The following is a 57671-nucleotide window of genomic DNA, read 5'->3' on the forward strand; positions in this document are numbered from 1 at the left end:
GGGGGGGGGGGGGGGGGGGGGGGGGGGGGGGGGGGGGGGGGGGGGGGGGGGGCGGCGGGGGGCCCCCCCCCCCCCGGGTGGTTTGGTTCCCGCGGGGGCCCCCCCCCCCCCACCCCGGCCTACCCCACACGCGACATGTCAGAGCCGACCAACCCGCCGTTGCTGTTGCTGTTGCTGTTGCTGTTGCTGTCGCTCCTGCTCTTGCTCCTGCTCTTGCTCAAGCCCCCGCCGCAGGCGCCCCCACCCCCACCCCGTTGAGATAATCCAGACTCACCTGCAGCAATGCCCGCAAGCCCACATCCAGCGCCTTCTCATCCAGCAGGAACTTCGGCGAATGGTTCGCCGGCGCCGTCGCCGGATCGATCCCCTCGCTCGTCGACCCCACGAAGAAGAACAGCCCCGGCACCTCCTTGGCGTACAGCGAAAAATCCTCCGCCCCCATCTGCAACGGCGGCTCGTACACATTGTCCTTGCCCACCACCGCCTGCAGACTCGGCAACATCCGCGCCGTCAGCGCCGGATCGTTCACCGTCGCCGGATTGCCCTCGGACTCGTAAATCTCCGTCACCGCCTTCGCCCCATGCGCCGCCGCCGTATGCTCGGCCACGTTGCGCAGGTCCGCGAAAATCTGCTGCCGCATCCCCTCGTCGAACGTCCGGATCGTCCCCACCATCTCCACCTCGTCGGGAATGATGTTGTAGCGGATACCGCCCTTGATCGCCCCGAACGTCAGCACCGCCGGCTGCTTGGACAGATTCGCCCGCCGGCTCACGATCGTCTGCGCCGTCCCCACCAGGTCGGCCGTCGCCACGATCGGGTCCACCCCGTTCCACGGCGCCGACCCGTGCGTCTGCCGCCCGATCACCTTGATCCCGAACCGGTCCGACGCCGCCATCAACGGCCCGCCGCGCACCGCGATCTGCCCCGCCGGCACGCTCGAAAACACATGCAGCCCGAACACCGCCTCCGGCTTGAAATCGGCAAACAACCCCTCCTTCAGCATCAACGCCGCACCGCCCTCTTCCGGCGGCGGCGCCCCTTCCTCGGAGGGCTGGAAGATCAGCATCACCTCGCCCGGCAGGTTCGCCTGCATCTTCACCAGCGCATCGGCCACCCCCAGCAGCGTGGCCGTATGTGCATCGTGCCCGCAGGCATGCATCACCCCCACCGGCTCGCCGCGGTAGGTACTGGTCGCCTTGGAGGCGAACGGCAGCCCCGTCTGCTCGGTCACCGGCAGCGCGTCCATGTCCGCCCGCAGCGCGATCCGCGGACCCGGCTTGCCGCCCTTGATGATCGCCACCACGCCATGGTGGGCGATCCCGGTTTTCGGTTTCAGCCCCATCGCGCGCAACTGCTCGGCCACCTTGGCCGACGTCCGCTCCTCACGGTTGGACAGCTCCGGGTGCTGGTGGAAATCGCGCCGCCAGTCGACCACCTTGGCCTTCAGCCGGGTGGCCGCCGCCGTCACTTCCGGGCGCTCGGCGGGGGTGGCCGCGGCCAGCGCGGGGCAGGCAAGCAGCAGGGCGGACAACAACAGCGACAGACGGGGCATTGCACATCTCCACGGACGAACAGGACGGTCGAACCTGAATGTAGGGCATCGGCGCACTTGCTGCTGTAACTTTCTGCCCCCGCAGGCGTTCATTCATGGAACCCGGCCGGTCACATCCGGTCTGACCGCCCGTCCCATCCGTCATGCATGAAAGCTCCCGGGCGACGGGTATGCTTTGCACCAGCCATTTGGGCCCTGCCCTCCGCCAGCCTCAGGAGTTAGTTGAATGTCGCGTTTCTGGAAGATCGTGGTGCTGGTGGTCGCAGTGCTGGTGGTGGGCTTCATCGGGATGCGCATGCTCGGCGGTGGCAAGAAGGGCGACGCGGGCACCACCGCCGCCAGTGCCGGCAAGGAAGGCCAGGACCGCAACGCCGGCCCGGTTCCGGTGACCGTGGTCGATGCCGCCCGCCAGGACGTGCCGGTCTACGCCAGCGCGCTGGGCACCGTGGCGGCGATGAACACCGTCACCGTCAGCCCCCAGGTCGGTGGCCAGCTGATCAGCATCAACTTCAAGGAAGGCCAGGAAGTCCAGAAGGGCGATGTGTTGGCCCAGATCGACCCGCGCACCCTGCAGGCCAGCTTCGATGAAGCCGCCGCCGCCAAGCGCCAGAACCAGGCGCAGCTGGCCACCGCGCGCTCCAACTACCAGCGCTCCAATTCGCCGGAATACCGCCAGTACGTGGCCAAGACCGACCTGGACACCCAGCGCAACCAGGTGGCCCAGTTTGAAAGCGCGGTCGCCGCCAACGAAGCCAGCATGCGGGCCGCCCAGGTGCAGCTGCAGTACACCAAGGTCACCGCCCCGATCTCCGGCATTGCCGGCATCCGCGCGGTGGACGCCGGCAACATCGTCAGCGCCGGCACCGCGTTGGTCACCCTGACCCAGATCCACCCCATCCACGTGGTCTTCAACCTGCCCGAGCGCCAGCTGCCCGACGTGCGCCAGGCCCAGAAGGCCGGCCCGGTCACCATCGCCGCGCTCGACCGCAACGACTCCCACGTGCTCACCGACGGCGGCAGCCTGGACGTGGTGGACAACCAGATCAGCAGCGACAGCGGCACCTTCCGTGCCCGTGCACTGTTCAACAACACCGACAACAGCCTGTGGCCGGGCCAGTTCGTCAACGTGCGCATGCAGCTGCGCACCATCGCCGGTGGCGTGGTGATTCCCACCCAGGCAGTGATGCGCGGCCCGGACGGCGAGTACGTCTACATCGTCAAAGCCGACAGCACCGTGGCCATGCAGACGGTCAAGAGCGGCGTGGAAGTGGGCGACAGCAACGTGCAGATCACCGAGGGCCTGAAGGGCGGCGAGCGCGTGGTCAGCGAAGGCCAGTTCCGGCTCAAGCCGGGCAGCAAGGTTACCGCGCTCAAGCCGGGTGAAACCCCGGCACCGCCGACCGACGCCGAGCTCAAGGCCGCCGCCCAGCAGGACAAGGGCGGTGGTGGCCGCCGCGGTGGCGGTCCGCGCTGAGCGCGCCCGCCTGACGTTCCCGACGCCGGCCCGCTGGCCGGCGTCTGCCCGCTTCAACGCCGCATGACGTAACAGCAAGGATCCGCCCGTGGGCTTTTCGACGATCTTCATCCGCCGCCCGATCGCCACCTCGCTGTTGATGGCGGGCCTGCTGCTGCTCGGCATCCTCGGCTACCGCCAGCTGCCGGTGTCGGCGCTGCCGGAGATCGACGCGCCCAGCCTGGTGGTGACCACCCAGTACCCGGGTGCGAATGCCACCACCATGGCCTCGCTGGTGACCACCCCGCTGGAGCGCCAGTTCGGGCAGATCTCCGGGCTGGAGATCATGACCTCCGATTCGTCGGCCGGCCTGTCCACGATCATCCTGCAGTTCTCGATGGACCGCGATATCGACATCGCCGCCCAGGACGTACAGGCCGCGATCCGCCAGGCCACGCTGCCCTCCTCGCTGCCCTACCAGCCGGTCTACAACCGGGTGAACCCGGCCGACGCGGCCATCGTCACCCTCAAGCTCACCTCCGACACGCGCCCGCTGCGCGAGGTCAACAACTACGCCGACTCCATCCTGGCCCAGCGCCTGTCGCAGGTGCAGGGCGTGGGCCTGGTCTCCATCGCCGGCAACGTGCGCCCGGCCGTGCGCATCCAGGTCAACCCGGCGCAGCTGTCCAACATGGGCCTGACCCTGGAAGAACTGCGCAGCGCGCTGACCCAGGCCAACGTCAACGCGCCCAAGGGCTCGCTCAACGGCAAGACCCAGTCCTATTCGATCGGCACCAACGACCAGCTGACCAGCGCCGCCGAGTACCGCGACACCATCATCAGCTACAAGAACGGCCGCCCGGTGCGGTTGTCGGACGTGGCCAACGTGGTCGATGGCGTGGAGAACGACCAGCTGGCCGCCTGGGCCGATGGCAAGCCGGCGGTGCTGCTGGAAGTGCGCCGCCAGCCGGGCGCCAACATCGTCCAGACCGTCGAGCGCATCCGCGCGTTGATCCCGCAGCTGCAGAACGTGCTGCCGGCCGACGTGCACCTGGAGATCTTCTCCGACCGTACCGAGACCATCCGCGCCTCGGTGCATGAAGTGCAGTTCACCCTGATCCTCACCATCTGCCTGGTGGTGGCGGTGATCTTCGTGTTCCTGCGCCGGCTGTGGGCCACCATCATTCCCTCGGTGGCGGTGCCGCTGTCGCTGGCCGGCACCTTCGGGGTGATGGCCTTTGCCGGGATGTCGCTGGACAACCTGTCGCTGATGGCGCTGGTGGTGGCCACCGGCTTCGTCGTCGACGACGCGATCGTGATGATCGAGAACATCGTGCGCTACATCGAGCAGGGCAAGAGCGGCCCGGAAGCGGCCGAGATCGGTGCGCGCCAGATCGGCTTCACCGTGCTGTCGCTGACCATCTCGCTGGTGGCCGTGTTCCTGCCGCTGCTGCTGATGCCCGGCGTGACCGGCCGCCTGTTCCACGAGTTCGCCTGGGTGCTGAGCATCGCGGTGACCTTGTCGATGCTGATCTCGCTGACGCTCACCCCGATGATGTGCGCCTACCTGCTCAAGCCCGACGCGCTGCCCGAGGGCGAAGACGCCCACGAGCGCGCGGCGGCGGCCGGCAAGGAAAACCTGTGGACGCGCACCGTGGGGGCCTACGAGCGCAGCCTGGACTGGGTGCTGGACCACCAGCGCATGACCCTGGCGGTGGCCGCCGGCGCATTGGTACTCACCGTGCTGCTGTACGTGGTGATCCCCAAGGGCCTGCTGCCCGAGCAGGACACCGGCCTGATCACCGGCGTGGTCCAGGCCGACCAGAACATCGCCTTCCCGCAGATGGAACAGCGCACCAAGGCCGTGGCCGAGGCGCTGCGCAAGGACCCGGCGGTGACTGGCGTGTCGGCCTTCATCGGCGCCGGCAGCATGAACCCCACCCTCAACCAGGGCCAGCTGTCGATCGTGCTCAAGGAGCGCGGCGACCGCGACGGGCTGGATGAGATCCTGCCGCGCCTGCAGCAGGCCGTGGCCGGTATTCCCGGCGTGGCGCTGTACCTCAAGCCGGTGCAGGACGTCACCCTGGACACCCGCGTGGCCGCCACCGAGTACCAGTACTCGTTGTCGGACGTGGACAGCGCGCAGGTCGCGCTGCAGGCTACCCGCCTCACCGAAGCGCTGCGCCAGCGCCCGGAACTGGCCGACGTGGACAACAACCTGTCCAACCAGGGCCGTGCGCTGGAACTGACCATCGACCGCGACAAGGCCAGCGTGCTGGGCGTGCCGATGCAGACCATCGACGACACCCTGTACGACGCGTTCGGCCAGCGCCAGATCTCGACCATCTTCACCGAGCTCAACCAGTACCGCGTGGTGCTGGAAGTGGCCCCGGAATTCCGTACCAGCACCGCGCTGATGAACCAGCTGGCGGTGGCCTCCAACGGCGCCGGCGCGCTGACCGGCAGCAACGCCACCAACTTCGGCCAGGTCAGCTCGTCCAACTCGTCCACCGCCACCGGCATCGGTGCGCAGAACACCGGCATTCCGGTGGGCGCGGGCAACATCATCCCGCTCGCGGCGCTGGCCGAGGGCAAGATCACCAGCACCCCGCTGGTGGTGAGCCACCAGCAGCAACTGCCGGCCGTCACGGTGTCGTTCAACATCGCCCCGGGCTATTCGCTGTCCGACGCGGTCAAGGCCATCGAAGAGACCAAGGCCAGCCTGGACATGCCCTCGCAGGTGCATGCGCAGTTCATCGGCAAGGCCGCCGAATTCACCGGCAGCCAGACCGACGTGGTGTGGCTGCTGCTGGCCTCCCTGGTGCTGATCTACATCGTGCTGGGCGTGCTGTATGAAAGCTACATCCACCCCTTCACCATCATCTCCACCCTGCCCCCGGCCGGCGTGGGCGCGCTGCTGGCGCTGATGGTGTGCGGGCTGCCGCTGTCGGTGGACGGCATCGTCGGCATCGTGCTGCTGATCGGCATCGTCAAGAAGAACGGCATCATGATGGTCGACTTCGCCATCGAAGCGCGCCGCGCCGGTGCCAACGCACACGATGCGATCCGCCGTGCCTGCCTGCTGCGCTTCCGCCCGATCATGATGACCACCGCCGCGGCCATGCTCGGCGCGCTGCCGCTGGCGCTGGGCACCGGCATCGGCTCGGAGCTGCGCCGCCCGCTGGGCATTGCCATCGTCGGCGGCCTGCTGCTGTCGCAGCTGGTCACCCTGTACACCACGCCGGTGATCTACCTGTACATGGAACGCTTCTCCGAGTGGATGCGCGAGCGCCGCGAGCAGCGCGCGCTGCGCCACGCCAGCGCCCAGGACCGCGCATGAGCCGCTGCCGCCCATGCACGCTGAAGGCGTCGGCATGAACATTTCCGGCCCCTTCATCCGCCGCCCGATCGGCACCGCGCTGCTGGCCATCGGCCTGTTCGTGGTTGGCCTGTTCTGCTACCTGAAACTGGGCGTGTCGGCGCTGCCGAACATCCAGATTCCGGTGATCTTCGTGCACGCCAGCCAGTCCGGCGCGGACGCCACCACCATGGCCTCCACGGTCACCGCACCGCTGGAACGCCACCTGGGCCAGCTGCCCGGCGTGGACCAGATGCGGTCATCCAGCTCCGAAGGCAGCTCGCTGGTCTTCATGATCTTCCAGAGCGGGGTCGACATCGATTCGGCCGCACTGGACGTGCAGACCGCGATCAATTCGGCCCAGGCCGACCTGCCGTCCGGGCTCGGTTCGCCGATGTTCCAGAAGGCCAACCCCAACGACGACCCGGTGATCGCCATCGCGCTCACCTCGCAGACGCAGTCCGCCGACGAGCTGTACAACGTCGCCGACTCGCTGCTGGCCCAACGCATCCGCCAGATCAGCGGGGTGTCTTCGGTGGACATCGCCGGTGCGTCCACGCCGGCGGTGCGGGTGGACGTGAACCTGCGCCTGCTCAACGCGCTCAACCTCACCCCCGATGACCTGCGCAACGCGGTACGCGCGGCCAACGTGACCTCGCCCACCGGCTTCCTCACCGACGGCAACACCACCACCGCGATCATCGCCAACGACTCGGTGGCGCGCGCGGCCGACTTCGCCAACCTGGTCATCAAGACCCAGGACGACGGCCGGGTGATCCGCCTCAAGGACGTGGCCAACGTCTACGACGGCCAGCAGGACGCCTACCAGGCCGCGTGGTTCGACCACAAACCGGCGGTGGTGATGTATGTGTTCACCCGTGCCGGCGCCAACATCGTGGAGACCGTGGACCGGGTCAAGGCGCAGATCCCGATGCTGCGCGACTACCTGCAGCCGGGCACGGTGATGACCCCGTACTTCGACCGCACCCCGACCATCCGCTCGTCGCTGCACGAAGTGCAGATCACCCTGCTGATCAGCCTGGCGATGGTGATCCTGACCATGGCGCTGTTCCTGCGCCGGCTGGCGCCGACGCTGATCGCGGCGGTCACCGTGCCGTTGTCGCTGGCCGGTGCGGCGCTGGTGATGTACGTGTTCGGCTTCACCCTGAACAACCTGAGCCTGCTGGCGCTGGTGATCGCGATCGGGTTCGTGGTCGACGATGCGATCGTGGTGATCGAGAACGTCATGCGCCATCTCGACGAAGGCATGCCCCGCATGCAGGCCGCGCTGACCGGCGCGCGCGAGATCGGCTTCACCATCGTCTCGATCACCGCCTCGCTGGTGGCGGTGTTCATCCCGCTGCTGTTCGCCAGCGGCATGGTGGGTGCGTTCTTCCGCGAGTTCACCATCACCCTGGTGGCCGCGATCGTGGTGTCGATGATCGTCTCGCTCACGCTCACCCCGGCGCTGTGCAGCCGCTTCCTGAGCGCGCACGCCGAGCCGGACAAGCCCTCGCGGATCGGCCGCTTCCTGGACGCCGCGCACGACCGCATGCTGCGCGTGTACACGGTCTGCCTGGACTTCTCGCTGCGCCACGCCCTGCTGCTGTCGCTCACCCCGATCCTGCTGATCGTGGCCACGGTGATGCTGGGCGGGGCGGTCAAGAAGGGTTCGTTCCCGGCGCAGGACACCGGCCTGATCTGGGGCCGCGCCAACTCCAGCGCCACGGTGTCCTTCGAGGACATGGTCAACCGCCAGCGCCGCATCACCGACATGCTGATGGCCGACCCGGCGGTGAAGACCGTGGGCGTGCGGCTGGGCAGTGGCCGCCAGGGCTCCAGCGCGCAGTTCAACGTGCAGCTGAAGACCCGCAAGGAAGGGCGCAAGGAAACCACCGCGCTGGCGCTGGCACGGCTGAGCGCCAAGGCCGACCGCTACCCCGACCTGCAGCTGCGCCTGCGCGCGATCCAGGATCTACCCAGCGACGGCGGCGGCGGCAACAGCCAGGGCGCGCAGTATCGCGTGTCGCTGCAGGGCAACGACCTGGCCCAGCTGCAGGAATGGCTGCCCAAGGTGCAGGCCGCACTGAAGAAGAACCCGAAGCTGCGTGACGTGGGCACCGACGTGGACACCGCCGGGCTGCGCCAGAACGTGGTGATCGACCGTGCCAAGGCCGCGCGCCTGGGCGTGTCGGTGGGTGCGATCGACGGCGCGCTGTACGGCGCGTTCGGCCAGCGCCAGATCTCCACCATCTACTCGGACATCAACCAGTACAGCGTGGTGGTCAACGCATTGCCCGAGCAGACCGCCACCCCGCGTGCGCTGGATGAGATCTACGTGCGTGCCGGCAACGGCGAGATGATCCCGCTGACCGCGGTGGCGCATCAGGTGCCCGGGCTGGCACCGCCGCAGATCACCCATGAAAACCAGTACACCACGATGGACCTGAGCTACAACCTGGCCCCGGGCGTGAGCACCGGCGAAGGCGAAGCGATCATCAAGTCCACCGTGGACGGCCTGCGCCTGCCCGGCGACATCCGCATCAGCGATGGCGGCGGCTTCAACGTGCAGCTCAACCCGAACTCGATGCTGATCCTGGTGCTGGCCGCCATCATCACCGTGTACCTGGTGCTGGGCATGCTGTACGAAAGCCTGGTACACCCGGTAACGATCCTGTCCACGCTGCCGGCCGCGGGCGTGGGCGCGCTGCTGGCGTTGTTCGTGACCAACACCGAGCTGTCGGTGATTTCGATGATCGCGCTGGTGCTGTTGATCGGCATCGTCAAGAAGAACGCGATCATGATGATCGACTTCGCGGTGGTGGCCCAGCGCGAGCACGGCAAGAGCCCGCGCGATGCGGTGCGCGAGGCCAGCATCGTGCGCTTCCGCCCGATCATGATGACCACCATGGTGGCGATCCTGGCCGCGGTACCGCTGGCCATCGGCCTGGGCGAAGGCTCCGAACTGCGCCGCCCGCTGGGCATCGCGATGATCGGCGGCCTGCTGTTCTCGCAGAGCCTGACCCTGCTGAGCACGCCGGCGCTGTACGTGATCTTCTCGTGCCTGCGCGAGCGCTGGGTCAACCGCCGTGCCCGCCGCCGCGAACGGCGTGCATTGAAGCGGAGCGCCCTCGCCCGGTAGGTACCGACCGTGGGTCGGTACCCCCGGTCGGTACGCCACGGTTTGACGCCACGCAACAAAACGCGAACAATTCGCATCCAGCCACGGTCCTGCATCGCCTTCGGCGATGCCCCCGCTGCCGGTTCCCGGCCAGCCTGCGCGATCCAGCCATCGACCCTCTCCCGCCCTCTGTAGATCGCGGACGGCGTTGTGCTGTCCGCCAAGGAACCCATCGATGCTGTCCGCTTCCCTGCCCCGCCTGGCCACGTTGGCCGTTGCGCTGTCGCTGGCCTGCGCCGCGCATGCCCAGTCCACCCCCGATGGCACAGCGCGCGCCCGCTCGGCCACGGATCTGGACGCCATCAAGGTCACCGCCGAACGCACCCACACCGACACCGGCGCCCTCGGCGACCGCGCCGTGCGTGACACCCCGTTCGCAATCGCCGTGGTCGGCCGCGAAGAGATCGAGAAGCGCCAGGTGGTCTCGCTTGGCGACGCGTTCCTGACCGACCCCTCCGTGGTCACCCAGGTCAGCGCGTACGCCAGCGGCTGGAGTTCGCCGATCCGCAACCGCGGCATCGACCTCAGCTACGACAGCTACCGCGTCAACGGCCTGCAGGTGTCCTCGTGGGGTACCGAATGGCCGCTGGAAGTGATGGAACAGGTGGAACTGCTCAAGGGCCCCGGTGGGTTCATGTACGGCTTCGGCCAGCCCGGCGGCATCGTCAACTACGTCACCAAGAAGCCGACCGACACCCCCACCTTCGCCGCCCAGCTCGGCTGGCGCGAACAGGGCATCGTCAGCGGCCAGGTCGATGTGGGCGGCCGTTTCGGCAATGAGCAGATGTTCGGCTACCGCTTCAATGCCTACCAGGAGAAGGGCGAAACCTTCAACGGCGGCGAAGTCAACCGCAAGGTCGGCGCCCTGTCGCTGGATGCGCGCCTGAGCGACAGCCTCACCTGGACCTTCGACGGCGTGTTCCAGTCGCGCGATCTCAGCAACGAGTCGCCGCAGTACTACTTCATCGGCCTCACCGAGCTGCCGCGCCCGCTGGCCGGCGACATCGACAACAGCATCGACGGCAGTTACTACGACACCCGCTCCAGCCTGCTCTCCACCGCGCTGAACTGGCAGATCAACAGTGACTGGAAGGCCAGCCTGAGCTACGGCGTGACCACCTCCTGGAACGACGTCAACAAGGTGTTCGCCTACATCGACAACGTCAACGGCGACTACAACATCAACACCTACGAGCTGGGCGGCAAGAGCGAGTGGAAGCTGGCCCAGGCCATCGTGCAGGGTCGCTTCGACACCGGCCCGCTGTCGCACCAGGTGGTGGCCGGCGTTTCGCACCAGACCGGCCTGGGCTGGGACCGCCCGTACGAATGGACCACCATCGGCCGCGGCAACATCTACCAGCGCCCGGTGCTGCGCCACGATGCCGTGGGCTCACGCGTGCTCAGCCGCGGCAGCGAGACCGTGCAGCAGGCCGTGTTCGTCAGTGACACCGTCAGCTTCGCCGAGGGCTGGTCGCTGCTGGCCGGCGCGCGCTACAACGACTTCGAGAACAAGGGCGCCTACCACACCTACCCGGTCACCCCCACCTACGCCCTGATGTACAAGCCGGCCGACGCCGTCACCCTGTACGCCAGCTACGTGGAATCGCTGGAAGCGGGCAGTCGCGTCGGCAGCGACTACATCAACGCCGGCACCGTGCTCGACCCGACCATCAGCAAGCAATACGAGATCGGCGCCAAGATCGAGTACCCGCGCTGGAATGCCAACGCCGCCGCCTTCCGCCTGGAGCGCGGTGCCAACATCGACCGCCTTACCAGCGCCGGCAAGCTGCTCGTGCAGGACGGCATCACCCTGTACGAAGGCGTCGAACTCAGCGGCGACATCCGCCTGACCGACGCGCTCACCGTCGGCGGCGGCGTCACCTGGCTCGACCCCACCTACGACAAGCTGTCCCCCGACAGCGCCGCCCAGCAGGGCAACCGCACCGCCGGCGCCGCCCGCTGGCAGGGCGTGCTGCACGCCGACTACAGCATCCCGCAGGTGGACGGCCTGAGCGTCTACGCGCTGGCCCGCTACTACGGCGATGTCTATTACGACGCGGACAACACCCTCAACCTGCCTGACTACACCCTGGTCAACGCCGGCCTCGGCTACCGCATGCAGCTCGACGGCCACCCGGTCACCTGGCGCGCCGGCGTGGAGAACCTGGCGAACAAGAAATACTGGTCCAACGCCGGCGTCGGCCTGCCGCGCACCTTCGCGGTGAGCGTGCGCTTCGACATGTAATGCGACCGGCCGGTCATCCAACTGCTGGCCGGCTCCCCCGCAGACCGCGTAGTGCCGGCCGCTGGCCGGCCCCTCCACACAGCGCGTAGTGCCGGCCGCTGGCCGGCCCCTCCACACAGCGCGTAGTGCCGGCCGCTGGCCGGCTCCTCCACACAGCGCGTAGTGCCGGCCGCTGGCCGGCTCCTCCACACAGCGCGTAGTGCCGGCCGCTGGCCGGCTCTTCCACACGGCGCGTAGTGCCGGCCGCTGGCCGGCTCCTCGCACCTCCGTCCGGGCGTACGGGGAGCCGGCCAGCGGCCGGCACTACCCGGGCACCGCGTCGCCGCGCCGTACAGCGCGTCGAGGTTGGATCGCCTTCAGGCTGTCCCCTTCACCCCACACCCGCAATAATGGGCTGCCCCGCACCCCGAGCCCGCATGTCCGCCCGAGAATCCCGCCTGAGCCGCCTGTGGGCGCATGAAAAGGCCAGCTACGGCCTGCGGGTACTCATCGCGCTGTCGGTGGCCATGGGCCTGTGCTGGCACCTGGACCAGCTGCCCGCGCTGCCCGGCGTGTTCCTCGGCATCATCGCCAGCGCCATCGCCGAAACCGACGACAACTGGTGGGGCCGGACCAAATCGGTCGCCCTGTCCCTGCTCTGCTTCGTCATCGCCGCCGCCGCGGTGGTCGAACTGTTCGCCTGGCCCTGGCTGTTCATCGCCGCCCTGGCCGTGTCCACCTTCGGCCTCACCCTGCTCGGTGCACTCGGCGAACGCTACGCGTCCATCGCCCAGGCCACCGTCACCCTGGCCATCTACACCATGATCGGCCTGGAACAGCACGGCGCCAGCGACCGCGCCCAGGCCATCAGCGCGGTCAGCCACCTGCTCGCCGGCGCGCTCTGGTACGGCCTGCTCTCGATCCTGTGGACCGCGCTGTTCGCCAACCGCCCGGTGCGCGAACGCGTCGCCCGCCTGTACCTGGAACTGGGCCGCTACCTGCAGCTCAAGGCCGACCTGTTCGAACCCATCCGCGATGCCGACGTACAGAAGCGCCAGCTGGCCCTGGCCGAACAGAACCGCCGCGTGGTCGAGGCGCTGAACATCGCCAAGGTCGCCATCCTGGCCCGCTTCGGTCGCTCCGGCCGGCCCGGCGTGCAGTCCGGCCTGTACCTGCGCCTGTACTACATGGCCCAGGATTTCCACGAACGCGCCAGCTCCTCGCACTATCCCTACGGCGCGCTCACCGAAGCGTTCTTCCACAGCGACGTCCTGTACCGCTGCCAGCGCCTGCTTGCCCTGCAGGGCGAGGCGTGCGCCAACCTCGGCCTGGCCATCCGCCTGCGCCGCCCGTTCCAGTACGGCGAGCGCACCAAGCAGGCCACCGCCGACCTCACCGATTCGCTCACCTGGCTGCGTGCCCAGCACAACCCGCAGTGGCAGCGCCTGCTGTCCTCGCTGGAGCTGCTCGGCCACAACCTGCAGAGCATCGAGCGGCGCCTGTCGGAGGCCGAAAAATCCGACGCCACCCTGGACAACGTCGACACCCGCCTGCGCGACACCAACCCGCACACCCTGCGGGAAATGTTCGTGCGCATCCGCCAGCAGCTCACCCCCGGCTCGGTCCTGTTCCGCCACGGCCTGCGCATGGCGCTGGCGCTGATCGTCGGCTTTGCGGTGATCCGCCTGGTCAACGCCCAGAACGGCTCGTGGGTGCTGCTCACCATCGTGTTCGTATGCCGCCCGCATTTCGGCGCCACCCGGCAACGGCTGGCCCAGCGCATCGCCGGCACCCTGATCGGGCTGGTGCTGACCTGGGCGCTGATGCAGCTGTTCCAGGACCTGCGCATCGAACTGCTGATCGCCCTGCTCTCGGCGCTGCTGTTCTTCTTCACCCGCAGCGACCGCTACCTGGTGGCGTCGGCGGCGATCACGGTAATGGCACTGACCTGCTTCAACCTGATCGGCGACGGCTTCCTGCTGATCTGGCCGCGCCTGGTCGACACCCTGCTGGGCTGCGCGATCGCCGCCGCGGCCGCGTTCCTGATCCTGCCCGACTGGCAGGGCCGCCGCTTGAACCTGGTCATGGCCCGCGTGCTGGCCAACTGCGCGCGCTATCTGGATGCGGTGCTGGGCCAGTACGGCAGCGGCATGCAGGACGACCTGGCGTACCGCATCGCCCGCCGCGACATGCACAACGCCGACGCGGCGCTGTCCACCGCGCTCTCGAACATGCTGCGCGAGCCGGGGCACGTGCGCCGCAATCTGGACGCCGGGTTCCGCTTCCTGGCGCTCTCCAACACCCTGCTGGGGCATCTGTCGGCGCTCGGCGCGCACCGCGCGCAGCTGGACAGCTACGCGCAGGATGCCCAGGCGCTGGCCGGCGGCGAGCGGGTGGAACAGGCCATGCAGCAGATTGCCGCGGCGCTGGAGCAGCGCCAACCCGTGGAGGAAGCCGATAACGACGGCGACCGCGCCCTCGCCGAGCAGCTGGAACAGATCACCGACGACATGCCGCCCAAGCTGCAGCTGATCCGCACCCAGATGGGCCTGATGCTGCGCCTGCTGCCCAAGCTGCGCGGCGCCGCCAACGAGGCCGCCCGCACCCTGCGGTGAGGGGGCTGTTCGGGTAGCGGGGCAGAACCCCGCGCTACGACGCCGTACGGCGTCTCCCGTAGCGCCGGGCGCTGCCCGGCAGCCGGTGAGGGGCGCAACGCCGGGGGCCGCCCGACTGCATGCTAGGCTGCGCCGGTTCGCAAGGAGTTTCCATGTCCGGCCACAGCCAGTTCGCCCTGCTCAAACAGCGTCGCTTCCTGCCGTTCTTCATCGTCCAGTCGCTGGGTGCGTTCAACGACAACGTGTACCGGCAGGCCATCATCGGCCTGCTGTTCTACCTCGGCGTCAGCCAGGAAGAGCAGTCGCTGTACACCACGCTGGCGCCGGCCATCTTCATCCTGCCCTACTTCCTGTTCTCGGCCCTGGCCGGGCAGATCGCCGAAAAACTGGAAAAATCGCGGCTGATCGTGATCACCACCACCATGGAGATCGCGATCATGTCGCTGGCTGCGGTGGGCTTCCTCACCCAGAGCATGCCGGTGCTGCTGGTGGCCCTGTTCTGCACCGGCCTGCAGTCCACCCTGTTCGGCCCGGTGAAGTACTCGGTGCTGCCCTCGGTGCTGCGCCCGGAGGAGCTGACCGGCGGCAACGGCCTGGTCGAGATGGGCACCTCGATGTCGATCCTGACCGGCATGATCAGCGGCGGCATCATCTTCACCCTGGCCGGCAGCTTCGGCCCGGTGGTGGCGGCCACCGCGGTGATCGCGCTGGCCATCTTCGGCAACATCACCGCGCGCATGATTCCGAAGGTGGATGCCGGCGCGCCGGACCTGAAGATCAACTGGAACCCGATTCCCGAATCACTGGCCGTCCTGCGCCTGGCCAAGAAACAGAAGGCGGTGCGCAACGCCATCCTGGGCGTGTCCTGGTTCTGGTTCGTGGGCACCATGCTGACCTCGCAGCTGCCCACCTACGCGGTGGTCAACCTGGGCGGCGAACCCACCCTGTACATCTTCGCGCTGGCGCTGTTCTCGGTCGGCACCGGCGTGGGCTCGCTGCTCTGCGAAAAACTGTCCGGGCGCACCGTGGAAATCGGCCTGGTGCCGCTGGGCGCGTTCGGCATGACCGCCTTCATGCTGGACCTGTACTTCGCCCGCGCCGGCACGGCCACCGCCGCCGGCCTGGGCGTGGCTGCCTTCGTTGCCCAGCCCGGCAGCCTCCGCATCATCATCGACCTGATCGGCATCGGCCTGTTCACCGGCTTCTTCGTGGTGCCCCTGTTCGCGCTGATCCAGAGCCGTACGCCGAAGTCGGAGATGTCGCGCGTGTTCGCCGCGCTCAACATCCAGAACTCGGGCTTCATCGTGGGCGCGGCGATGATCGCGCTGGCCACGCAGAAGTTCCTGCACTGGACCATCCCGCAGCTGTTCCTGGCCCTGGCCATCGCCAATGCCGTGGTGTCGATCTACATCTTCACCATCGTTCCCGAATTCCTGATGCGCTTCCTCAGCTGGGTGATGGTGCGCGGCCTGTACCGGCTGCGCCTGCACGGCATCGAAGCCAACGTACCCGACGAAGGCGCCGCGCTGATCGTGTGCAACCATGTCAGCTACATGGACGCGCTGATCCTGTCGGCGACCATCCCGCGCCCGGTGCGCTTTGTCATGTACTACAAGATCTTCAACATCCCGGTGATGCGCTGGATCTTCCGTACCGCCAAGGCCATTCCCATCGCCGGCGCGCGCGAAGACCCCGCGCTGATGCAGGCGGCCTTCGACGAAGTGGACAAGGCGCTGGCCGACGGCGAGCTGGTGTGCATCTTCCCCGAAGGCGCGCTCACCCGCGACGGCGAGATGGGCCCGTTCAAATCCGGCGTGGAGAAGATCCTCGAACGGCGCCCGGTGCCGGTGGTGCCGATGGCGCTGCGCGGCATGTGGGCCAGCATGTGGAGCCGGCGCGACACCCGGCTGGGCCGCATGCGCGTGCCGCGCCGTTTCCGCGCGCATGTCGAGGTGGCCGCCGCACCGGCGCTTGCCGGCCGGGAGGCCACTGCCGACATCCTGGAGCAGCAGGTACGGCAGCTTCGTGGGGAAAACGGCTGAGGCCTAGTGCCGTCTGGATGTAAACGCATACATCCGGGCGTGCATCGGGTAAATTAGCGCCGGGGAAGTCCGATCCGCGCAGGCCAGCGCGGCGGCAGCCGAATATCATGCGTACCGTTTGCTGCACCGATCGATGACGTTGCCACTGTGTGTGCGTGCGTTTCACCCCGTCCCACGCCCGTCAAATCCACCCAAGAAAATGGAGCTTTTCAGATGAACACCACTGCCGCACAAATCCCGAACCACCTGGTCTGGGCCATCCTGGCCACCCTGTTCTGCTGCCTGCCGGGCGGTATCGTGTCGATCGTCTACGCCGCCCAGGTCAACGGCAAGATTGCCGCAGGTGACCTTGCCGGTGCGCGCGACTCGTCGGACAAGGCGAAGAAGTGGGCCATGTGGTCGGCCATTGCCGGCGTCATCGTTGCCGTGCTGTACGTCGTGCTGGTGATGGCGATGGGCGGCCTGGGCGCGCTGAGCAACAGCGGCTACTGATCAGCACCGGGACGGCCTGGCCGGTGACCCTGCATGGGTTCGCCGGCCGGGCCGTTCGCGCATCATGGCCCTGCCTTCCCGAACCACGCTTGCCCGCTGGGCACCCACGGCCCTGGTGGCCGGCCTGGGTGCAGGCGCCGTCGTGGTGTTGCGCAACGTCAGCCCCTATGGCGCCAACAGTCCGCTGCCGGGCTGCCCGCTGTACGCACTGACCGGCCTGTACTGTCCAGGCTGCGGCAGCACGCGCTGCCTGTACTCGCTGGTGCATTTCGATTGGCAAGGCGCCTTCGCGATGAATCCGCTGCTGGTGGTGTCGCTGCCGTTCCTGCTGTTGATGCTGCTGCACGGTGCCGGGATTCGCCCGCGCGTGCTTGAACCGCTGATGCGCGTGCTGGCCAGCCCGATGTTCTGGCTGGTGCTGCTGGTGGGATATGCGGTGCTTCGCAACCTGCCGTGGATGCCGTTTGCCTGGCTTGCGCCGGGTTCGGTTGCTTGATGCCGGGTAGAACCCGGCGCTACGGATACGGATGCCGGGTAGAACCCGGCGCTACGTGGGTCAGGTTACCCAGCCGGCGATGACCAGCAAGGCCAGCGCGGCCATCCACAGCAGCAGCATCCGCCACACCAGGCTCATCGCATCGCGTAGTTCGGGCAGGCGCCGCCACACCGGCACCATCCCGGCATCGCTGTAGTCATGCGCTTCTTCGCGCAGTTCGGCGCTCACGCTGGCCCGCGCCACCGCACCCAGGAACACCGTCGAGGTCGCCCACTGGTTGCCGTGCGCCTGCCGCCACGCCTTGTAGGCCGTGTCGAAGTTGCCCACCAGGGCCATCGACAGCGACATCAGCTGGGCCACCGGCCATTCCAGCCAGCCCAGCACTACGCGTGCACCCACCGCGCCGTCGAGCGTGGCCAGCGAACGCATCGGGCCGACCGCCAGCAAGGCCAGCAACCGGTACGCCACGGCGCCCACCGGGCCCAGCAGCAGGAACCAGAACAGCACCGCGAACCAGCGCCGCAGGCCGTTGAGCACGGTGGCCTCGACCAGCGACGACACGTCCTCGTGCAGGCTGCCGCCGGTCGATTGCAGCTGCGCAATCGCGGCGTGCCGGGTGGGGGCGTCGTCGGCGTCGATCACCGCTTCCACGTCGCGGTCCAGATCGCGCGGGCCCCAGCAGATCACCAGGGTGGCCACGCCCAGCAGCAGTGACGGCAGACCGAACAAGCGGCCGTGCAACGCCCACTGCAGCAGCACCACGCCCAGCACCCACGGCAGCAGCGCCAGCACCCAGCCTTGGCGGCTGCGCCAGAATCCGTTTTCCGCCGCATGCGCATCCAGCCATTGCAGCCAGCGCCGGTAGAACCCGAATCCGCGCAGCGCCACGGCCGCAGCCGGTGCGACATGGCCCAGGGCCAGGGCGACCAGCACGGCAACCAGGGTGGTGAACATGTATGCCTCCGGCGCGGATCGTGGCCGCTACTATGCCTTGCGACCCGGCAATTCCCCGGGCCGTTGGTAATGTACGCTGCTGCGTGTTCAGCCAGCGGCAACGCAGGCCGTGGCTCAGCCCACCTGCTGGCGGTACCAGTGCTCGATCAGGCTGCGCGAGATCGAAATCGGGGGCGACAGGCGGATGCCCTCGCCGTCGTCTTCGACATCCCGGGCCAGCGCCGCACCCACTTCCTCGGCAGTGAACCAGCGTGCATCTTCCAGCTCGCCGTCCACGGTGGGCACGTCGTCTTCGGCCGTGGCCGCAAAGCCCAGCATCAACGCGCCCGGGAACGGCCAGGGCTGGGTGCCCAGGTATTGGCAGTGGCGCACGCGCACCTTGCTCTCTTCGAATACTTCACGCACCACGGTCTGCTCCAGCGACTCGCCCGGCTCGACGAACCCGGCCAGCACCGAATAGCGGCGCGGTGCCCAGTTGGCCTGCCGCCCGAGCAGCAACCGCCCGTTGTTTTCCACCGCCACGATCACCGCCGGGTCCACCCGCGGGTAGTGCTCGGTACCGCACTGCGCGCAGCGCCCGACAAAGCCGCCGCGCGCGAAGGTGATGCCGCCGCCGCACACCCCGCAGAAGCGCGTGCGCGACTGCCAGTACGACATCCCGCGCGCATAGCAGAACGCGCTGGCATCGGCGGCCGACCAGGTGGTGGCCGACTCGCGCAGGTCCACCCGCTGCGGCGCGGTGACATCCACGCTCGCCGCTTCCAGCGAGAACCAGGCGCGCTCACCGCGCAGTCCCAGGAAGATCGCCGTTCCCGGCCCGCCCCCGACCTGCGCGCCGGTCAGCGCAAGCGGCTGGCCATCGTCGCCGGCCAGCGCGCGGCCGTCGGTGTCGAGCACCAGCACGTGCGCATCGGGCCACAGCCGCGCCAGCGCGTCGGCGTCCTGGCGCAGCGGATCGGCACGTTCAAGGGGATCGGTGGTGAAAGCAAAGCCGGACAGCGGCGTAGAAAATGTCGACATGCGGCAAGCCTGCCCACATTCGATCACAGTGGCAAGCGCCAGCCGACCGATAGGGTCGGCAGCGCCAGACACATCACATGCTGAAACTGCTGCCGCAGCCGCAGGTGGTTTTGGCGTTCGGATTGCGGATCACGAACTGCGCGCCGGTCAGGCTTTCGGTGTAGTCCACCTCGGCGCCCATCAGGTACTGCAGGCTCAGCGGATCCACCAGCAGGGTGACACCGTTGGTGTCCACCGCCAGGTCATCCTCGGCACGGTTCTCGTCGAACTCGAACCCGTACTGGAAGCCGGAGCAGCCACCGCCCTGGATGTACACACGCAAGGCAAGGCTGGTACTGGCCTCGTCCTGGATCAATTCCTTCACTTTGGCCGCAGCGGCTTCGGTGAAGTTGAGGGGACGGTCCAGCGATTGGTAGTTCGGCGCGGCGACAGGTGCGCCGGGCAGGGAAACAAGCGTGCTCATGTCCCCAGCATGGGGGCGCATGGGCACGCTTTCAAGCGTTCAGCCGTTCAGGCCATGGCCTCGGCCAGCTTCTTGCGGGCTGCGCCGTCCTTGCCCTTGCCGGCGGTTTCGTCGGCCGGCGGCGGCAGCGCGGCCATCTGTGCGCTGCCATGGATCAGGCGACCGGTCAGCTGCGCGCCGGCGTTCATCTCCACCACCTGGTAGTGAATGTTGCCGGAGACCCGCGCAGTCGGGGTCAGTTCCACCTTTTCAGTGGCGTGCACGTCGCCGTCCAGGCGGCCACTGATCACCACCACCTGGGCGCGGATCTCGCCCTCGATGCTGCCCTGCTCGGCCAGGGTGATGGTGGCATTGGCTGCCCCCTCGGCGGCGACGACCTTGCCCAGGATGGTGCCTTCCACATACAGGCCCCCACTGAACTCCACGTCGCCGCGGATCACCACCTGTGCGCCGATCAGCGCGTCCACGACCAGATGTCCGTCGCGGTTGGATTTGTTGCTGCCAAACATGGGCTTACTCCCCTTCTTTCGCCGATGGTGCCGCCGGTGCGCCGGCCTGCTTCCAATCAAAAACCTGGGTGGCGCCCCCCGCGCCCGATCCCAGCGTGACCCGCACACGTTGCGGGGTGAAGTCTTTCGGCAGGATGATGCTGCCGGTGAGCTGCTGGAAGTACCGGAAGGAATAGTCCTGGCCCGGCACCTTGGTGCGCTGGTGCAGCTCGTCCCAGCTGACCGAGGTCAGCTTGCCGCCTTTGACGCCTTCCACGGTGAAACGCATCTGGCCCTGGCTGATGGCGCCGCGATTGAGGTTCTGGGTCAGCACCACCGCGTACTGCCAGGTGCCGCCGGTTTCCGGGCTGAATTCGACCGAATGGGTGTTCAGGCCCTTGCGCTGGCTGGTGGCGCCCACCAGCCGCTCGTAGAAGGCCACGTCAGCGCGCAGGCCGGCGATTTCCTCATCGCGCTCGCCCAGCGAGGTCTGCACCTCATTGTTGGCGGCCCGGCTGATGCGGTCCGACGCCTGCAGCGTGGCCTGGCGCTGCTGCAGCTCGACCACCTGCTTGTTCAGGCTTTCCGCGCGCGCTTCGGCGGCGTCCAGCTGCTTGCCGGCATCCCCGCCGGGGCCGGCGGTCCAGCGCCCGATCAGGACCGCCAGGATGACGCTGACCAGCCACACGCCGGCCAGAAGGGCCAGACGGCGGCGATCCTGCACGGGCGGCGTGCCGGGCCGGCGGATCTGGATACGCGATGGTGTCGGAGAGTTCATGGCGGTTGTCCGCGGCAGCGCGCTTGGCGATACCGGCACGGCCCCTGTCGGAACGAGCGACTGGCTAGTGTAAATCAGGGTCGGGCGATTTCACGCGCCAGGGGACATGGCCGGCGGTGGCGTTCATTGACGTCATCCCCGATAGTGTGGGCCTGTGCACACTTTGCAGGCGGAGCGCGCGTCATGACCGAAGCCCATCTGTTTGTCGTCGGCATCCTGCTGGCCTGGCTGGCGGGCATCCGCGTCTACCTGACCGTGTTCGGCGTGGGCCTGGCCGGGCTGCTCGGCTGGGTGGACCTGCCGCCGGCCCTGCAGGCCACCGAATCGTACTGGGTGCTGGGCACCTCGGCGGTGCTGGCGGTCGCCGAGTTCTTCGCCGACAAGATCCCCGGGGTGGATTCGGTCTGGGACCTCGTCCAGACCCTGGCCCGGGTGCCGGCCGGCGCCTTCCTGGCCGCCGCCACCCTGTCGCCCGGTGGCGAACTCAGCGGCACCGCGCTGGTTGCCGGGGCCGGGGTGGCGCTGGCCAGCCACGGGCTCAAGTCCGGCACCCGCGCCCTGCTCAACACCTCACCGGAACCGGCCAGCAACTGGGTGGCCTCGGCCGCCGAAGACACCGTGGTGGTGGGCGGGCTGGCGTTGGCACTGGCCCACCCGTGGCTGGCGCTGATCGTGGTGGTCGGCTGCAGCCTGGTCGGCGCGCTGGTGGTGTGGTGGGTGTGGCGCACGTTGTGGAAGGGCATGCGCTGGCTGCTCGGGCAAGCCGCCGAGCGCCCTGGCGCGCTGCCGAATCGCGACGTGCTGCCACCGTAGGCACAGCCAGGCACGGCATAATTGCGTCGCAGACTGGGAGTATTGATGGCCGTCACCGACAACGTTGTTGCATCCGCCCGCGCCACGCGCGCTGAGACCCCGCCCGCCGACCATTGGCAACGGTGGGTCGGCAGCGCCGCGCCAGTCGCCGCTGCGCCGAGCAACGTGGTGCCGCTTACCGCGGCCATCGCAGCGGCCCCGCCGCCGCTGCCGCAGGTGCAGGCGCACGAAGACGACCCCGCGCCGCTGGCCCTGGATGCGCCCTACCGGGTGCTGATTGTCGAAGACGACCGCTCCCAGGCCCTGTTCGCGCAGAGCGTGCTGCATGGCGCCGGGATGGAGGCCATCGTGCACAGCGACGCCGAAGGCGTGCAGCAGGCCATCGCGGACAACCGCCCCGACCTGATCCTGATGGACCTGCACCTGCCCGGCCTGGACGGCATGCGCCTGACCGCGCTGATCCGCCAGCAACCCGGCCAGCAGCTGCTGCCCATCGTCTTCCTCAGTGGCGATCCAGACCCGGAGCGCCAGTTCGAAGTGCTCGACAGCGGCGCCGACGATTTCCTGAGCAAGCCGATCCGTCCGCGCCATCTCATTGCCGCGGTGTCCAACCGGATCCGCCGTGCGCGTGCGCAGGCCGCCACCCAGCCCGGTGCCAATGGCGCGCCGGCCATGAACAACCCCGAGACCGGCCTGCCGACCCGCCACCATGTGATGCAGCAGCTGGCCGCCTCGCTGGCCCACCGCGACCAGGGCGGCCTGTTCTTCATCGAAGTGGCCAGTGCACTGGGCCTGCGCGAACGGTACGGCTACGCCGCGTTCGAGCGCCTGATGGTGCAGGCCGCGCAGCGCCTGGCCGACAGCGCGCAGCCGCACCTGCTGGCACGCCTGAACGACAACAGCTTCCTGGTGCTGGCCCGCGGCATCGACGAGGAAAGCCTGGACGGCGTGGCCCAGCACCTGCGCGAACAGTTGTCGGGGCGTGCCTTCGTGATCCGCGACGACGAGTCGGTGCACCTGCGCGGCGTGGTCGGGCATGCGCAGCTCTCCCTGGGGTTCAGCGATGCCGGCACCGCACTGGAAGCGGTGGAACGCACCACCCTGCAGGCGCGCCTGCTCAGCGCCGGTGTCGCCGCGCATGTGCGCCGCGAGGATGTCGCCGCGCAGGAACACCTGGCCCTGCTCGAAGGCCAGCTGGAACTGGCCTACCAGCCCATCGTGGCCGTTGCCGGCGGCAATACCGCCCAGTACCAGGTGCTGCTGCGGCTGCGCCAGGCCGATGGCACCGTGCTCGCCGCCGGCCAGGTGATTCCGGCCGCCGAAGCCGCCGGGCGCATCGCCGACCTGGACCAGCAGGTGCTGGACCACGCCCTCGGCCTGCTCGATCTGTACCGGCATGCCACCCAGCCGCTGAGCCTGTTCGTGTCGCAGTCGCTGCGCACGCTGGCCCGCGATGCCTTCGCCGACTGGCTGCTGGAATCGCTGGCGCGCCGCCAGATCGCCGGCGAGGCCCTGGTCATCGACGTCCGCCTGCCGGACGCGCTGATCCACACCGTCACGCTGCAGCAGTTCTGTTCGCGCATGGCCGACGCCGGCGTGCGTTTCTGCCTGAGCCAGTTCGAGCCGGGCAGCGAAGCCAATGCACTGCTCACCCAGTTGCCACTGACTTACGTGCGCATGGCCGCGCGCTTCTCCAGCAGTCACGCCAACCAGCGCACCCGCGACGAACTGCGTGCCGCCATCGACAACGCGCACCGCGCCGGCCTGCAGATCATCGGTCAACAGATCGAAGATCCACAGGCCGCTGCTGCGATGTGGATGGGTGGGGTCGACTTCATCCAGGGCAACATGGTGCAGTCGGCGGGCAGTGAACTGAACTTCGACTTCCACAACGCGGTGTTGTGATGACGACCACCCAAGGACGGGTACCCCGCGCACTCTGGCTGACCGCCATGGCCGCCGCGGTTGCAGGCACCGCCGCAGTGATGGCCGCCATCGGCAGCCGTGGGCCGTGGCCACTGATTGCCGCCGCTGCGGCCGTGGTGACGGTGATGGCCAGCCTGAGCTGCGTGCAGCACTGGCGCGACACCCAGCAGCGGTTGCAGCAACTGCAACGCCGCGGCGACGCGCTCGCTGCCGAGCGCGATCAGCTGCACCACGCGGTGCAGCAGCAGGATGTGCTGGAGCAGGAACTGCTGCAGGCCAAACAGGCCGCCGAAGCCGCCGCGCTGGCCAAGGGCGAGTTCCTGGCCACCATGAGCCACGAAATCCGCACGCCGCTCAATGGCATCCTGCCGATGCTGGACCTGATCGCAGGCGGCCAGCTGGGCGCCGACCAGCGGCAGATGCTGCAGACCGCCACCGTCAGCTCCCAGCAGCTGCTGCGCATCGTCGATGACATCCTCGATTACTCCCGTCTGGAGGCCAAGGGCCTGGACCTGGAGATCACCACCTTCAACCTGCGCGAGCTGCTCGAAGGGCAGGTCCAGCTGATGCAGCGCAGCGCCGATCCCAAGGCGTTGAAGCTGTCGCTGGAACTGGATCCGGCCGTGCGCCTGTCGGTACGCGGCGACCCGGTACGCCTGCGCCAGGTACTGGGCAACCTGCTGGTCAATGCCATCAAGTTCACCGAACGCGGCCAGGTCCGCGTGCGCGTGCAGCGCCTGGGCGAAACCAGCGCCCAGCACCAGCTGCGCTTCGAAGTGATCGACACCGGTATCGGTATCGACACGGCCCTGCAGTCGCGGCTGTTCCAGTCCTTCAGCCAGGCCGATGCCTCCACCACCCGCATTTACGGCGGCACCGGACTGGGGCTGGCCATCTGCAAGCGCATCATCGACCTGATGCATGGCCGCATCGGGGTCAGCTCCACGCCGGGGCATGGCGCCACGTTCTGGTTCGAGATTCCGCTGCTGAAGGTCATCGGCGACCTGCCCGCCCTGGGCACCGCCACCACCCGCGCACTGCTGGTCAGTACCGACGCGCTGCTGGCCCAGCGCCTGGACCGGGTGCTGCAGCACTACGACACGCGCCTGCACGTGGTGGAGAGCGCCTCGGCCGCGCTGGACATCCTGCGTGCCCCGCAGCGCCCCGGCATCGAACCGGTGCTGAGCTGGGTCCTGGCCGATACCGAGGCCCTGCGCCACGGCGCCACCGCCCTGCACCGTGCCGTGCTGCGCGACGGTCGCGATCCCGTGCCCCGGCTGGTGTGGCTGCAGGGCGCCGAGCCCCTCGCGTCGGTGCTGCTGGAGGACGCGGTGCAGGTGCCGCGCGATGCTGCCGACAGTGACCTGCACGCCCTGCTGCGCCCGGCCACGGCCCCCGCACGCCCGGCACCGCTATTGGCCGAGGTGGTGACCGATACCGCCAGCGCACCCGTCCCCCAGCTGGGGCTGCGCGTGCTGTTGGTGGAAGACAACAGCGTGAACCTGGCCGTTGCCCAGCGCCTGCTGCAGGTACTGGGCTGCAGCGTGGTCACCGCCACCGACGGGCAACAGGCCCTGGAGCACCTGCACACCCAGCGCGTGGACCTGGTGCTGATGGATTGCCAGATGCCGGTGCTGGATGGCTACCAGGCCACCCGTCGCTGGCGCGCGCACGAAGCCGACACCGGCGCGGCGCGGCAGCCGATCGTGGCGATGACCGCCAATGCCATGGCCGGTGACCGCGAACGCTGCCTGCAGGCGGGCATGGACGACTACCTGTCCAAGCCGGTCAACCGTGCCTCGCTGCAGGCGTGCCTGCAACGCTGGCAAGGCGACGCGGCCACGCCGCAGTGGCACGCGCCGCCTGCCGACGTGCGCGCTCCGGACATGCCGATGGCCGCACTGCCAGCATCGGTGATGCCCGACAGCGACGACAGCCCGCTGCCCGTGCTGGACAGCAGCGTGCTGGATGAACTGGTGGAGGTGATCGGCGCGCAGACCGCGCACATCATCGGCGTGTTCCTGGACGACACCCCGGCGCTGATCAGCCAGTTGCAGGATGCCTCGGTGGCCGCCGACCTGGACCAGCTGCGCGCGCTGGCGCACAGCCTCAAATCCGCCAGTGCCAATGTGGGCGCGCTGGCCCTGTCGGCCGCCTCGCGCCGGATTGAACACGACGCGCGCGCCGGCACCCTGGAACGCCCCGCCGTGGCGGTGGCGTTGCTCATCGCCGAGTTCGCGCGCGCGCGGATCGCGCTGGCCGGGTATCAGAACGGCCTGCGCGTCCCGCTGCAGGGCTGACTCAGTCGTCCAGCTTGGTCAGCAGGTAGTTCGGCTCGCTGATGCGTTCGATCAGGTCGAGCTGGGTTTCCAGCCAATCAATGTGTTCTTCCTCGGAATCGAGGATCTTCACGAACAGCTGGCGGCTCACGTAGTCGCCCACCGAATCGGCGTAGGCCACTGCATCGCGCAGCGTGACCACGCCATCGCGCTCCAGCGCCAGATCGCACTGCAGGATCTCGGTGGGGTTCTCGCCGATGCGCAGCTTGCCCAGCGCCTGGAAGTTGGGCAGCCCTTCGAGGAACAGGATGCGATCGGACAGCATGTCGGCATGCTTCATTTCTTCGATCGATTCCTTGTACTCATGATCGGCCAGTTCCTTCAGGCCCCAGTTCTTCAGCATCTTGGCGTGCAGGAAATACTGGTTGATCGCGGTCAGCTCGTTGTAGAGGACCTTGTTGAGGAATTCGATGACTTTTGCGTCGCCCTTCATGAGCCTGCTCCTGCTGCGTGTGAACGCGCGCACTGTAGCGCTTCGCGCCGGAGCATGATGAAACGCGAATCGTGCTCAGTTGCGCCCGGCGTCCGCGTGCTCAGAATGCGAACACGCAACGTAGTGTCGGCCGCTGGACGGCACCTCGAACATCTGCGTTGGATAGCGCCAGCCGCGGGCCGGCACTGACGCCGGTCAGGCGACCTGGGCCAGGCCCAGCACGGGCAGCGGCAGGTCGTGGGTGGCGCTGAACTTGGCCAGCAGGTCCGCCGCCATGTCCAGGCAGGACCCGCAGGTGGCACCGCAGCCGGTGCGCATGGTCAGTTCGGACACGCTCGCGACACCGCTCTGGGCGGCTTCACGGATCTGGTGGTCGGTAACCCCGTTGCAGATACAAACGTACACGTGCGGACTCGGCAGGCAGGCCAGGAAGGGCCTGCCGCTATTCCAATAGAAATGCGAATGGTTGTCAATTTCGTATCTGAATCATTCTCGATACGGTTCAGACAGACCACCGCCGACCACCGTGGCGGGCGCCCCTTACGGCGCGCCCGGGTCGCCCTTGGCCTTCCGCGGCCAGTAGCCGCGCTTGGGCGGCGTGCGCTTGCGCGGCCGGTCGTGCCCGGCGGTGTTGCCCGGCATCCAGGCTTCCTGGGCCGACTTGGGCATCGACTCCACCCCGGTGCCGGCCACGCCACGCGCCAGGGGCGCCAGGTGGCGCAGCGCGCGGGCATAGACCCCGCGCTTGAACATCACCACATGCTCGACCGGGTACCAGAAATCCACCCACCGCCACTGGTCGAACTCGGGGCTGTCGGTATGGTCCAGCGTCACATGGGATTCGTCGCCGGACAGGCGCAGCAGGAACCACACCTGCTTCTGGCCGATGCACACCTGCTTCTCATTGCGCCGGATGGCGCGCGCGGGCAGCCGATAGCGCAGCCAGCCCGGTGTCGCTCCGAGGACTTCGACGTGCTCGGGCAACAGCCCCGTTTCTTCGTGCAACTCGCGATACATGGCTTCGACGGGCGTCTCGTCGGTATTCATGCCGCCCTGCGGAAACTGCCAGCCATCCCGGCGCACACGTCGTGCCCAGAACACCTGCCCGTCTTCCCGCATCAGCACAATACCGACGTTCGGTCGATAGCCGTCCGGATCGATCACGATGCGGACTCCTAGAAAAATCTACTGATCCGACTTTGACACGCCCGCTGCCCACTCACAAGCGTGATGAAAAAGTGTTGACAGATCCCGGATACATCTCCAGAATTACCGGCTCCCTAGGCTATGTAGCTCAGCCGGTTAGAGCACAGCACTCATAATGCTGGGGTCGGTGGTTCGAGTCCACCCATAGCCACCAAGTTAACCCTTGGTTTTGTAGGGAAAAAGTGCAATACTTGCACGCACATATTGCCCCGTCGCCAAGCGGTAAGGCACCTGACTCTGACTCAGGCATTCGGTGGTTCGAATCCATCCGGGGCAGCCAAATAAAACAAAAGGCCTGATCGAAAGATCAGGCCTTTTGTTCTATTTGGTGCGGTTAGCTGGGCGCATGGCGCCCAGCACCCCAACCTTGCGAAGCAAGGTTGGGGTCCGCCTCATCCACCTCCACATCCCCGCGCCTGTCGGCGCGCGCCCTTGGACTCCAAGGGGGCTCCTCAGCTGATGGGGCGCGAGTGCCGTCGGGTGCCCGTGGGGCTGGCGGGCAGCGCGGCGCTCCCCATTGCCGACGGGGATGCGTTGCGACCGGCAGCGATTACGCCCACGCGGCCGGCAGCGGGCGACGGCGCAATGGAAGAGTGGAATCGCAGCCATCGCTAGCGAAACCATCGGCTTGCGGATGGGGGGCGTGGTTGCCGGCCAGCGGCCGGCACTACCGATTCAGGCCCCTTCCCCGCTTTTGCCTCGCCCTTCCCCTGCGCACCAGCCAACTGTCGAGGGGCGGCGCGGGTGGGTTGGCGGGACCCTGAGCCGCATGGATGCGGCGACGGAGCTTACAAGGACGTACTTGCAGCGTGTCCCGACAATCCATCCGCGCCGACCCAACCCAGCCAATGCGCAGACCAAGCGCTCTGGCTCTGGCTCTGGCTCTAGCCCTGGCCCTGAGCAACACCGGACCCACAAACGACAAAAGCCCGGCCGAGGCCGGGCTTTTGCTGTCCTCCCAGCGGGACCCCGAAGGGTCCCACGCCAGGCGCGATGGATCAGCGCTTGGAGAACTGGGTGGCGCGACGTGCCTTGTGCAGACCGACCTTCTTACGCTCGACTTCACGGGCGTCACGGGTCATGAAGCCAGCCTTGCGCAGCTCGGACTTCAGGGTTTCGTCGTACTCGACCAGCGCGCGGGCGATGCCCAGGCGGATCGCACCGGCCTGACCGGTGGTACCACCGCCAGCGGCGGTCACCATGATGTCGAAGCTTTCGGTGTTCTTGGTCAGTTCCAGCGGCTGACGCACGATCATGCGTGCAGTCTCACGGCCAAAGAACTCGTCCAGCGGACGGCCATTGACGGTGATGTTGCCGGCGCCCTTGCGCAGGAACACGCGGGCGGTGGAGGACTTGCGGCGGCCGGTGCCGTAGTTTTGAGTGATAGCCATGATTAGATATCCAGAACCTGAGGCTGCTGAGCGGCGTGCGGGTGCTCGGAACCCGAGTACACCTTGAGCTTGCGGTACATGGCGCGGCCCAGCGGGCCCTTCGGCAGCATGCCCTTGACGGCGGTCTCGATGACACGCTCCGGGTGGCGCTCAAGCGCCTGGGCCAGAGTTTCGGTCTTCAGGTTGCCGATGTAGCCAGTGAAACGGTGATACAGCTTGTCCTGCAGCTTGTTGCCGGTGACGACAATCTTTTCTGCATTGATGACAACCAGGTAATCACCGGTATCAACGTGAGGGGTGTAGACCGGCTTGTGCTTGCCGCGCAGACGGCGGGCCAGCTCGGTGGACAGACGGCCCAGCGTCTTGCCGGAAGCGTCGACGAGATACCAGTCGCGCTGGACGGTCTCGGACTTTGCAGTGAAAGTGCTCATGAAAGAACTCAAGTAGGTCGGGCTCATTACGGCGCTGAACGGCCGGAACTCTGCCACGCGTTGTGAAGAGGCGGGATTGTACTGGCCAACCCCGCCACTTGCAAGTTACCCCCTGCCCCGGCTTGGCACGCCGCGCCCACGGGGCGAGAATCGACGATCCCCCGCTGCACGCTGCCACCCCGCCATGACCGCCACCCGCCAGATCACCCCGCTCGATCACCTGCTGACCGAAGCCCAGCGCGCCCTGGACACGGTGTTTGGCAACCCGCCGGCCAGCCGCCCCTACCCGGCCGACACCACCCCCGACGTCCAGATGAACACCCCCGAACGCCGCCACGCGGCCGGCCTGATGCGCATCAACCACGTCGGCGAGGTCTGCGCCCAGGGCCTGTACTTCGGCCAGGCCGCCGTCGCCCAGGAGGCGCAGACCCGCGCCCACCTGCTCGAAGCGGCCCAGGAAGAAACCGACCACCTGGCCTGGTGCGCCCAGCGCCTGCGCGAACTGGACAGCCGCCCCAGCCTGTTCAACCCCATCTGGTATGCCGGCAGCTACACCATCGGCACCCTGGCCGGCCTGCGCGGGGACGGCTGGAACCTCGGCTTCGTGGTCGAAACCGAGCGCCAGGTCGAAGCCCACCTGGACGAACACCTGGACACCCTGCCCCCGGCCGACCTGCGCAGCCGCGAGATCCTCAAGGTGATGAAGATCGACGAAGCCCGGCACGCCGACCACGCCGAACATGCCGGCGCCCGCAAGCTGCCCTTCCCGATCCCCTCGGTGATGGCCCTGGCCTCCAAGGTCATGAAGACCATCGCCTACCGCGTGTGACCTCCCGTACCGGCTGAGGGCCCTCCCGGCGGCCAGACACAAAAACGGCCCGGTGTCTTCACACCGGACCGTCTTCGATTGGCTTCCGTGGTGCCCGGTTCTACGCGACCCTGGCACCCCGGCGCGGGGCCACCCCGCCTGTACAGCACCGCCACGGGTTGCCCCGGGCGGCTGACACGTGTCGCGTTACTCGGCCAGGTTGCGCCCGTGGAACAGCTCTTCGATCTCACGACGCAGCAGCGCTTCGATCTTCATGCGTTCCTTGAACGAGATGTTCTTGGCCTTCTCTTCGAACAGGTACTGGTCCAGGTCGAAGTCCTTCAGGTGCATCTTCGTGTGGAAGATGTTTTCCTGATAGACGTTGACGTCGAACATCTCGTAACGCGACTTGATGTTCTTGGCCAGGAAGTTCTGGATCGAGTTGATCTTGTGATCGATGTAGTGCTTCTTGCCCTTCACATCACGGGTGAAGCCACGCACGCGGTAGTCCATGATCACGATGTCCGATTCCAGACTCTCGATCAGGTAGTTCAGCGCCTTCAACGGCGAAATCACGCCGCAGGTGGCCACGTCGATGTCGGCGCGGAAGGTTGCGATGCCTTCCTGCGGGTGCGTTTCCGGATAGGTGTGCACAGTGATGTGCGACTTGTCCATGTGCGCGACCACGGCGTCGGAGATCAACTCCTTGCCGGCCTGCTTCTTGTCGATCACCGGCTCTTCCGAGATCAGGATCGTCACCGAGGCACCCTGCGGATCGTAATCCTGGCGCGCCACGTTGAGGATGTTGGCGCCGATGATCTCGGCGACATCGGTCAAGATTTGAGTAAGCCTGTCGGCGTTGTACTCTTCATCGATGTATTCAATGTAACGCTGACGCTCCTCTTCGGTGCGCGCGTAACACACGTCATAGATGTTGAAGCTCAGCGCCTTGGTGAGGTTGTTGAAACCCTGCAACCTGAGGCGAGGCAACGGCTTGACCACGGCGGTCGATCCTGTGAGTGGTGGGAAAGGGGGAATTATGGGGCAAAGTGATCGGGGGCGAAACTTGCATTGACACGAGTAGCTGTGCTTTGTTTGCCCTTAACAAATCGGATCGTTAAGCTCGCGGCACATAGCCGTGAATTGTTCATGAGCAAAGGGAGCGCCTCAACCGTGTCAACAGTGCGCCTTGCCGCAAGTCCACTGGCCCTGGATATCGCCACCATCGACCGGTTTCTGGCCCACAGCCATCGTCGCCGCTATCCCGCCCGTACCGACGTGTTCCGCCCTGGAGACCCGGCCGGCACGCTTTATTACGTGATCAGTGGCTCGGTCTCTATAATTGCTGAGGAAGAGGACGATCGTGAGCTGGTCCTCGGCTACTTCGGTTCAGGTGAGTTCGTCGGCGAAATGGGCCTGTTCGTCGAATCGGACCGCCGCGAGGTGATCCTGCGCACCCGCACCCCCTGCGAACTGGCTGAAATCAGCTACGAACGCCTGCACCAGCTGTTCCTGGGCCCGCTCTCGGCCGATGCCCCGCGGCTGCTGTATGCGCTGGGCCAGCAGATCTCCAAGCGCCTGCTCGACACCAGCCGCAAGGCCAGCCGCCTGGCGTTCCTGGACGTCACCGACCGGATCGTGCGCACCCTTCACGACCTGTCCCGCGAACCGGAGGCCATGAGCCACCCGCAGGGCACCCAGCTGCGCGTGTCGCGCCAGGAACTGGCCCGGCTGGTCGGCTGCTCGCGTGAAATGGCCGGCCGCGTGCTCAAGAAGCTGCAGACCGACGGCCTGCTGCACGCCCGCGGCAAGACCGTGGTCCTGTACGGCACCCGCTGACCGCACCCGCCAGGCAGAGCCGACCGTTGGTCGGCTACCCCGCACGCCGCGCCGCATGCCGCCCCACACGCTTTCCGACATGCCCCCCGGCCTTTTGCCGGGCCCGGGCTGCCAGAGGTTGCCGGCCAGCGGCGGGCACTACGTTGCTGTTTCCCGGTAGGCTGGGGCCATGGAGCTTGGCAGCGAATTCTATTGGTTCATCCTGGTCGGCCTGGGCGCGCAGCTGGTCGACGGCGCCCTGGGGATGGCCTTCGGGCTGATTTCGTCCTCGATCCTGCTCAGCATGGGCCTGCCGCCGGCGGCGGTGAGCGCCAGCATCCATACCGCTGAAGTGTTCACCACCGGCGCGTCGGGGGTCTCCCACCTGGTGGCCGGCAATGTCGACCGTCGCCTGTTCCTGCGCCTGGCCCTGCCGGGCGCGGTGGGCGGGGTGGTGGGTGCCTACGTGCTGACCCAGCTGCCCGGGGAGTTCATCCGCCCGTTCATCTACTGCTACCTGCTGGTGCTGGCGATCTTCATCCTGCTGCGCGCCGCCGGGCGGCTGATGCCCGCCCAGGAAGTGAAGCGGGTGCCGGTGCTGGGCTTCTTCGCCGGCCTGCTGGATGCCAGCGGCGGCGGCGGCTGGGGCCCGGTGGCCACCTCCACCCTGCTGGCCCGGGGCGGCCAGGCGCGTACCACCATCGGCACGGTCAACGCGGCCGAATTCGTGGTCACCCTGGCGGTATCGATCACCTTCCTGCTGACCATGGGCCTGCAGTATCTGAACATCGTCGCCGGTCTGCTGATCGGCGGGATGATGGCCGCGCCGGTTGCCGCGCTGCTGGTGAAGCGGGTCAAGGAGCGCTGGGTGCTGGTGGCCGTGGGCGTGCTGGTCCTGGCCATCAGCCTGTTCCAGATCGGCCAGGCGCTGCTGCAGTGGCGCGCGGCCTGAGCCGGTTGCGTCATCCCACGGGGATGACGCCAGAGGCATCTTCAATCGCGTCGGTCAGACCGGATCGCCCGCTCGATCGACGCAGCCCCAATTGAGGATCGGCGTGCCCGGCGGCAGCACCTGCCGGAAGTGCGCCACCCGCGAGGCCTTCGGGTTCACCACCACCGGCGCCTTGGCGGCCAGCAGCAGCGGCAGGTCGGCACTGCTGTCGGAGTAGGCAATGGCGATCTCGCCGTAGCCGCGCTCGCGCAGCATGCGCATCTTCTCTTCGTTGTGGCAGTGGCGGGTGGCGACCACCGCGCCCAGGCACGGGCCCACCTCGGTGCCGATCACCGGCACGCCCTGGTGGGCCACAAAGGTGAGGATGGCGCGGGCCAGCTCCGGCGGTGCGCCGGTGGCCACCACGACCCGGTCGCCCTGGTCACGGTGCTGGGCGAACACATCCAGCGCCACCGGCAGCAACCGGCGGCGGATGTCGGCCTCATGGGTGAGCACGTAGCGGTCGATGGCCTTGTTGAGGTCACGGGCGCGGTGCAGGCCGAAGGTCGCGATCCACACATAACCGGAAATCCCGCGGCGGCGGGTGGGCAACAGCGCCACCAGCGGGCCCAGGATCGGGGTGGCCAGCAGCGCGACCAGCAGCCGCAGGGGGTTGCGCTTGATCAGCCAGGCGAACAGGTGGCTGCCCGAATCACCGTCGTAGAGGGTGTGATCGAAATCGAAGACCACCAGCGGGGCGTCGTCGCGCGGCGTTGGGTAGATCGCAGTCATGCGCTGAAGAATAGCTGACGCAGGCCCTCGCCGGGCTCTTCCACCCGCATGAACGCCTCACCGACCAGGAAGGCATGCACGCCGGCGTTGCGCATCAGGCTGACGTCGTCGGCGCCCAGGATGCCGCTTTCGGTCACCAGCAGCCGATCGCGCGGCACCGCCTGGCGCATGTCCAGGGTGGTCTGCAGCGAGACCTCGAAGGTGCGCAGGTTGCGGTTGTTGATGCCGATCAGCGGCACCGGCACCTGGATGGCGCGCTCGAGCTCGTCGATGTCGTGCACTTCCACCAGCACGTCCATGCCCAGCTGCATGGCCAGGTCGGACAGCGCGGCCAGCTGGCGGTCGTCCAGCGCCGCCACGATCAGCAGGATGCAGTCGGCACCGAGCACGCGCGCTTCGTACACCTGGTAGGCGTCGATCACGAAGTCCTTGCGCAGCACCGGCAGCGTGCACGCGTCGCGGGCCTGCTGCAGGTAGGCATCGCTGCCCTGGAAGAAGTCCACGTCGGTCAGCACCGACAGGCAGCTGGCGCCGCCGAACTCGTAGCTGACCGCGATGTCGGCCGGGTGGAAGTCGGCGCGGATCACGCCCTTGGACGGGCTGGCCTTCTTCACCTCGGCGATCACCGCCGGGTTGCCGGCGGCGATCGAGGCCCGCAGCGCGTCGGCGAAGCCCCGCACCGGCGGTGCCTGCTCGACCCGGGCGATCAGCGCCTCCAACGGCACCTGCGCGCGGCGCGCGGCCACTTCTTCGGCCTTGCGGGCCAGGATGGTGTCGAGGATGTCGCTCTTGTCGCTCATGTCAGTCAGGGTCCTTCAGGCCGGCCATTATCGGCCAGCCATGGGCAAAGCGTGAAACGGACGGCTCAGCCGTCCGCGCGGATGCGCTGGGTGGCCGCCACGTACTGCGCCATGCGCGAACGGGCACCGCCGTCGGCAATGGCCGCCCGGGCGCGGGCCAGGCCGTCGGCGATGCTGTCGGCCACGCCGGCCACGTACAGGGCCGCACCGGCGTTGAGCGCCACGATATCCAGCGCCGGGCCGGGCTGGTTGTCGAGCACCGCGCGCAGCATCGCAATCGACTCGTCGGGGTTGGCCACCTTCAGGTTGCGACTGGCCGACATCGCAATGCCGAAGTCTTCCGGGTGGATCTCGTACTCGCGCACCTTGCCGTCGCGCAGCTCGCCCACCAGCGTGCCGGCGCCCAGCGAGATCTCGTCCATGTTGTCGCGGCCCCACACCACCAGTGCACGTTCGGCGCCCAGCTCGCGCAGCACGCGCGCCTGGATGCCGACCAGATCGGGGTGGAACACACCCATCAGCACGTTGGTGGCGCCCACCGGGTTGGTCAGCGGGCCCAGGATGTTGAAGATGGTGCGCACGCCCATCTCGCGGCGGACCGGTGCCACCACCTTCATCGCCGGGTGGTGCATCGGCGCGAACATGAAGCCGATACCGGTCTCGGTGATGGCACGGGCCACCTCGTCCGGGCGCAGGTCGATGACCGCGCCCAGCGCTTCCACCGCATCGGCGCTGCCGGACTTGGACGACACGCTGCGGTTGCCGTGCTTGGCCACCTTGGCGCCCGCCGCCGCCACCACGAACATCGCGCAGGTGGAGATGTTGAAGGTGTGTGAGCCGTCGCCGCCGGTCCCCACGATGTCCACCAGGTGGGTCTTGTCCTCCACCGGCACGGCCAACGCCAGCTCACGCATCACCGTGGCCGCGCCGGCAATCTCGCCCACCGTTTCCTTCTTGACCCGCAGGCCGGTGAGGATCGCGGCGGTCATCACCGGCGAGACGTCACCGCGCATCACCTGGCGCATCAGGTCGACCATTTCGTCGAAGAAGATTTCGCGGTGCTCGATGGTGCGCTGCAGGGCTTCCTGGGGGGAGAAGGTCATGCGGGGGTCCTTTGTGGTGCAGGTGCGGCGCGCTCAGCGCTGCAGGAAATTCTTCAGCAGGGCGTGGCCATGCTCGGTGAGGATCGACTCGGGGTGGAACTGCACGCCTTCGACCGGGTGCTCGCGGTGGCGCAGGCCCATGATCTCTTCGACGCTGCCGTCCTCGTTCTCGGTCCAGGCGGTCACTTCCAGGCTGTCCGGCAGCGTGGTCTTGTCCACCACCAGCGAGTGGTAGCGCGTGGCCTGGTAGCGGTCCGGCAGGCCGGCGAACACGCCGCGGCCTTGATGCCGGATCGGCGAAGTCTTGCCGTGCATGATGGTGGTGGCGCGGATGACATCGCCGCCGTAGACCTGGCCGATGCTCTGGTGGCCCAGGCACACGCCGAGGATCGGCGTGGTCGGGCCGAGCCGGCGGATCAGCTCCAGCGACACGCCCGCTTCGTTGGGCGTGCACGGGCCGGGCGAAATCACGATGCGCTCGGGGGCGAGCGCGGCGATCTCATCGACGCTCAAGGCGTCGTTGCGCACCACCTTGACCTCGGCGCCCAGCGTCTGCAGGTACTGCACGAGGTTGTAGGTGAAGCTGTCGTAGTTGTCGAGCATCAACAACATGGTCAGGGTCCGTCTTGGATGAGGAAAATGGCGTACACGTTTTCGGTGTACGTGATGGGCGCGGCGGTGAGCAGTTCGCCGCCCGACGACGCGCGATAGCGCGATCCGGTCACGGCCACCTTGTCCAGCGTCGCGCTTTCTCCGCCGTCGCCGAAGCCATCCCGACCGGGCGTGCCCCAGGTGCCGGCCTGCACGCCATAAGCGAAGTTCGGTGCGACGTCGGAAATGCTGTACAGGCCGGTGATCTTCGTGCCGTATGCGCCGGCCAGGCCCTTGGCCGATTCGCGCGTCTGCGCGGCGGCCTCGGCCTTCAGTTCGCCACGCAGGCGGCTTTCACCCGAGTACGTGGGTTCAGCGGTACTGACCTGAACCTCGCGGCTGGCCTTCAGCTCGCCCAGGAAGGCTTTCAGGGCCTGCGCATCCGGGAATTCGGCCTTCAGGTCGCGCTGGGCGGCGGTGCCGTTGAACACCTCCTCATCGTTGCGATAACGCGTAGAGGGCGAGATGCTCAGATTGGCGGCGCGCACGGTGCCCTCGATGGCACCGTGCCGTGCAAACAGCTGCAGCACCCGCTCGGCGTTGGCCTGTGCGCGGGCGCGGGCGGCGTCGGTCTGCATGTCGATCGATTCCAGCGCCACCTTCACCGTGAAGCGGTCCGGCATCACCGTCCGCGTGGCGCTGCCCTTGACCAGCAGATGGGGCTGCGAGGGAATGGTGTTGGCCTGTGCCCATGCGGGCCCGGCCACCACGGCCAGCGTCGATGACAACAGCAATGCGCTCAGCAGCTTCATGCGGTATTCCTTGTCATTGGTGAGGAGGGGTGGTCGTGTACGACGATCGATGAACAGACAGGCCGGATCCGCAGCGACCGCGCATGCTGTCCCCTGCCGCACGCAGCCGAAGGCCGCGTCGGGGAACAAGCACTCTGCCGGGGTACGCCATGGTGCAGCACTGCATCAGCTCCTGTTTGAGGGAGCCGCCGTGCCGGGGAGCGTTGAACTGGATCTTGCCCGCCGATACGGCGGCAAGGTGCGGTCCGGGACCGCGACGACCTGCCGCTTCCTATTGGAAGCGCCACCACTTGGCTACGTTGTTCAGCGCGGTGCAGGTCATGGGATAACTCGGGTTTCAGACTGTAGGGAAAAGCCGGGCAAGGGCTTCTACGCCTTGCCTCTCAAGGGTATCAGATCTCCGGCGCAATGGCGCGGGGGTCAGGCGACCCGCGTTGGTCGGGGGCCAGGCACTGGCATCTGGCCTCACCGCCCTGCTCCGGCTGTGATACGGCCTGCAGACCCCGCCCCCGCGGCTTGCGGACACGATGCCGCGCCCTTACCGTGGCCGCACGTCAAGGTATGTGGGAGACGCTAGGTGCACCGTCGTCTGGTTCTTTGCCTGAGCCTGCTTTTCTGTAGCGGAGCCAACGCTGGAAACTCATCCATCGAAATCGATGGGACCGTCGCAGTAGGCGCCCACTGCGACGGCAGATCAGTGTGCATATTCAACAACAAAGACAACGTTCGCTTCGAGGTCACGATCAGGAATACCCAGAAGGAACCCGTCCAGCTTCCTCTTGCGTTCATGCGCAGCGTGGGACCCCGCATCGTCCTGCACGACAACCGTGCCCAGCACAGCAGGAAGCTGTCGCGAACCATGCCGAACGCCGCGTTGCTGTCGAATGTCACGGTAGTGGCGCCCGACCAGTCTGTTTCGATCTCCGGCCTCATCACCCGGCACGAACTTGACGCGTTTGGCGGGCGGCACCTGGATGTGACCGCGGAGGTGTCAATCAACGCGCCAACGGACGGCACCCGTAATTTCCGGCCCTTGGGCACTGCGACCCTCCGGATCGTCAGTGCCGAGGTGGCGCAGAGTCTGGATGCTGCGCGCCGCTGACATCATCCGCCGTCGTGAGCAGCTGGCGACGCAGGAACCGTCGCTGTGCGCGCGGCCCCACCTTGCGTCGCGGGCACAGGAAGGCCCACCGCCGCCAGCTCCGTGGCATGGGACGCGGCCAACCGTCGTCCCATGTAGCGCGCAAACCCCTGGGACAGATGGTGCTGGTCATAGAAGGCAGGCTCTCCATCCGCTTCCACCGCGCACCCTGCCGGAGCGCTGCCCTCGCACAGCAGCGCGTACTTGCTGATGTAGAGATAGTCCAGCGAATGCACCTGGGGAATGGGCGATGTTGCCCGCTCATCCACGTTGAGGTAGTTCACGAACTCGGGCCGACGACACGCATCGAACGAACGGTACTGGTTGTACAACGTTGCGCAGTCGGTACTGGTCTGCAGGTAGGAACCCAGCGCCACGATGCGGATCGAAGGATTCTTCCGCTTCAGGATTTCCAGAATCTTCCAGAGATCGGCAGCGATGGCATCGAAGCCCATGTGGGTATTGAATACCACCACATCCACCGACTGCACGAACGGTTCGTTGTTGAGCACCGAAAACCGTTTGTCGCACGCCAACGCGGTGGTGGTGGAAACAATAGACCGCTTGCCCAGCACCAATGCACAGTCGTTGACCGTGCCGAAGCTGATCAGGTTGACGCGCCGATCCCCGCCATAGATCTCATCGAAGGCATTGAAGGCATCCGGCTCGTGCGAGTTGCCAAAGACCAGCACCTGCATCGGTCGCTGCCGGGCGCAGCGCGAGGGATCGTCCAGGGTTTCCACGGTGCAGGCATTGCCCAGGCGCTCAAAGCGCCGTGCCTTGCCGGCCTCGATCTGCGATGCAGCAAGGGGCTGGAACGAAACCGCCCCCTGCTCTGCCGCCGGCAGAGGTGACGACGCCCCGTTGTGCGCCACCGCGCCGGGGGTGAAGTAGGCGTACCGCCAGGTCATGCCGTCGGACACCAACAGCCCCGCTCCCATCACACCGCACAGCGTGGCCGCCGCAAGCGTCCGGCTTACCGGGCCGGCGCCGACGGGCGAGCGCCCGGCGTGGCGGAAACGGCGCTCCACCAGGTAGTGCAGTGGAAGCGCAGCGGCCAATGACAGACCCGCCATGACCGCCACACGGTAGCCCCACTGGACGTCCGTCATGTAAGGCCCCGCGAAGACAACGACCGGCCAGTGGGTCAGATACAGCGAGTAACTGATCGTGCCGAGCCATGCGGCAAGCGGATTGCCGAGCAGCACCGCGGCCGCTCTCGATTCGCGCGCGGAGATCACCAGCAGGGTGCCCACGCAGGGAGCAAGCGCGTTGACGTACGGGAAGATGTCGCCCTCTTTCAGCGTCACGATCGCGTACACGATCAGACCCACGCCCAGTGCCAGCGCTCCCTCCTGCACCCCGCGCGACGACGGCAGGCGGCGGATGACGTGGAAGCCCAGCGCGCCGATCGCAAACTCGAATACCCGGTACTGCGGCAGGAAGAACAGGTCGGATCGGACGCCGACGCCCTGGGATGCCACGGCAACATGGTTGGCGGCGAAACTCGCCACGCCTGCCACAACGATGCCCCAGAAAACGCCGCGGCGACCGAACAACCGGTAGCTGAAATAGAGTAGTGCAGGCCAGACCAGATAGAACTGCTCCTCCACGCTGAGCGACCAGATGTGCAGCAGGGGCTTGGTCTGCGAGGCGGTGTCAAAGTAGCCGCTTTCCATCCAGAACTGCAGGTTGGACAGCGACAACGACGCGGCGATCAACGACTTTCCATAGGCGACCAGTTCGCCCGGCGCAAGCAGGACGCACGCCAGGATCGAGGTCGCCAGCAACGTCGCAATCAACGCAGGCAGGATCCGGCGCACCCGGCGTGCGTAGAACTGCCTGAAACTGAAGTGGCCGGTGCGCTCGAGTTCACCAACGATGATCGAACTGATCAGGTAGCCACTGATGACGAAGAAGATGTCGACCCCGACATAGCCGCCGCCCAGTCCCGGCACTCCGAAATGGAACAGCAGCACGGCCATGACCGCGACGCAGCGGAGACCGTCAATGTGCGGCAGGTAGGCGATGTTACGTGCGCTCATCGAGATCCGGGCAATGTCCATTTGGCCCGGCATCTCATCACACGATGAACGATGGCACAACAACGCGGGGCGCAAGACGTGCGCCGGCGCTATTTACAGACCCTTCGCCGCCTGCGCAACGGCACGGAACAGCGCGCGGCCCTTGTTCATCGTCTCGTCCCATTCCTTGCCGGGATCGGAGTCGTACACGATGCCCGCACCGGCCTGCACGTGCAGGCGGCCGTCCTTGATGACGGCGGTGCGGATCGCGATGGCGGTGTCGGCGTCGCCATGCCAGCCGATGTAGCCGATGCTGCCGGCGTAGACGTTGCGCTTGATCGGCTCCAGCTCGCGGATCACTTCCAGCGCGCGGATCTTCGGTGCGCCGCTGACCGTGCCGGCCGGGAAGGTCGCACGCAGCACGTCGGCGTAGCTCAGGCCCGGCTGCAGCTTCCCGGTCACTTCGCTGACGATATGCATGACGTGGCTGTAGCGCTCGATCACGAACTGTTCGCCCACTTCCACCGTGCCCGCCTGCGAGACGCGGCCCGCATCGTTGCGGCCCAGGTCGATCAGCATCAGGTGCTCGGCGCGCTCCTTGGGATCGGCCAGCAGCTCGGCTTCCAGTGCGTTGTCTTCTTCCACCGTGGCCCCGCGCGGGCGGGTGCCGGCGATCGGGCGCACGGTGACGTTGCCATCCTGCAGGCGCACCAGGATTTCCGGCGAGGAGCCCACCACCTGCACATCCCCGGTATCCAGGAAGTACATGTACGGCGACGGATTCAACGCGCGCAGCGCGCGGTACACATCCACCGGGCGCGCCTTGAACGGCACGCTCAGGCGCTGGCTGAGCACCACCTGGAAGATGTCGCCGGCGCGGATGTATTCCTTGGATTTGTCGACCGCGGCAATGAAGCCTTCGCGTGTGAAGCCGGAGACGAAGTCGTTTTCGTCGAGCACGTCGCGGGTGATCGGCGCCGGGTAGCCCGCGCCCGGTGCACGCAGCTTGGCCACCAGCGCATCGAGCTTGGCCTGCGCCAGGTCCCACGCCCCGGGATGGCCCGGGTCGGCGTGCACGATCAGGTACAAGCGGCCCTTGAGGTTGTCGAACACCGCCAGCTCTTCGGAGTGCAGCAGCAGGATGTCCGGCGTGCCCAGTTCGTCGCGGCCCCGCGGCGGCGCCAGGCGCGGTTCGATGTAACCGATGCACTCGAACCCGAACCAGCCGACCAGGCCACCGGTGAAGCCCGGCAGGCCGGCGAGTTTGGGCACCGAATGGGCGCTGCGCAGCGCCTCGACCTCGGCGAACGGGTCGGCCACCTCACGGGTGTCGACCACCTGGCCCGATTCGCTGACGGTCAGGGTGTGGCCGTGGAAGGCATACACCCGGCGCGCCGGCAGGCCGATGATGGAATAGCGCCCGAAGCGTTCGCCGCCCTCGACCGATTCAAACAGATAGGTGTGCGGGCCGTCGGCGAGCTTCAGATAGACCGAAAGCGGCGTGTCCAGGTCTGACAGCACTTCGCGGACGACGGGGATGCGGGTGTGGCCTTCAGCGGCCTGCTGCTGGAACTGCTCGAACGTGATCAAGACGACTTTCCTTCCGGGATGCGGCGGGGGTGGGACGGACGACGGCAACAGGCCACCATCGCCACCAACGGCGAGCGGAAGAAAGGGTATGCGGGGTCGTCAGAATGGACACCCGGTGACTGTATCGCAGCTGGGGTGCGAGGGAAACCCTGGCGGGCAGGCCCGTTGGGTCAGGGCGGCGACAGCAGATGGCTGCCGGGATGCAGGTGCATGCGGACCCGCGCGGCCACGCATTCGATGCGGAACTGGCGGGCCTTCACCGGCTCGCCGTCCAGGTTCAGGGTGATCGGCTGTTCGGCCTCGATCTCCACCCACGGCGCGCGGGCGCGGTGGGCAACCTGCTCGAGCGCGCCCTGCTTGCCGCCCTTGAGCAGCGCGCCGATGGTGGAGGCGACCTCACCGGTGAGTTCGGGAATGACGGTGACATCGAGCAGGCCGTCGTCGACCACGGCGTCCGGGCACAGCACCTGCCCGCCGCCGGCCTGGCGCCCGTTGCCGATGCCGAGCGCGATGAAGCCGCCTTCCCAGTCGAACCCGGGGGCGCGCAGACGCGCACGGATCGGATCGATCCGGCCCAGCCGCGAGATGCCGGTCACCAGGTAGGCCAGGCCGCCGAGGACCTTCTTCAGGCCTTCATCGGTCTCCACGGTGACCTCGGTTCCGAAGCCGCCGCTGGCGACATTGGCACACCACCAGCGCTTGCCGTCGGCATCGATGTTCAGCAGGTCGACCGGGCGGGCGGCCTCCTGTTCGATCAACGTCAGCGCCTCCAGCGGCGCATCGGGAATGCCCGCGGCGGTGGCGAAATCATTGGCGGTGCCCAGCGGCACCAGCCCCAGCGAAGGCAGCGCATCGGCGGGCTCCGGCCGGTGCGCCAGGGTTTCGGCCACTTCGCTCAGGGTGCCGTCGCCCCCGGCGGCGATGATCGTATCCACCCCGTGCTCGATCGCCTCGGCCACGTAGCGCTCGGCGTCACCGTCCTCCCAGGTCACCCGCACCTCCAGCTGCACACCGCGCTCGCGCATGGCGTGCACGGCCTCGCGCAGATCCGTATTGCCGGTGGACTTGCCGTTGAGGATCAGACGCCAGCGGGTACGGCTCATGCAGCACTTCCACGAGAGGGGGAGGCGCAGGCTAGCAGGGCTGCCGTCGAGGCCGGTGAACGTCATCAAACGGTCACCGAAGGGCCGGAGAATGGAAGGCCATAGCAGGGACGATGGATGGAGGCAGGATCAGCCTCCGAGTATTCCCAGGGCCGCATCCGTCAGGGTGCGGCCTTTTTTTGTCCTGCGATGAGCGCAGCCGACCAACGGTCGGCTCTACGGGTGCTCAGCCTTCGGCGAAGGTCCGCAACGCCTCACCGTCCATCCGGTACACCGTCCACTCGCTCTGCGGCTTCGCCCCGGCCGCTTCATAGAACTTGATCGCCGGTTCGTTCCAGTCCAGCACCGACCATTCAAACCGCCCGCAGTTTTCAGCCACCGCGATGCGGGCGATGTGCTGCAGCAGCGCCTTGCCGGCACCGCTGCCGCGGCTGTCCGGGCTGACGTACAGGTCTTCCAGGTAGATGCCGTTGCGGCCCAGCCAGGTGGAATAGTTGTAGAAATACACGGCGTAGCCGATGGCCGCGCCGTTGGCTTCGCAGATCAGCGCGTGCGCCTTGGCCGCCGGCCCGAACAGGCTGGCACGGATGCCGTCCTCGTCGGTCTGCACCGACGACTCGGCCTTTTCATAGCGGGCCAGTTCCCGAATGAAGCGCAGGATCAGCGCTGCATCGTCGGCGGTGGCCACGCGGATGGTCACAGTGGCCACCGTCATGGCTCAGCCCCGCGCCTGGGCGACGTTGTGGCGCATCTGCGCGATCACGTCCTGGTAGCTGGTCTTGGCGTTGAAGATTGCCGAGCCGGCCACGAAGGCGTCGGCACCGGCGGCGGCGATCGCCCCGATGTTGTCGGCCTTCACCCCGCCGTCGATTTCCAGGCGGATGTCGCGCCCGCTGGCATCGATCTTCTGGCGGACCACGCGCAGCTTGTCCAGCGCCGAGGGAATGAACGCCTGGCCGCCGAAGCCCGGGTTGACCGACATCAGCAGCACCAGGTCCAGGTCGTCCAGCACCCAGTCCAGGATGTCCACCGGGGTGCCGGGGTTGAGCACCAGGCCCGGCTTGCAGCCCAGCGAACGGATCAGCTGGATGGTGCGGTGGACGTGGCGCGAGGCTTCCGGGTGGAAGCTGATGTAGGTGGCACCGGCCTCGGCGAAGTCCGGAATGATGCGGTCCACCGGCTCCACCATCAGGTGCACGTCGATCGGCGCGGTGACGCCGTGCTTGCGCAGGGCCTGGCAGACCATCGGGCCGATGGTCAGGTTGGGCACGTAGTGGTTGTCCATCACATCGAAGTGCACCCAGTCCGCACCGGCGGCGAGCACGTTGTCCACTTCCTCCCCCAGGCGGGCGAAATTGGCGGACAGGATGGAGGGGGCGATGATGCAGTTGGACATGGCCGGGGCCTTCAGTACTTGGAAAGGGGGCGCCCTGCGCGCGCTCAGCGCTTGCGCAGGGTCTTGATGCGGTCGTAGGCGGCGTTGAGCTGGCGCGACTTGCGCTCGGCCTGCTGGCGCAGCTCCGGGGCGGCGCCGACCACCTTGTCGGGGTGGTACTGGGACATCAGGCGGCGGTAGGCCAGGTCGATCTCGGCGTCGGTGGCCTCGGAGGTCAGCCCCAGCTCGCGGTAGGGGTTCTCCTTGTTCAGGCGGAACCAGTCGGCGTCGAAGGCATGCCCGATCAGCAGCCCGACCACGGCACCAAACAGCGGATTGGGCCTGAACAGCAGTGCCCCGGCGATGAATCCGAGCAGTTTTCCGTACCAGCGCATGGTCGTCTGGGCGGCCGTGGCAACAAAGGAGCCTCATTTTACGTCACAGCGGGCCCAACCCGCTTTACACTAGGCCGCCCGCTGTCTGTGCGGGCCCTCAGGGTCCCTTGGACGGCTGTCATGACAAGCCCCAGGAGTGCCCGTGCCGACCACGTTGTTGCAATCCGATCTCCCCGGCCTGCCCTTGCGCCATCGCGGCAAGGTGCGTGATGTTTTTGACATTCCGCGCGACCGGCTGCCCGCCGGCACGCCGCCGGGGGACTACCTGCTGATGGTCGCTACCGACCGTCTGTCGGCCTTCGACGTGGTGCTGCCCGATCCGATCCCGGGCAAGGGCGAAATGCTCTGCCAGGTGTCGAACTTCTGGTTCGCCAAGACTGCCCACCTGATGCCCAACCACCTGACCGGCATCGACGTGGCCAGCGTGCTGCCCGAGGGCGTGGACCCGGCCCTGTACGCCAAGCGCGCGGTGGTTACCCGCAAGCTCAAGCCGGTGCCGGTGGAAGCCATTGCCCGCGGCTACCTGATCGGCAGCGGCTGGAAGGATTACCAGCGCACCGGCAAGGTCAGCGGCATCGACCTGCCCGATGGCCTGCGCCAGGCCGAGCAGTTGCCCGAGCCGATCTTCACCCCCTCGACCAAGGCCGCCGTCGGCGACCATGACGAGAACATCGATTTCGATGCCATGGTGAAGGCCGTGGGCGCAGACCTCGCCGAGCGCGTGCGTGATGCCACCCTGCGCATCTACAAGTTCGCCGCCGACTACGCCCGCGAACGCGGCATCATCCTGGCCGACACCAAGTTCGAGTTCGGTACCGATGCCGACGGTCGCCTGTACATCATGGACGAGATGCTGACCCCGGACTCCTCGCGGTACTGGCCGGCCGACGAGTACGAGGTGGGCACCAGCCCGCCGAGCTACGACAAGCAGTTCGTGCGCGACTACCTGGAGACGCTGGACTGGGGCAAGACCGCCCCGGGCCCGAGCATCCCGGCCGACATCATCGAGCGCACCCGCGCCAAGTACGCCGAGGCGCTGCAGCGCCTGGCCGGGATCTCGGTCGACTGATTCGCCTGCGCCCCCGGCCGTGATGGCAGGGGGTCCCGGCGGTATGCTGTGCCGATCCTGGGAGGGAACATGACCACCACCACCGTCGCGCGCCCGATCGACCGCTACTTCGCCAGCTATTCCGACGACCACCGCAATGTGCTGAACCAGCACATCCACGTGGTGGCGGTGCCGGCGATCCTCTGGTCGGTGGTGGCCCTGCTGTGGTGCCTGCCGCCGCTGGTCACCTGGTTCCAGAACGGGATCTGGTCGGCCTTTGCGATGTTTGCCGCGTGGTGCTTCTACAACCGGCTGTCGCGCTCGCTGGGCATCGGCATGCTGGTGCTGCTGTTCGTGTTCGGCTGCCTGTGCCGCCTGCTGGAGGCCGAGATCGGCCTGCATAACCTGATGTGGGTGGCCATCGGTGTGTTCGTGGTGGCCTGGATCGCGCAGTTCATCGGCCACAAATTCGAAGGGCGCAAGCCGAGCTTCCTCACCGACCTGACCTACCTGCTGATCGGGCCGGCGTGGGTGGTGGCCAAGCTGTACCGGCGGTTGGGCGTGCCGTATTGAGGTGCCCCGTGCCGGCCATCGGTCGGCACCTGCCGGGTTGTGGACGGCGGCAAGCGAGGGCCCGCGATTGGCCACGTATCGCAGCGAGGCCACGCATCGCCCCCTCTTTTCCTGAACGACATTGATGCTCACCGGCGCGCGACGCGTGGGCGGTCAGCATCCTCGTGGACGGGCCGTGGCGTGCATCCGGCGTTCATCTTCGTGCAGGGCGCAGGCCCTGCGGTTACTGGCTTCGGACCCGTTCGAGGGGCCAGATCCGGCAAAGTCGGCCGCGCCGTTCCATACGCCCGTCAGCGGTCTCGAATGGGCACGACACGAGGGTGAAAAAAATGAATCACGCACGTTACATGCAATTGATGGCGTATTCGGGTGTATCGGCAGCAATTGCCTGCCTGTTAGACTGAACGGCCTGCTCGTGAATCGCGTATTCCCTGCATGAATCCCAGTCTGATCCTGCTGCTTGCCCTGCCCTTCCTGATGGCGGTGGCCGTGGCTTCATTGCGCCACACCTCCCGCTCCACGGCCGCCTGGTTGGCCGCGGCAGCACCGTTGGGGGGACTGGCGCTGTTGGCCACCCTGACCCCGACGATCATGGACGGCGGCATTGTCCGCAGCTTCGGCAACTGGCTGCCACAGATCGGCCTGGCCTTCTCGCTGCGCCTGGACGGCCTGGCCTGGATGTTCGCCGGCATGGTGCTGGCCATCGGTGCGTTGGTGGTGATGTACGCCCATTACTACCTCAGCGCGCGCGACAGCGCCCACCGCTTCTACTGTTACCTGCTGCTGTTCATGGGCGCCATGCTGGGCATGGTGCTGTCGGGCAACCTGTTGCTGCTGATGGTGTTCTGGGAAATGACCAGCATCAGCTCGTTCCTGCTGATCGGCTTCTGGTCGCACCGCCAGGACGCCCGCGAGGGTGCGCGGATGGCCCTGGTGGTCACCGGCGGCGGCGGCCTGGCCCTGCTCGGCGGCGTGCTGCTGATCGGCCGCATCGTGGGCAGTTTCGAACTGGATGCGGTGCTGGCCAGCGGCGACCTGATCCGCGCCAGCGCGCTGTACCCCTACGCGCTGTTCCTGGTGCTGGCCGGCATTTTCACCAAGAGCGCGCAGTTCCCGTTCCACTTCTGGCTGCCGCATGCCATGGCCGCGCCCACCCCGGTGTCGGCCTACCTGCACTCGGCCACGATGGTCAAAGCGGGCGTGTTCCTGCTGGCGCGGCTGCATCCGGCGCTGTCGGGGACCGAGCTGTTCTTCTATACGGTCAGCGGCATCGGTGCGATCACCCTGTTGATCGGCGCCTGGAACGCGATCTTCCAGCACGACCTCAAGGGCCTGCTGGCGTATTCGACGATCTCCCACCTGGGCCTGATCACGATGCTGTTCGGGCTGTCCAAGCCGATGGCCGTGGTCGCCGGCGTGTTCCACATCCTCAACCACGCCACCTTCAAGGCCTCGCTGTTCATGGCCGCGGGCATCATCGACCACGAAACCGGCACCCGCGACATGCGCAAGCTGGGCGGCCTGCGCCGGTTGATGCCGTTCACCAGCGCGCTGGCGATCATCGCCTCGCTGGCGATGGCCGGCATTCCGCTGCTCAACGGCTTCCTGTCCAAGGAAATGCTGTTCGCCGAGGCACTGGATGCCGGCGGCCCGGAGACCATGCGCCTGGCCATGTCCATCGCCGCGCTGCTGGCCGGCGTATTCGGCGTGGCTTACAGCCTGCGCTTCGTGCACGACACCTTCTTCGGCAAGGGCCCGCACGACCTGGACCGCGTACCGCACGAGCCGCCGCGCTTCATGAAGGTGCCGGTGGAGATCCTGGTGGTGGTGTGCGTGGCGGTCGGCGTGGCCCCGGCCATCACCATCGCCCCGGTGCTGCACGCGGCGGCCTCTTCGATCCTGGGCCCGGCGATGCCGGCCTACAGCCTGTCGGTGTGGCATGGCTTCAACACGCCGCTGATGATGAGCATCGCCGGTGTCGTGGGTGGCATCGCGCTGTACTTCGGGCTGCGCCGGTTGATCAACCTGCATGCCGTGGTGAGTCGCGCGATCGGCCGCAACATCTTCCACACCCAGCTGGACCTGGTGTTCGGCTTCGCCCACCGGCTTACCCAGGCGCTGGCCAACGGCAGCCTGCAGCGCATGCTGATGGCGCTGGTGGTGGTGGCCATCGTCGTCGCGCTGGCCCCGTTCGTGGCCAACCCCGGGTCGCCGAACTGGCCCTCGCCGCAGCCGATCCCCCTGTTGGGCTGGGCGCTGTGGCTGGTGATGATGGCCTGCGCGGTCAGTGCGCTGTTCGTGTACCGGCAGCGCCTGCTGGCGGTGCTGGTGTTGGGTGGCGTGGGCCTGATGGTGTCGCTCACCTTCGTGTTCCTGTCGGCCCCGGACCTGGCGCTGACCCAGCTGCTGGTGGAAATGGTCACGCTGGTGCTGATGCTGCTGGGCATGAACTACCTGCCGGCCCAATCGGCGCCGGAGCATTCGCGCTGGCGCAAGCGCCGCGATGCCCTGATCGCGATCATCGGCGGCGGCGGTCTGGCGGCTGCGGCCTATACCGCGATGACCCTGCCGCCCAACACCATGGCCGGCGAGCTGGTCGCGCGCGCCCTGCCCGAGGCGTATGGGCAGAACGTGGTCAACGTGATCCTGGTGGACTTCCGCGGCTTCGATACCTTCGGTGAGATCACCGTGTTCGGTATCGCCGCGCTGGTGGTGCACGCCATGCTGCGGCGCTCGCGGATGGCGCCGGAGCAGATCATGCCCGGCCCGCCGATCAAGCTGCCGGTGCCGGCCGATCTGGCGCAGATCATGTTCCCGCTGACGCTCACCGTGTCGATCTTCCTGTTCCTGCGCGGCCACAACGCCCCCGGCGGCGGCTTCATCGCCGGCCTGGTGCTGGCGGTGCCGCTGCTGATCCAGTACGTGATCCAGGGCACTACCTCGGTGGAGTCGCGCTTCGGCTTCGACTACATCCGCTGCATCGGTGCCGGCCTGCTGATCGCCATCGTCAGCGGCAGTGCGTCGATGCTGTTCGGAGTGCCGTTCCTGACCAGCGGCCACCTGGACCTGCACATCCCGCTCATCGGCGAGGTCCCGCTGGCCAGCGCCATCGGCTTCGATACCGGCGTGTACCTGGTGGTGTTCGGCGGCGCGATGCTGATCCTGTCGATGATGGGCACCATCAAGCCGTCGCGTACGCGCAATGCCCGCAAGGGCGAGATCGATCCCAACCGTCGTTCGGCAAAAACCGGGGAGATGCACTGATGGAACTGGCCCTGGCAAGCGCCATCGGCGTACTCGGCGCGATCGGCATCTACCTGTTGCTGCGCGCGCGCACCTTCGACGTCATCCTGGGCATGACCTTCCTGTCCTATGCCACCAACCTGCTGATCTTCGCCGGCGGCCGACTGGTGTCGGGCAAGGCACCGGTGCTGCGCGAGGGCATCGACAGCGACCTGGGCAACTACACCGACCCGTTGCCGCAGGCGCTGGTGCTGACCGCAATCGTGATTGCCTTTGCGATGACCGCGGTGAGCATCGTGTTGGCCATGCGCAGCCGCAGCGACAACCACAGCGACCACGTCGACGCGCATGAGGAAGAGCAGGACACCGCGCCGGCCGATACCGCGCCGGGCCGGGAGGGCGGCGCATGAACCATGCGGTGATCCTGCCCATCCTGATCCCGTTGTTCGGTGCAGCCTGTTCGTTGTTCGTCGAGCATCGCCGGTATGGCCCCAAGGTGCAGCGCACGGTGGCGTGGACCACGCTGGCCGCGCTGGCCGCGGCGGTGGCGCTGCTGTTCGCGCAGACCGCCGATGGCAGCATCGCGGTGTACCTGCTGGGCGACTGGCCGTCGCGGCTGGGCATCGCGCTGGTGGCCGACCGGCTGTCGGCGTGGATGCTGGTGACCACGCTGCTGCTGGCCATCCCGTGCCTGCTGCATGCGTGCTCGGGCTGGGACCGGCGCGCGCCGCACTTCCATGCACTGTTCCAGTTCCAGCTGGCGGGCCTCAACGGTGCCTTCCTCACCGGCGACATCTTCAACCTGTTCGTATTCTTCGAGGTGATGCTGATCGCCTCCTATGGCCTGCTGCTCAGCGGCGGCCGCGGCCTGCGCATGCGCATCGGCCTGCACTACGTGGTGTTCAACGTCACCGCCTCGACCCTGTTCCTGATCGCCCTTGGCCTGCTGTACGCCTCGCTGGGCTCGCTCAACATGGCCGAGCTGTCCCAGCGCATCGCCGAGGTACCGGCCACGCACCTGGTGCTGGTCAAGGCCACCATGGGGTTGTTGCTGCTGGTGTTCTGCAGCAAGGCCGCGCTGATGCCGCTGTACCTGTGGCTGCCCGAAGCCTATGCGCGGGCGCCGGCGGCGGTGGCTGCGCTGTTTGCGATCATGACCAAGGTGGGCCTGTACGCGGTGCTGCGGGTCAGTTCGCTGTGGTTCGGCGAGGGTGCGGGCCCGATGGCCGGTTACGGCAGCGACTGGCTGCTGTGGGCTGGCGTGGCCACGCTGGTGCTGGGTGGGCTGGGCGTGCTGGCCGCGGCCCGGTTGCGGGTGATGATCTCCTACCTGGTGGTGGTGTCGGCGGCAACGCTGTTCATCGCCTTCTCCGTGCGCACGCCCGAGGTGCTTTCCGCCGGCCTGTACTACCTGCCGCACAGCACGTTCGTGGCGGCCGCGCTGTTCCTGATTGCCGACCTGATCCGTCGCCGCCGTGGCGGGGCCAGTGACAGGAAGGAAATCATCGCGCCGATGCCCGGCAAGCAGACCCCGGCGGTGCTGTTCCTGATCGGCGCCGTGGCCGTGGCCGGGCTGCCGCCGCTGTCCGGGTTCCTGGCCAAGGCCGCCCTGCTGGCCGGCATGCCGGCGCAGTACACCGCCGTGGTCTGGACCGCCGTGCTGGGCAGCAGCCTGATGGTGATCGTGGGCATCACCCGCGCCGGCATCCGCCTGTTCTGGCGCGTGCCGGTACAGGAAGACGGCGTGCCACCGCCGCGCAAGGCCCCCACCCGCACGGTGGAACTGTTCGCCGCTGCGTTGCTGCTGGTGTATGGCATTGCCATGAGCCTGTTTGCCGGCCCGCTGATGCAGCACACCGATGCCATGGCCACCCAGCTGCTGCACCCCGCCGAGTATGTGGGCGAGCTGCGCGCCACCACGCCGGAGATCCGCCAGCCATGACGCGCACGCCTTCGCTCTACAAGCGCCTGATTCCCTCGCCGTCGTTGAGCGTGATGGTGGTGGCGTTCTGGCTGCTGATGTCCGACAGCTTCACCCTGGGCCAGTTCGTGCTGGGCATGCTGCTGGGCCTGGTGGTACCGCTGTTCGCCGCGCGCCTGGATCGCGAGTTCGCCCGCATCGGGTCACTCAAGCCGGTCCCCAAGCTGCTCTGCGTGACCCTGTGGGACATCCTGGTGTCCAACATCCGCGTGGCGATCCAGGTGCTGGGCCCGGAACGCCGCATCCACCCCGGCTTCATCTGGTTGCCGCTGGACATCGCCAACATCCATGGCATCGCCGCGCTCACCAGCATGATCACGCTGACCCCGGGCACGGTGTCGGCCGCGTTGTCCGATGACCGCCGCCACCTGCTGGTGCACGTGCTGCACCTGGACGACCCGGACGAACTGATCCGGCAGATCAAGCACCGCTACGAAGCCCCGCTGATGGAGATCTTCCCATGACCGGTTACACCTTCATCCAGACCACCATGGTGGTGTGCATGCACGTGGTCGGGCTGGCCATGCTGCTGGCCACCTGGCGCCTGCTGCGCGGCCCCACCGTGCCCGACCGCATCCTGGCGCTGGACACGCTGTCGGTCACGGCCATCGCCGAGCTGATGCTGTTTGGCATGTACCTCAACTCGGCGGTGTACTTCGAGGCGGCGCTGATCATCGCCATGCTCGGCTTCGGCAGCACGGTGGTGCTGAGCAAGTTCGTGCTGCGCCGGGACATCGTGGAATGATCACCTTCATCCAGATCGTGCTGTCGATCCTGCTGCTGTTCGGCTGCTTCTTCATCCTGGTGGGTGCGCTGGGGCTGGTGAAGCTGTCGACCTTCTTCAAGCGCCTGCACGCTCCCACCAAGGCCAGCACGCTGGGCGTGGGCTGCGTGCTGGTGGGGTCGGTGTGCTACCACATCTTCCTGGGCCAGGACCCGCAGCCGCGCGAGCTGCTGATCACCGTGTTCCTGTTCATCACCGCGCCGATCAGCGCGCACATGATGGCCAAGGCCGCATTGGCGCTGATGATGGAAAAGCGCCCCAGCCTGCCCGGCCATGAAACCGCCAAGGAAGAACAGCTGCCGCCGCCGCGCCCGGAAGGCGAACAGGCGCCGTAGCGCCGACCGTTGGTCGGCTGCACCAAATCCAAACGGGTAGAGCCGACCGTTGGTCGGCTGCACTTCGGCACGCTGCGCGTAGCCGACCAACGGTCGGCTCTACCGTGTTGCGGCGTCAGCCGCCCCAGACCAGCGCCAGCTCCAGTGCCACCCACCCCAGGAACGCCACCAGCAGCACCCCGCCTTCGCGGCGGCTGATGGTCAGGTCGCCACGCAGCATCGGGTACAGCACCAGCACGAAGGCGATCGCCGCTGGCAGTTCCAGGCGCACGAACGACGCCGGCACCGCCAGCGGGCGCAGCGCGGCCATGCCGCCCACCACCACCAGCAGGTTGAACAGGCTCGAGCCGATCACATGGCCCAGCACCATGTCGCCCTGCCCGCGCCGTGCCGCAGCCACCGCCGCCGCCACCTCGGGCAGCGCGGTGCCAATGGCCACCGGCAACAGGCCCACCAGCAACGGCGACCAGCCCAGCCCCGCGCCGAACACCGGCGCGGCCTGCACGATCCAGCGCGCGCCGTAGTACAGGCACAGCCCCGCGAAGACCACCCGCAGGACGTTGAGGAACAGGCCGGTACGGGTCATCGCATAGCCGGCGATGGCCTCGCGCACGGGCTCCGATTCCAGCCGCGCGCGGCGCAGCACGAACACCAGCGACGCCACGAACCCGAGCAGCAGCAGGCCGCCCTCCCAGCGCGTCACCACGCCGTCCAGGCCGAACACGATCAACGCCACGCTCGCCACCGCCACCAGCACCAGCAGCGGCGACAGCAGCCGCGCGCGCACCAGCAGCGGGGCCGCCAGCGCGGCCAGGCCCAGGGTCAGACCAACGTTGACGATGTTGCTGCCCACGGCGTTGCCCAGGGCAAGTTCTTCAGCCCCCACCACGAACGCGCGCGCATTGACCACCAGTTCCGGCAGCGAGGTGCCGAAGGCCACCAGCAACAGCCCGGCAACGAACGGCGAGGCGCCAAAGCGCTGGGCCAGGCCGGAGGCGGCCTTGACGATGGAATCGCCGCCCAGTGCCAGCAGCAGCAATCCCAGCAGGAACCAAGTGGTGGCAGCGATCATCGAACAGTCCCCGGTGGCAGGCGTGGCCCGATTCTAGAGCGTGGCCACGCGGTTGGGTGGATTGCGGCGCGCAGCGGTCCCGGCGCGCGCCGCGCAACGGCTACAGGCAGCCTTCGACGTAATCCACCTGGGGGGTCTGGCCGACCCGCCATGCGCTCACGTTGCCATCGCCGTTGATCTCGAAGTTGATCAGCGCGCCGCCCTCGGTGGCCGGCCGTACGCGCAGGTTGTGGCCCTTGTCGTCGTACTTGTGCGGGGTGACATCGCCCCGGTCCGGGTACAGGGTCTGCAGCTGGCCCAGCGACATGCCGACCTTGCCGCCGCCGGGCGCGAGGATGCGGTCGCTGTCCACGTCGTAGCGGACCAGGCGCTTGCCTTCGATCATCAGGACCACGTCCTCGGCCTGGGCGCCCTGCGGACGCAGCGCGTGGCAGTAGTCGTCCGGCACCTCGCCCTGCAGCGGTTCCTTCCAGGCGGCACGTACCTCGTCCAGGCTGCTGCCCAGGGTCAGCGGGCCATACCCGTCCAGCCGCGCCGGGCCGGCGGCGGCCGGGTCCTGCGCTGCGGGCGGCGCAGCGGGAGCGGCCGGGGTCGATTCGGTGGGCGTCGGCACGGCGGCCTCGGCGTCCTTCGACGGGGTTTCAGGGGCGCGGTCGCAACTGCTCAGTGCCAACGCGATGCCCAATGCCAGAACGCTGCCCAGCTGCTTCATCTGCACTTCCTCCAGTCGGTGGTCGGCAGCCTAGCGCGAACGCCGTGCAGTGGCTGCATGCAGGAACGTGATTGTCATCGCGGTTTCACCTGCCGCGTTCAGGCTCGGCCTGCACCGCATCGACCCCACGCCCATGCAACCGCGCAAGACCGACCTCGCCCGCACCGCCCTGCAGGCCCACCGTGCGCCCCTGGACATGCGCCAGCGACGGCTGCTGATCCTGTGCGACGGCCAGCGCGACCTGCCGCAGCTCACCGCCATGATCGGGCCGGAAGCGTCGGCGATGGTGATCCAGCTGATCCAGGCTGGCTACCTGGTATCCAGCGCCGCCGGCGATCCCTCGCCGCCGCCCGCCCCGGAGCCGGTACCGACTGCCGCGGCACCGGCCGCAGCCCCGACCGAGCGCCGCCGTTCGCTGGTGGCCGCGCGCATCTACCTGCTGGGTATCCTGGAACTGCAACGGCACCCGCGCGCGGCCGCGCTGCTGCATGCGCTGCAGCAGGCCCGCAGCGATGAGGCGGTGATCGCCGGCCTGCATACCGCGCTGGAGGCGCTGCCCGCGCTTACCTCGCCCGGCTACGCCGAACGGGTCCGCCAGCGCCTGTTGGAGGTGCTGCCAAAGGAGCAGGTCGACGGGTTCCAGACGCTCGCCGTTTGATCACCTATTGCGCGATGCTGGTTGTGATGAAGACCTTGAATTGGACATGGCCCGACGCTGCGGGCACGGTGTCAGGCATCGTCCGAGCCAGAGGATTTCATTGATGCGTGAATCCCATGTAGCTATTGATTGGGAGTCGGGAGGTGAACTGAAGCAACTGGATGAAGGTGTTGCTTACCGGGATCAGATCCGGGACGCCGTGGCGGAATCGCGGGCAGACGCACGCACGGCATTGTGCAGCGCCGAAGCATGCCAGCAGATGGACGCGCTGAAGGCGACGCTCAGCCGCGTCCTACCAGCGCCGCAATCAACGCCTCTGCCACCGCCGGTTCTTCCACATGGCGCAGGTTGTCCAGATTCAGGATGTCGCCCTGCAGCTGCGCGTAGCGGCGAAGGCGACGCGTGAGTACTTTGGTGGCGGCATCCGCAGGTGCCGCGGACACCGCCTCCAGCGCCCGGCGCGCACGCGCGGCAATGTCCGGCAGATACACATGGCGCGGATCGCGCGGCGGAATGACCTTGTCCAGCCGGCAGTTTTCGAATGACACATAGTCCAGAACGCAGCCGCTGAAGTCCGCATCCAGCAATGCCGGTGCACCGGCAGCAACGAACCTCACGTCCTTCAGCACGCCCTCGAACCGGCAGCCGGTGGTGGCGTGTGCCGGCATGCCGGTGTCGACGATCCGGCAGTTGATGAAGGTGCAGCCGTCGAGCACGCAGGCATCGAAGCGGCTCTGGCGGAAATCGCAGGTGTCGAAGACGCACCCGCGAAACACGGTGTCATTGAGGCCACTGGCGCGGAAATCGACGCGGGTGAACTGGCAGGCGTCCACCACCGTGCGCTCGAAGAAGCGCACCCCGGACATATCGCAGCCCTCCAAGGCGCTACGTTGCAGTGTGCAGCGCTCGAACAACGGCTGGCCCAGGGTCGCACCGCGCAGGTGCAGGCCCTCGATATGCTCGCCAACGAAACGCGATCTGTCGGGCAGCCGCAACGAGGTGGCCGCCTCATGCAACAGGCTCAGTGATGCTTGCGGCAGGGGCGGGGTCACGCGGTGAAGTTCGCCTTCAGGCCCTGCCAGCACTGCTGGTAATCGCGCTGCCGGTGCGCGGCGTCCATGGCCTGCACGGTCGGGCGGATCACCCCACGGGTTTCGAACATGAAGGCCATGGTGTCCTTGATGACGTCCGGCTTGCTCAGGTCAGCCGCCGAGGCCTTGTCGAACGTGGCCGCATCCGGGCCGTGCCCGCTCATGCAGTTGTGCAGCGAGGCGCCACCGGGCACGAAGCCGGCCGCCTTGGCGTCGTAGGCACCGTGGATGAGGCCCATGAACTCGCTGGCGATGTTGCGGTGGAACCACGGCGGCCGGAACGTGTCCTGCGCCACCAGCCAGCGCGGCGGGAAGATGGCGAAGTCCATGTTGCTGGTGCCCGGGGTGTCGCTGGGCGAATGCAGCACCAGGAAGATCGACGGATCCGGATGGTCGTGGCTGATCGAACCGATGGTGTTGAATCGGCGCAGGTCGTAGCGGTACGGCGCGTAATTGCCGTGCCAGGCGACTACGTCCAGCGGCGAGTGGCCGATGGGCGCGCGCCACAGCTGCCCGCCGAACTTGGCGATCAATTCGAAGTCACCCTCGATGTTTTCGAAGGCGGCCTGCGGTGTCTCGAAATCGCGCGGGTTGGCCAGGCCGTTGGAGCCGATCGGCCCCAGGTCGGGCAGTTTCAGCAGGGCGCCGAAGTTTTCGCAGATATAGCCGCGTGCCTGGCCGTCGGGCAGCTCGACCCGGAAGCGCACGCCGCGCGGGATCACCGCCACCTGCTGCGGCTCGATCTCGATCACGCCCAGCTCGGTGAGCAGGCGCAGGCGGCCCAGTTGCGGCACGATCAGCAGTTCGCCGTCGGCGTTGTAGAAGTAGCGGCCCTGCATGTCGGCGTTGGCCGCGTACAGGTGGATGCCCACGCCATGGTGCGCGTCGGGCGCGCCGTTGCCGCCCATGGTGTACAGGCCATCGATGAAATCGGTGGGGGTGCCGGGCAGCGGCAGCGGGTCCCAGCGCAGCTGGTTGGGCGATACCGCCCCCGCGGCGAAGTCGCCGTGCAGGTGCGGCTGCGCGTAGGCAGTGAACTCCCCGTGCGCCACCGCCGGGCGGATGCGGTACAGCCAGCTGCGTCGGTTGCTGCCGCGCGGTGCGGTGAACGCGGTGCCCGACAACTGTTCGGCATACAGACCATGCGCAACCCGCTGCGGCGAGTTGCGCCCTACCGGCAGCGCGCCGGGCACGGCCTCGGTGGCGAACTCGTTGCCGAAGCCGGTCTGGTAACCG

Annotated in this window: 51 protein-coding genes and 2 tRNA genes (1 of these 53 running past the window's edge); 26 read left to right on the forward strand and 27 right to left on the reverse strand. The window is 67.5% G+C overall.

Going from position 1 to position 57671, the window contains the following annotated elements:
• Window positions 1–217: 217 nt before the first annotated feature.
• Window positions 218–1552 carry a M20 family metallopeptidase gene (locus ABIA71_RS05440; RefSeq protein ID WP_354283773.1) on the reverse strand — a complete coding sequence of 445 codons (1335 nt, stop codon included), beginning with the start codon at window positions 1550–1552 and terminating at the stop codon, window positions 218–220.
• Between the two features lie 226 nt (window positions 1553–1778).
• On the opposite strand from ABIA71_RS05440, the gene ABIA71_RS05445 reads away from it, so the two are divergent.
• From ABIA71_RS05445 to ABIA71_RS05480, 8 genes are all read left to right on the forward strand, one after another.
• Complete coding sequence (locus ABIA71_RS05445; protein WP_354283775.1) at window positions 1779–3026, forward strand: efflux RND transporter periplasmic adaptor subunit; 1248 nt, start codon at window positions 1779–1781, stop codon at window positions 3024–3026.
• Between the two features lie 88 nt (window positions 3027–3114).
• Complete coding sequence (locus ABIA71_RS05450) at window positions 3115–6345, forward strand: efflux RND transporter permease subunit (protein ID WP_354283777.1); 3231 nt, start codon at window positions 3115–3117, stop codon at window positions 6343–6345.
• Window positions 6346–6379: 34 nt separating this feature from the next.
• A complete protein-coding gene (locus ABIA71_RS05455) occupies window positions 6380–9505 on the forward strand; it encodes an efflux RND transporter permease subunit (protein WP_128096602.1) in 3126 nt (1041 codons plus the stop codon).
• Between the two features lie 214 nt (window positions 9506–9719).
• Window positions 9720–11789, forward strand: a complete 2070-nt coding sequence (locus tag ABIA71_RS05460) for a TonB-dependent siderophore receptor (RefSeq protein ID WP_354283780.1) — start codon at window positions 9720–9722, stop codon at window positions 11787–11789.
• A gap of 416 nt (window positions 11790–12205) precedes the next feature.
• A complete protein-coding gene (gene yccS / locus ABIA71_RS05465) occupies window positions 12206–14383 on the forward strand; it encodes a YccS family putative transporter (protein WP_354283782.1) in 2178 nt (725 codons plus the stop codon).
• Between the two features lie 152 nt (window positions 14384–14535).
• Window positions 14536–16425 (forward strand): MFS transporter, encoded by a 1890-nt coding sequence (locus ABIA71_RS05470; RefSeq protein WP_354283784.1) that lies wholly within the window; start codon window positions 14536–14538, stop codon window positions 16423–16425.
• A 213-nt stretch (window positions 16426–16638) separates the two neighbouring features.
• Window positions 16639–16917, forward strand: a complete 279-nt coding sequence (locus ABIA71_RS05475) for a CD225/dispanin family protein (protein WP_038685807.1) — start codon at window positions 16639–16641, stop codon at window positions 16915–16917.
• A 64-nt stretch (window positions 16918–16981) separates the two neighbouring features.
• Window positions 16982–17413 carry a DUF2752 domain-containing protein gene (locus ABIA71_RS05480; protein ID WP_502961057.1) on the forward strand — a complete coding sequence of 144 codons (432 nt, stop codon included), beginning with the start codon at window positions 16982–16984 and terminating at the stop codon, window positions 17411–17413.
• A gap of 60 nt (window positions 17414–17473) precedes the next feature.
• Here the strand turns inward: ABIA71_RS05480 and ampE are convergent, their stop codons facing one another.
• The 5 genes from ampE to ABIA71_RS05505 form a co-directional block, all read right to left on the reverse strand.
• The gene (ampE, locus tag ABIA71_RS05485) at window positions 17474–18367 is read right to left on the reverse strand and encodes a regulatory signaling modulator protein AmpE (RefSeq protein ID WP_354283786.1); all 894 of its coding nucleotides are present in this window, start codon (window positions 18365–18367) and stop codon (window positions 17474–17476) included.
• Window positions 18368–18481: 114 nt separating this feature from the next.
• Window positions 18482–19387 carry an NAD(+) diphosphatase gene (gene nudC / locus ABIA71_RS05490; RefSeq protein ID WP_159498156.1) on the reverse strand — a complete coding sequence of 302 codons (906 nt, stop codon included), beginning with the start codon at window positions 19385–19387 and terminating at the stop codon, window positions 18482–18484.
• Between the two features lie 73 nt (window positions 19388–19460).
• Entirely contained in the window at window positions 19461–19850 is a 390-nt protein-coding gene (erpA, locus tag ABIA71_RS05495) for an iron-sulfur cluster insertion protein ErpA (protein ID WP_038685803.1), read from the reverse strand.
• A 47-nt stretch (window positions 19851–19897) separates the two neighbouring features.
• Complete coding sequence (locus ABIA71_RS05500; protein WP_354283789.1) at window positions 19898–20359, reverse strand: bactofilin family protein; 462 nt, start codon at window positions 20357–20359, stop codon at window positions 19898–19900.
• Window positions 20360–20363: 4 nt separating this feature from the next.
• Entirely contained in the window at window positions 20364–21116 is a 753-nt protein-coding gene (locus ABIA71_RS05505) for a DUF6776 family protein (protein WP_128096611.1), read from the reverse strand.
• A gap of 183 nt (window positions 21117–21299) precedes the next feature.
• Between ABIA71_RS05505 and ABIA71_RS05510 the strand changes: the two genes are divergently transcribed.
• The 3 genes from ABIA71_RS05510 to ABIA71_RS05520 are packed head-to-tail and all read left to right on the forward strand — an operon-like array spanning window position 21300 to window position 26155.
• Window positions 21300–21929 (forward strand): DUF4126 domain-containing protein, encoded by a 630-nt coding sequence (locus ABIA71_RS05510; protein WP_159498158.1) that lies wholly within the window; start codon window positions 21300–21302, stop codon window positions 21927–21929.
• A gap of 21 nt (window positions 21930–21950) precedes the next feature.
• Window positions 21951–23834, forward strand: coding sequence for an EAL domain-containing protein (locus ABIA71_RS05515; RefSeq protein ID WP_502961065.1), 1884 nt, complete (start codon window positions 21951–21953; stop codon window positions 23832–23834).
• Between the two features lie 38 nt (window positions 23835–23872).
• Window positions 23873–26155, forward strand: a complete 2283-nt coding sequence (locus ABIA71_RS05520) for an ATP-binding protein (protein ID WP_502961178.1) — start codon at window positions 23873–23875, stop codon at window positions 26153–26155.
• A gap of 1 nt (window position 26156) precedes the next feature.
• Here ABIA71_RS05520 and bfr read toward each other — a convergent pair whose 3' ends face one another.
• The 3 genes from bfr to ABIA71_RS05535 form a co-directional block, all read right to left on the reverse strand.
• Window positions 26157–26627: a bacterioferritin gene (gene bfr / locus ABIA71_RS05525; RefSeq protein ID WP_128096615.1), complete on the reverse strand. Its 471-nt coding sequence runs from the start codon at window positions 26625–26627 to the stop codon at window positions 26157–26159.
• Between the two features lie 195 nt (window positions 26628–26822).
• Window positions 26823–27032, reverse strand: coding sequence for a (2Fe-2S)-binding protein (locus ABIA71_RS05530; protein WP_038685797.1), 210 nt, complete (start codon window positions 27030–27032; stop codon window positions 26823–26825).
• A gap of 135 nt (window positions 27033–27167) precedes the next feature.
• Entirely contained in the window at window positions 27168–27791 is a 624-nt protein-coding gene (locus tag ABIA71_RS05535) for an RNA pyrophosphohydrolase (RefSeq protein WP_038685796.1), read from the reverse strand.
• A 119-nt stretch (window positions 27792–27910) separates the two neighbouring features.
• Between ABIA71_RS05535 and ABIA71_RS05540 the strand changes: the two genes are divergently transcribed.
• Window positions 27911–27987, forward strand: a tRNA-Met gene (locus tag ABIA71_RS05540).
• Between the two features lie 51 nt (window positions 27988–28038).
• Window positions 28039–28113 (forward strand) — tRNA-Gln (locus ABIA71_RS05545).
• A 718-nt stretch (window positions 28114–28831) separates the two neighbouring features.
• Here ABIA71_RS05545 and rpsI read toward each other — a convergent pair.
• Both rpsI and rplM read right to left on the reverse strand, forming a co-directional pair.
• The gene (gene rpsI, locus ABIA71_RS05550) at window positions 28832–29224 is read right to left on the reverse strand and encodes a 30S ribosomal protein S9 (RefSeq protein WP_017354549.1); all 393 of its coding nucleotides are present in this window, start codon (window positions 29222–29224) and stop codon (window positions 28832–28834) included.
• Between the two features lie 2 nt (window positions 29225–29226).
• A complete protein-coding gene (gene rplM / locus ABIA71_RS05555) occupies window positions 29227–29655 on the reverse strand; it encodes a 50S ribosomal protein L13 (RefSeq protein ID WP_038685795.1) in 429 nt (142 codons plus the stop codon).
• 184 nt (window positions 29656–29839) lie between these two features.
• Here rplM and coq7 point away from each other — a divergent pair, with 184 nt between their 5' ends.
• Complete coding sequence (gene coq7, locus ABIA71_RS05560; RefSeq protein ID WP_354283795.1) at window positions 29840–30484, forward strand: 2-polyprenyl-3-methyl-6-methoxy-1,4-benzoquinone monooxygenase; 645 nt, start codon at window positions 29840–29842, stop codon at window positions 30482–30484.
• A 186-nt stretch (window positions 30485–30670) separates the two neighbouring features.
• Here coq7 and speD read toward each other — a convergent pair whose 3' ends face one another.
• On the reverse strand, window positions 30671–31465 hold the full coding sequence (gene speD / locus ABIA71_RS05565; RefSeq protein WP_025874620.1) for an adenosylmethionine decarboxylase: 795 nt from the start codon (window positions 31463–31465) through the stop codon (window positions 30671–30673).
• A 147-nt stretch (window positions 31466–31612) separates the two neighbouring features.
• Between speD and crp the strand changes: the two genes are divergently transcribed.
• Both crp and ABIA71_RS05575 read left to right on the forward strand, forming a co-directional pair.
• Window positions 31613–32302, forward strand: a complete 690-nt coding sequence (gene crp, locus ABIA71_RS05570; RefSeq protein WP_038685793.1) for a cAMP-activated global transcriptional regulator CRP — start codon at window positions 31613–31615, stop codon at window positions 32300–32302.
• A 169-nt stretch (window positions 32303–32471) separates the two neighbouring features.
• Window positions 32472–33233 (forward strand): sulfite exporter TauE/SafE family protein, encoded by a 762-nt coding sequence (locus ABIA71_RS05575; protein WP_354283798.1) that lies wholly within the window; start codon window positions 32472–32474, stop codon window positions 33231–33233.
• Between the two features lie 54 nt (window positions 33234–33287).
• Here the strand turns inward: ABIA71_RS05575 and ABIA71_RS05580 are convergent, their stop codons facing one another.
• The 5 genes from ABIA71_RS05580 to ABIA71_RS05600 form a co-directional block, all read right to left on the reverse strand.
• A complete protein-coding gene (locus ABIA71_RS05580) occupies window positions 33288–34004 on the reverse strand; it encodes a haloacid dehalogenase-like hydrolase (RefSeq protein ID WP_128095566.1) in 717 nt (238 codons plus the stop codon).
• Window positions 34001–34804, reverse strand: a complete 804-nt coding sequence (gene trpC, locus ABIA71_RS05585; RefSeq protein WP_038685790.1) for an indole-3-glycerol phosphate synthase TrpC — start codon at window positions 34802–34804, stop codon at window positions 34001–34003. The genes ABIA71_RS05580 and trpC overlap by 4 nt, the downstream gene beginning before the upstream one ends.
• A 65-nt stretch (window positions 34805–34869) precedes the next feature.
• Window positions 34870–35907: an anthranilate phosphoribosyltransferase gene (trpD, locus tag ABIA71_RS05590; protein WP_354283801.1), complete on the reverse strand. Its 1038-nt coding sequence runs from the start codon at window positions 35905–35907 to the stop codon at window positions 34870–34872.
• A 33-nt stretch (window positions 35908–35940) separates the two neighbouring features.
• Window positions 35941–36519 (reverse strand): anthranilate synthase component II, encoded by a 579-nt coding sequence (locus tag ABIA71_RS05595; RefSeq protein WP_354283803.1) that lies wholly within the window; start codon window positions 36517–36519, stop codon window positions 35941–35943.
• Window positions 36520–36521: 2 nt separating this feature from the next.
• Window positions 36522–37310 carry an SIMPL domain-containing protein gene (locus ABIA71_RS05600; protein WP_502961180.1) on the reverse strand — a complete coding sequence of 263 codons (789 nt, stop codon included), beginning with the start codon at window positions 37308–37310 and terminating at the stop codon, window positions 36522–36524.
• Between the two features lie 577 nt (window positions 37311–37887).
• Between ABIA71_RS05600 and ABIA71_RS05605 the strand changes: the two genes are divergently transcribed.
• The gene (locus tag ABIA71_RS05605) at window positions 37888–38412 is read left to right on the forward strand and encodes a hypothetical protein (protein ID WP_354283807.1); all 525 of its coding nucleotides are present in this window, start codon (window positions 37888–37890) and stop codon (window positions 38410–38412) included.
• A 2-nt stretch (window positions 38413–38414) separates the two neighbouring features.
• On the opposite strand, the gene ABIA71_RS05610 is transcribed toward ABIA71_RS05605, so the two are convergent.
• The 6 genes from ABIA71_RS05610 to ABIA71_RS05635 all read right to left on the reverse strand — a co-directional run bounded on the left by ABIA71_RS05610 (window position 38415) and on the right by ABIA71_RS05635 (window position 44938).
• Window positions 38415–40496: an acyltransferase family protein gene (locus tag ABIA71_RS05610; RefSeq protein ID WP_354283809.1), complete on the reverse strand. Its 2082-nt coding sequence runs from the start codon at window positions 40494–40496 to the stop codon at window positions 38415–38417.
• 93 nt (window positions 40497–40589) lie between these two features.
• Window positions 40590–42065, reverse strand: a complete 1476-nt coding sequence (gene trpE, locus ABIA71_RS05615; protein ID WP_354283811.1) for an anthranilate synthase component I — start codon at window positions 42063–42065, stop codon at window positions 40590–40592.
• Window positions 42066–42235: 170 nt separating this feature from the next.
• On the reverse strand, window positions 42236–43168 hold the full coding sequence (yegS, locus tag ABIA71_RS05620; RefSeq protein ID WP_128095560.1) for a lipid kinase YegS: 933 nt from the start codon (window positions 43166–43168) through the stop codon (window positions 42236–42238).
• A gap of 226 nt (window positions 43169–43394) precedes the next feature.
• A complete protein-coding gene (locus tag ABIA71_RS05625; protein ID WP_354284065.1) occupies window positions 43395–43877 on the reverse strand; it encodes a GNAT family N-acetyltransferase in 483 nt (160 codons plus the stop codon).
• A gap of 9 nt (window positions 43878–43886) precedes the next feature.
• Window positions 43887–44564, reverse strand: coding sequence for a ribulose-phosphate 3-epimerase (gene rpe, locus ABIA71_RS05630; protein ID WP_128095559.1), 678 nt, complete (start codon window positions 44562–44564; stop codon window positions 43887–43889).
• Between the two features lie 44 nt (window positions 44565–44608).
• Window positions 44609–44938: a J domain-containing protein gene (locus ABIA71_RS05635; RefSeq protein ID WP_038685782.1), complete on the reverse strand. Its 330-nt coding sequence runs from the start codon at window positions 44936–44938 to the stop codon at window positions 44609–44611.
• A gap of 142 nt (window positions 44939–45080) precedes the next feature.
• Between ABIA71_RS05635 and ABIA71_RS05640 the strand changes: the two genes are divergently transcribed.
• The 8 genes from ABIA71_RS05640 (at window position 45081) to ABIA71_RS05675 (ending at window position 52902) form a co-directional block, all read left to right on the forward strand.
• Window positions 45081–46007, forward strand: coding sequence for a phosphoribosylaminoimidazolesuccinocarboxamide synthase (locus ABIA71_RS05640; protein WP_181393878.1), 927 nt, complete (start codon window positions 45081–45083; stop codon window positions 46005–46007).
• A gap of 69 nt (window positions 46008–46076) precedes the next feature.
• Window positions 46077–46559, forward strand: a complete 483-nt coding sequence (locus ABIA71_RS05645; protein ID WP_354283815.1) for an Mpo1 family 2-hydroxy fatty acid dioxygenase — start codon at window positions 46077–46079, stop codon at window positions 46557–46559.
• A gap of 435 nt (window positions 46560–46994) precedes the next feature.
• A complete protein-coding gene (locus ABIA71_RS05650) occupies window positions 46995–49823 on the forward strand; it encodes a monovalent cation/H+ antiporter subunit A (protein ID WP_354283817.1) in 2829 nt (942 codons plus the stop codon).
• Window positions 49823–50212 (forward strand): Na+/H+ antiporter subunit C, encoded by a 390-nt coding sequence (locus tag ABIA71_RS05655; protein WP_038685779.1) that lies wholly within the window; start codon window positions 49823–49825, stop codon window positions 50210–50212. The genes ABIA71_RS05650 and ABIA71_RS05655 overlap by 1 nt, the downstream gene beginning before the upstream one ends.
• Window positions 50209–51744, forward strand: a complete 1536-nt coding sequence (locus ABIA71_RS05660) for a monovalent cation/H+ antiporter subunit D (protein ID WP_354283819.1) — start codon at window positions 50209–50211, stop codon at window positions 51742–51744. Before ABIA71_RS05655 ends, ABIA71_RS05660 begins: the two co-directional genes overlap by 4 nt.
• Window positions 51741–52247, forward strand: coding sequence for a Na+/H+ antiporter subunit E (locus tag ABIA71_RS05665; RefSeq protein WP_354283821.1), 507 nt, complete (start codon window positions 51741–51743; stop codon window positions 52245–52247). The genes ABIA71_RS05660 and ABIA71_RS05665 overlap by 4 nt, the downstream gene beginning before the upstream one ends.
• Window positions 52244–52528 carry a K+/H+ antiporter subunit F gene (locus ABIA71_RS05670; protein WP_038685776.1) on the forward strand — a complete coding sequence of 95 codons (285 nt, stop codon included), beginning with the start codon at window positions 52244–52246 and terminating at the stop codon, window positions 52526–52528. Before ABIA71_RS05665 ends, ABIA71_RS05670 begins: the two co-directional genes overlap by 4 nt.
• Complete coding sequence (locus tag ABIA71_RS05675) at window positions 52525–52902, forward strand: Na+/H+ antiporter subunit G (protein ID WP_354283823.1); 378 nt, start codon at window positions 52525–52527, stop codon at window positions 52900–52902. The genes ABIA71_RS05670 and ABIA71_RS05675 overlap by 4 nt, the downstream gene beginning before the upstream one ends.
• A gap of 115 nt (window positions 52903–53017) precedes the next feature.
• Here ABIA71_RS05675 and ABIA71_RS05680 read toward each other — a convergent pair whose 3' ends face one another.
• Both ABIA71_RS05680 and ABIA71_RS05685 read right to left on the reverse strand, forming a co-directional pair.
• Entirely contained in the window at window positions 53018–53974 is a 957-nt protein-coding gene (locus tag ABIA71_RS05680) for a sodium:calcium antiporter (RefSeq protein ID WP_354283825.1), read from the reverse strand.
• Window positions 53975–54074: 100 nt separating this feature from the next.
• Window positions 54075–54686, reverse strand: coding sequence for a hypothetical protein (locus tag ABIA71_RS05685; protein WP_354283827.1), 612 nt, complete (start codon window positions 54684–54686; stop codon window positions 54075–54077).
• A 133-nt stretch (window positions 54687–54819) separates the two neighbouring features.
• Here ABIA71_RS05685 and ABIA71_RS05690 point away from each other — a divergent pair, with 133 nt between their 5' ends.
• Window positions 54820–55344, forward strand: a complete 525-nt coding sequence (locus ABIA71_RS05690; protein ID WP_354283829.1) for a hypothetical protein — start codon at window positions 54820–54822, stop codon at window positions 55342–55344.
• Window positions 55345–55625: 281 nt separating this feature from the next.
• On the opposite strand, the gene ABIA71_RS05695 is transcribed toward ABIA71_RS05690, so the two are convergent.
• A complete protein-coding gene (locus tag ABIA71_RS05695; RefSeq protein WP_354283831.1) occupies window positions 55626–56396 on the reverse strand; it encodes a pentapeptide repeat-containing protein in 771 nt (256 codons plus the stop codon).
• On the reverse strand, window positions 56393–57671 hold the 3' portion of the coding sequence (gene hmgA, locus ABIA71_RS05700; RefSeq protein WP_128095605.1) for a homogentisate 1,2-dioxygenase. It continues 23 nt past the right edge of the window; only the last 1279 of its 1302 coding nucleotides appear in the window; the start codon falls outside the window, past its right edge — the gene reads right to left on this strand; the stop codon is at window positions 56393–56395. The genes ABIA71_RS05695 and hmgA overlap by 4 nt, the downstream gene beginning before the upstream one ends.

The sequence above is a fragment of the Stenotrophomonas sp. 2619 genome (assembly GCF_040548725.1).
Lineage (GTDB): Bacteria > Pseudomonadota > Gammaproteobacteria > Xanthomonadales > Xanthomonadaceae > Stenotrophomonas > Stenotrophomonas maltophilia_AP.

Coding starts and splice junctions, on each gene's coding strand:
- ABIA71_RS05440 (WP_354283773.1), bottom strand. CDS start 1,552: ATGCCCCGTCTGTCGCTGTTGTTGTCCGCCCTGCTGCTTGCCTGCCCC.
- ABIA71_RS05445 (WP_354283775.1), top strand. CDS start 1,779: ATGTCGCGTTTCTGGAAGATCGTGGTGCTGGTGGTCGCAGTGCTGGTG.
- ABIA71_RS05455 (WP_128096602.1), top strand. CDS start 6,380: ATGAACATTTCCGGCCCCTTCATCCGCCGCCCGATCGGCACCGCGCTG.
- ABIA71_RS05460 (WP_354283780.1), top strand. CDS start 9,720: ATGCTGTCCGCTTCCCTGCCCCGCCTGGCCACGTTGGCCGTTGCGCTG.
- yccS (WP_354283782.1), top strand. CDS start 12,206: ATGTCCGCCCGAGAATCCCGCCTGAGCCGCCTGTGGGCGCATGAAAAG.
- ABIA71_RS05470 (WP_354283784.1), top strand. CDS start 14,536: ATGTCCGGCCACAGCCAGTTCGCCCTGCTCAAACAGCGTCGCTTCCTG.
- ABIA71_RS05475 (WP_038685807.1), top strand. CDS start 16,639: ATGAACACCACTGCCGCACAAATCCCGAACCACCTGGTCTGGGCCATC.
- ABIA71_RS05480 (WP_502961057.1), top strand. CDS start 16,982: ATGGCCCTGCCTTCCCGAACCACGCTTGCCCGCTGGGCACCCACGGCC.
- ampE (WP_354283786.1), bottom strand. CDS start 18,367: ATGTTCACCACCCTGGTTGCCGTGCTGGTCGCCCTGGCCCTGGGCCAT.
- nudC (WP_159498156.1), bottom strand. CDS start 19,387: ATGTCGACATTTTCTACGCCGCTGTCCGGCTTTGCTTTCACCACCGAT.
- erpA (WP_038685803.1), bottom strand. CDS start 19,850: ATGAGCACGCTTGTTTCCCTGCCCGGCGCACCTGTCGCCGCGCCGAAC.
- ABIA71_RS05500 (WP_354283789.1), bottom strand. CDS start 20,359: ATGTTTGGCAGCAACAAATCCAACCGCGACGGACATCTGGTCGTGGAC.
- ABIA71_RS05505 (WP_128096611.1), bottom strand. CDS start 21,116: ATGAACTCTCCGACACCATCGCGTATCCAGATCCGCCGGCCCGGCACG.
- ABIA71_RS05510 (WP_159498158.1), top strand. CDS start 21,300: ATGACCGAAGCCCATCTGTTTGTCGTCGGCATCCTGCTGGCCTGGCTG.
- bfr (WP_128096615.1), bottom strand. CDS start 26,627: ATGAAGGGCGACGCAAAAGTCATCGAATTCCTCAACAAGGTCCTCTAC.
- rpsI (WP_017354549.1), bottom strand. CDS start 29,224: ATGGCTATCACTCAAAACTACGGCACCGGCCGCCGCAAGTCCTCCACC.
- rplM (WP_038685795.1), bottom strand. CDS start 29,655: ATGAGCACTTTCACTGCAAAGTCCGAGACCGTCCAGCGCGACTGGTAT.
- coq7 (WP_354283795.1), top strand. CDS start 29,840: ATGACCGCCACCCGCCAGATCACCCCGCTCGATCACCTGCTGACCGAA.
- crp (WP_038685793.1), top strand. CDS start 31,613: ATGAGCAAAGGGAGCGCCTCAACCGTGTCAACAGTGCGCCTTGCCGCA.
- ABIA71_RS05575 (WP_354283798.1), top strand. CDS start 32,472: ATGGAGCTTGGCAGCGAATTCTATTGGTTCATCCTGGTCGGCCTGGGC.
- ABIA71_RS05580 (WP_128095566.1), bottom strand. CDS start 34,004: ATGACTGCGATCTACCCAACGCCGCGCGACGACGCCCCGCTGGTGGTC.
- trpC (WP_038685790.1), bottom strand. CDS start 34,804: ATGAGCGACAAGAGCGACATCCTCGACACCATCCTGGCCCGCAAGGCC.
- trpD (WP_354283801.1), bottom strand. CDS start 35,907: ATGACCTTCTCCCCCCAGGAAGCCCTGCAGCGCACCATCGAGCACCGC.
- ABIA71_RS05595 (WP_354283803.1), bottom strand. CDS start 36,519: ATGTTGTTGATGCTCGACAACTACGACAGCTTCACCTACAACCTCGTG.
- ABIA71_RS05600 (WP_502961180.1), bottom strand. CDS start 37,310: ATGAAGCTGCTGAGCGCATTGCTGTTGTCATCGACGCTGGCCGTGGTG.
- ABIA71_RS05610 (WP_354283809.1), bottom strand. CDS start 40,496: ATGAGCGCACGTAACATCGCCTACCTGCCGCACATTGACGGTCTCCGC.
- yegS (WP_128095560.1), bottom strand. CDS start 43,168: ATGAGCCGTACCCGCTGGCGTCTGATCCTCAACGGCAAGTCCACCGGC.
- rpe (WP_128095559.1), bottom strand. CDS start 44,564: ATGTCCAACTGCATCATCGCCCCCTCCATCCTGTCCGCCAATTTCGCC.
- ABIA71_RS05635 (WP_038685782.1), bottom strand. CDS start 44,938: ATGCGCTGGTACGGAAAACTGCTCGGATTCATCGCCGGGGCACTGCTG.
- ABIA71_RS05645 (WP_354283815.1), top strand. CDS start 46,077: ATGACCACCACCACCGTCGCGCGCCCGATCGACCGCTACTTCGCCAGC.
- ABIA71_RS05650 (WP_354283817.1), top strand. CDS start 46,995: ATGAATCCCAGTCTGATCCTGCTGCTTGCCCTGCCCTTCCTGATGGCG.
- ABIA71_RS05655 (WP_038685779.1), top strand. CDS start 49,823: ATGGAACTGGCCCTGGCAAGCGCCATCGGCGTACTCGGCGCGATCGGC.
- ABIA71_RS05660 (WP_354283819.1), top strand. CDS start 50,209: ATGAACCATGCGGTGATCCTGCCCATCCTGATCCCGTTGTTCGGTGCA.
- ABIA71_RS05665 (WP_354283821.1), top strand. CDS start 51,741: ATGACGCGCACGCCTTCGCTCTACAAGCGCCTGATTCCCTCGCCGTCG.
- ABIA71_RS05670 (WP_038685776.1), top strand. CDS start 52,244: ATGACCGGTTACACCTTCATCCAGACCACCATGGTGGTGTGCATGCAC.
- ABIA71_RS05675 (WP_354283823.1), top strand. CDS start 52,525: ATGATCACCTTCATCCAGATCGTGCTGTCGATCCTGCTGCTGTTCGGC.
- ABIA71_RS05680 (WP_354283825.1), bottom strand. CDS start 53,974: ATGATCGCTGCCACCACTTGGTTCCTGCTGGGATTGCTGCTGCTGGCA.
- ABIA71_RS05685 (WP_354283827.1), bottom strand. CDS start 54,686: ATGAAGCAGCTGGGCAGCGTTCTGGCATTGGGCATCGCGTTGGCACTG.
- ABIA71_RS05690 (WP_354283829.1), top strand. CDS start 54,820: ATGCAACCGCGCAAGACCGACCTCGCCCGCACCGCCCTGCAGGCCCAC.